Origin of the sequence: Bdellovibrio sp. KM01, from assembly GCF_013752535.1 — a bacterium.
In the GTDB taxonomy this organism is placed as follows: Bacteria; Bdellovibrionota; Bdellovibrionia; order Bdellovibrionales; family Bdellovibrionaceae; genus Bdellovibrio.
On the sequence record NZ_CP058348.1, the window covers coordinates 3,507,644 to 3,565,314 of the forward strand.

At 46.3% G+C, this 57,671-nt stretch carries 50 protein-coding genes (1 of these 50 cut by a window edge); 30 read left to right on the top strand and 20 right to left on the bottom strand.

What is annotated here, in order from left to right:
• On the bottom strand, positions 1–1,386 hold the 5' portion of the coding sequence (gene glmS, locus HW988_RS16850) for a glutamine--fructose-6-phosphate transaminase (isomerizing) (protein WP_181605311.1). 501 nt of this gene lie to the left of the window's left edge; only the first 1,386 of its 1,887 coding nucleotides appear in the window; the start codon lies at positions 1,384–1,386; its stop codon lies off the left edge, out of view.
• A gap of 27 nt (positions 1,387–1,413) precedes the next feature.
• On the bottom strand, positions 1,414–2,841 hold the full coding sequence (glmU, locus tag HW988_RS16855) for a bifunctional UDP-N-acetylglucosamine diphosphorylase/glucosamine-1-phosphate N-acetyltransferase GlmU (RefSeq protein WP_181605312.1): 1,428 nt from the start codon (positions 2,839–2,841) through the stop codon (positions 1,414–1,416).
• Between the two features lie 57 nt (positions 2,842–2,898).
• Between glmU and HW988_RS16860 the strand changes: the two genes are divergently transcribed.
• The 5 genes from HW988_RS16860 to HW988_RS16880 all read left to right on the top strand — a co-directional run bounded on the left by HW988_RS16860 (position 2,899) and on the right by HW988_RS16880 (position 9,999).
• On the top strand, positions 2,899–3,594 hold the full coding sequence (locus tag HW988_RS16860) for a DUF2817 domain-containing protein (protein WP_181605313.1): 696 nt from the start codon (positions 2,899–2,901) through the stop codon (positions 3,592–3,594).
• Positions 3,595–4,278, top strand: coding sequence for an HAD hydrolase-like protein (locus tag HW988_RS16865; protein ID WP_181605314.1), 684 nt, complete (start codon positions 3,595–3,597; stop codon positions 4,276–4,278).
• The gene (locus HW988_RS16870; RefSeq protein ID WP_181605315.1) at positions 4,266–6,122 is read left to right on the top strand and encodes a histidine kinase dimerization/phospho-acceptor domain-containing protein; all 1,857 of its coding nucleotides are present in this window, start codon (positions 4,266–4,268) and stop codon (positions 6,120–6,122) included. The genes HW988_RS16865 and HW988_RS16870 overlap by 13 nt, the downstream gene beginning before the upstream one ends.
• A gap of 114 nt (positions 6,123–6,236) precedes the next feature.
• Positions 6,237–7,649 carry a sigma-54 dependent transcriptional regulator gene (locus HW988_RS16875; protein WP_181605316.1) on the top strand — a complete coding sequence of 471 codons (1,413 nt, stop codon included), beginning with the start codon at positions 6,237–6,239 and terminating at the stop codon, positions 7,647–7,649.
• Between the two features lie 130 nt (positions 7,650–7,779).
• Positions 7,780–9,999 (top strand): phosphatidylserine/phosphatidylglycerophosphate/cardiolipin synthase family protein, encoded by a 2,220-nt coding sequence (locus tag HW988_RS16880; protein WP_255490089.1) that lies wholly within the window; start codon positions 7,780–7,782, stop codon positions 9,997–9,999.
• A gap of 110 nt (positions 10,000–10,109) precedes the next feature.
• Here the strand turns inward: HW988_RS16880 and HW988_RS16885 are convergent, their stop codons facing one another.
• Positions 10,110–10,661 (bottom strand): transposase, encoded by a 552-nt coding sequence (locus HW988_RS16885; RefSeq protein ID WP_181605317.1) that lies wholly within the window; start codon positions 10,659–10,661, stop codon positions 10,110–10,112.
• A gap of 296 nt (positions 10,662–10,957) precedes the next feature.
• Positions 10,958–11,890: an agmatinase gene (gene speB, locus HW988_RS16890; protein ID WP_181605318.1), complete on the bottom strand. Its 933-nt coding sequence runs from the start codon at positions 11,888–11,890 to the stop codon at positions 10,958–10,960.
• A 39-nt stretch (positions 11,891–11,929) separates the two neighbouring features.
• Between speB and HW988_RS16895 the strand changes: the two genes are divergently transcribed.
• Genes HW988_RS16895 through HW988_RS16905 form a run of 3 tightly spaced genes read left to right on the top strand, consistent with a single transcriptional unit; the run spans position 11,930 to position 14,843 of the window.
• Positions 11,930–12,925, top strand: a complete 996-nt coding sequence (locus tag HW988_RS16895; RefSeq protein ID WP_181605319.1) for an A/G-specific adenine glycosylase — start codon at positions 11,930–11,932, stop codon at positions 12,923–12,925.
• An 11-nt stretch (positions 12,926–12,936) separates the two neighbouring features.
• Positions 12,937–14,235 (top strand): hypothetical protein, encoded by a 1,299-nt coding sequence (locus HW988_RS16900; RefSeq protein ID WP_220128768.1) that lies wholly within the window; start codon positions 12,937–12,939, stop codon positions 14,233–14,235.
• Between the two features lie 47 nt (positions 14,236–14,282).
• Positions 14,283–14,843: a hypothetical protein gene (locus HW988_RS16905; protein WP_181605321.1), complete on the top strand. Its 561-nt coding sequence runs from the start codon at positions 14,283–14,285 to the stop codon at positions 14,841–14,843.
• Between the two features lie 4 nt (positions 14,844–14,847).
• Here the strand turns inward: HW988_RS16905 and HW988_RS16910 are convergent, their stop codons facing one another.
• The 4 genes from HW988_RS16910 to hemB all read right to left on the bottom strand — a co-directional run bounded on the left by HW988_RS16910 (position 14,848) and on the right by hemB (position 19,194).
• Entirely contained in the window at positions 14,848–15,960 is a 1,113-nt protein-coding gene (locus tag HW988_RS16910) for a hypothetical protein (protein WP_181605322.1), read from the bottom strand.
• Between the two features lie 165 nt (positions 15,961–16,125).
• Positions 16,126–16,512, bottom strand: a complete 387-nt coding sequence (locus HW988_RS16915; protein ID WP_181605323.1) for a hypothetical protein — start codon at positions 16,510–16,512, stop codon at positions 16,126–16,128.
• A gap of 72 nt (positions 16,513–16,584) precedes the next feature.
• Positions 16,585–18,000, bottom strand: coding sequence for a hypothetical protein (locus tag HW988_RS16920; protein WP_181605324.1), 1,416 nt, complete (start codon positions 17,998–18,000; stop codon positions 16,585–16,587).
• A gap of 210 nt (positions 18,001–18,210) precedes the next feature.
• Positions 18,211–19,194 (bottom strand): porphobilinogen synthase, encoded by a 984-nt coding sequence (gene hemB, locus HW988_RS16925; protein WP_181605325.1) that lies wholly within the window; start codon positions 19,192–19,194, stop codon positions 18,211–18,213.
• A 108-nt stretch (positions 19,195–19,302) separates the two neighbouring features.
• Between hemB and HW988_RS16930 the strand changes: the two genes are divergently transcribed.
• The 12 genes from HW988_RS16930 to HW988_RS16985 all read left to right on the top strand — a co-directional run bounded on the left by HW988_RS16930 (position 19,303) and on the right by HW988_RS16985 (position 33,407).
• The gene (locus HW988_RS16930) at positions 19,303–20,202 is read left to right on the top strand and encodes a hypothetical protein (protein WP_181605326.1); all 900 of its coding nucleotides are present in this window, start codon (positions 19,303–19,305) and stop codon (positions 20,200–20,202) included.
• A complete protein-coding gene (hemC, locus tag HW988_RS16935; protein ID WP_181605327.1) occupies positions 20,193–21,701 on the top strand; it encodes a hydroxymethylbilane synthase in 1,509 nt (502 codons plus the stop codon). Before HW988_RS16930 ends, hemC begins: the two co-directional genes overlap by 10 nt.
• The gene (locus HW988_RS16940) at positions 21,689–22,972 is read left to right on the top strand and encodes a glutamate-1-semialdehyde 2,1-aminomutase (protein ID WP_181605328.1); all 1,284 of its coding nucleotides are present in this window, start codon (positions 21,689–21,691) and stop codon (positions 22,970–22,972) included. Before hemC ends, HW988_RS16940 begins: the two co-directional genes overlap by 13 nt.
• A gap of 4 nt (positions 22,973–22,976) precedes the next feature.
• Entirely contained in the window at positions 22,977–23,822 is an 846-nt protein-coding gene (locus HW988_RS16945) for a HAMP domain-containing sensor histidine kinase (RefSeq protein WP_142701627.1), read from the top strand.
• A complete protein-coding gene (locus HW988_RS16950) occupies positions 23,819–24,499 on the top strand; it encodes a response regulator transcription factor (protein ID WP_181605329.1) in 681 nt (226 codons plus the stop codon). Before HW988_RS16945 ends, HW988_RS16950 begins: the two co-directional genes overlap by 4 nt.
• Positions 24,496–25,518 carry a uroporphyrinogen decarboxylase family protein gene (locus HW988_RS16955; protein ID WP_181605330.1) on the top strand — a complete coding sequence of 341 codons (1,023 nt, stop codon included), beginning with the start codon at positions 24,496–24,498 and terminating at the stop codon, positions 25,516–25,518. Before HW988_RS16950 ends, HW988_RS16955 begins: the two co-directional genes overlap by 4 nt.
• Complete coding sequence (gene hemN, locus HW988_RS16960) at positions 25,518–26,867, top strand: oxygen-independent coproporphyrinogen III oxidase (protein WP_181607867.1); 1,350 nt, start codon at positions 25,518–25,520, stop codon at positions 26,865–26,867. Before HW988_RS16955 ends, hemN begins: the two co-directional genes overlap by 1 nt.
• On the top strand, positions 26,864–28,075 hold the full coding sequence (locus HW988_RS16965) for an NAD(P)/FAD-dependent oxidoreductase (RefSeq protein WP_181605331.1): 1,212 nt from the start codon (positions 26,864–26,866) through the stop codon (positions 28,073–28,075). The genes hemN and HW988_RS16965 overlap by 4 nt, the downstream gene beginning before the upstream one ends.
• Complete coding sequence (hemH, locus tag HW988_RS16970; protein ID WP_181605332.1) at positions 28,068–29,072, top strand: ferrochelatase; 1,005 nt, start codon at positions 28,068–28,070, stop codon at positions 29,070–29,072. Before HW988_RS16965 ends, hemH begins: the two co-directional genes overlap by 8 nt.
• Before the next feature lie 88 nt (positions 29,073–29,160).
• Positions 29,161–31,059 (top strand): hypothetical protein, encoded by a 1,899-nt coding sequence (locus HW988_RS16975; protein WP_181605333.1) that lies wholly within the window; start codon positions 29,161–29,163, stop codon positions 31,057–31,059.
• A gap of 360 nt (positions 31,060–31,419) precedes the next feature.
• Positions 31,420–32,724 carry a D-alanyl-D-alanine carboxypeptidase gene (locus tag HW988_RS16980; RefSeq protein WP_220128769.1) on the top strand — a complete coding sequence of 435 codons (1,305 nt, stop codon included), beginning with the start codon at positions 31,420–31,422 and terminating at the stop codon, positions 32,722–32,724.
• Complete coding sequence (locus HW988_RS16985; protein WP_181605335.1) at positions 32,724–33,407, top strand: ankyrin repeat domain-containing protein; 684 nt, start codon at positions 32,724–32,726, stop codon at positions 33,405–33,407. Before HW988_RS16980 ends, HW988_RS16985 begins: the two co-directional genes overlap by 1 nt.
• Positions 33,408–33,473: 66 nt before the next feature.
• On the opposite strand, the gene HW988_RS16990 is transcribed toward HW988_RS16985, so the two are convergent.
• Positions 33,474–35,123: a DEAD/DEAH box helicase gene (locus tag HW988_RS16990; RefSeq protein WP_181605336.1), complete on the bottom strand. Its 1,650-nt coding sequence runs from the start codon at positions 35,121–35,123 to the stop codon at positions 33,474–33,476.
• Between the two features lie 45 nt (positions 35,124–35,168).
• Positions 35,169–35,984 (bottom strand): alpha/beta fold hydrolase, encoded by an 816-nt coding sequence (locus tag HW988_RS16995; RefSeq protein WP_181605337.1) that lies wholly within the window; start codon positions 35,982–35,984, stop codon positions 35,169–35,171.
• Between the two features lie 77 nt (positions 35,985–36,061).
• Between HW988_RS16995 and HW988_RS17000 the strand changes: the two genes are divergently transcribed.
• Positions 36,062–37,249: a CCA tRNA nucleotidyltransferase gene (locus HW988_RS17000; protein WP_181605338.1), complete on the top strand. Its 1,188-nt coding sequence runs from the start codon at positions 36,062–36,064 to the stop codon at positions 37,247–37,249.
• Here HW988_RS17000 and HW988_RS17005 read toward each other — a convergent pair.
• The 4 genes from HW988_RS17005 to HW988_RS17020 all read right to left on the bottom strand — a co-directional run bounded on the left by HW988_RS17005 (position 37,246) and on the right by HW988_RS17020 (position 43,532).
• Positions 37,246–39,345 (bottom strand): response regulator, encoded by a 2,100-nt coding sequence (locus HW988_RS17005; RefSeq protein ID WP_181605339.1) that lies wholly within the window; start codon positions 39,343–39,345, stop codon positions 37,246–37,248. The two genes, HW988_RS17000 and HW988_RS17005, sit on opposite strands and share 4 nt — an antisense overlap.
• 96 nt (positions 39,346–39,441) lie before the next feature.
• Positions 39,442–40,503 carry a chemotaxis response regulator protein-glutamate methylesterase gene (locus HW988_RS17010; RefSeq protein WP_181605340.1) on the bottom strand — a complete coding sequence of 354 codons (1,062 nt, stop codon included), beginning with the start codon at positions 40,501–40,503 and terminating at the stop codon, positions 39,442–39,444.
• A 9-nt stretch (positions 40,504–40,512) separates the two neighbouring features.
• Complete coding sequence (locus tag HW988_RS17015) at positions 40,513–41,382, bottom strand: protein-glutamate O-methyltransferase CheR (protein ID WP_181605341.1); 870 nt, start codon at positions 41,380–41,382, stop codon at positions 40,513–40,515.
• Positions 41,379–43,532 carry a chemotaxis protein CheA gene (locus HW988_RS17020; RefSeq protein ID WP_181605342.1) on the bottom strand — a complete coding sequence of 718 codons (2,154 nt, stop codon included), beginning with the start codon at positions 43,530–43,532 and terminating at the stop codon, positions 41,379–41,381. Before HW988_RS17020 ends, HW988_RS17015 begins: the two co-directional genes overlap by 4 nt.
• Before the next feature lie 255 nt (positions 43,533–43,787).
• Between HW988_RS17020 and HW988_RS17025 the strand changes: the two genes are divergently transcribed.
• Entirely contained in the window at positions 43,788–44,261 is a 474-nt protein-coding gene (locus HW988_RS17025) for a chemotaxis protein CheW (protein WP_246845740.1), read from the top strand.
• 106 nt (positions 44,262–44,367) lie between these two features.
• On the opposite strand, the gene HW988_RS17030 is transcribed toward HW988_RS17025, so the two are convergent.
• The 3 genes from HW988_RS17030 to HW988_RS17040 all read right to left on the bottom strand — a co-directional run bounded on the left by HW988_RS17030 (position 44,368) and on the right by HW988_RS17040 (position 47,453).
• Positions 44,368–44,625 (bottom strand): hypothetical protein, encoded by a 258-nt coding sequence (locus HW988_RS17030; RefSeq protein ID WP_181605343.1) that lies wholly within the window; start codon positions 44,623–44,625, stop codon positions 44,368–44,370.
• Between the two features lie 182 nt (positions 44,626–44,807).
• Positions 44,808–45,320, bottom strand: a complete 513-nt coding sequence (gloA, locus tag HW988_RS17035) for a lactoylglutathione lyase (protein ID WP_181605344.1) — start codon at positions 45,318–45,320, stop codon at positions 44,808–44,810.
• Positions 45,321–45,446: 126 nt separating this feature from the next.
• Complete coding sequence (locus tag HW988_RS17040) at positions 45,447–47,453, bottom strand: transketolase C-terminal domain-containing protein (RefSeq protein WP_181605345.1); 2,007 nt, start codon at positions 47,451–47,453, stop codon at positions 45,447–45,449.
• 36 nt (positions 47,454–47,489) lie between these two features.
• On the opposite strand from HW988_RS17040, the gene add reads away from it, so the two are divergent.
• The 5 genes from add to HW988_RS17065 all read left to right on the top strand — a co-directional run bounded on the left by add (position 47,490) and on the right by HW988_RS17065 (position 51,991).
• Positions 47,490–48,512 carry an adenosine deaminase gene (gene add / locus HW988_RS17045; RefSeq protein ID WP_181605346.1) on the top strand — a complete coding sequence of 341 codons (1,023 nt, stop codon included), beginning with the start codon at positions 47,490–47,492 and terminating at the stop codon, positions 48,510–48,512.
• Positions 48,512–49,114, top strand: a complete 603-nt coding sequence (locus HW988_RS17050; RefSeq protein WP_181605347.1) for a DUF6624 domain-containing protein — start codon at positions 48,512–48,514, stop codon at positions 49,112–49,114. Before add ends, HW988_RS17050 begins: the two co-directional genes overlap by 1 nt.
• Positions 49,115–49,127: 13 nt before the next feature.
• Positions 49,128–50,090 (top strand): prolyl aminopeptidase, encoded by a 963-nt coding sequence (pip, locus tag HW988_RS17055; protein WP_181605348.1) that lies wholly within the window; start codon positions 49,128–49,130, stop codon positions 50,088–50,090.
• Between the two features lie 222 nt (positions 50,091–50,312).
• On the top strand, positions 50,313–51,176 hold the full coding sequence (locus tag HW988_RS17060) for a trypsin-like serine protease (protein WP_181605349.1): 864 nt from the start codon (positions 50,313–50,315) through the stop codon (positions 51,174–51,176).
• A 2-nt stretch (positions 51,177–51,178) separates the two neighbouring features.
• Entirely contained in the window at positions 51,179–51,991 is an 813-nt protein-coding gene (locus HW988_RS17065; RefSeq protein WP_181605350.1) for a trypsin-like serine protease, read from the top strand.
• On the opposite strand, the gene HW988_RS17070 is transcribed toward HW988_RS17065, so the two are convergent.
• Genes HW988_RS17070 through HW988_RS17080 form a run of 3 tightly spaced genes read right to left on the bottom strand, consistent with a single transcriptional unit; the run spans position 51,974 to position 55,238 of the window.
• Entirely contained in the window at positions 51,974–52,726 is a 753-nt protein-coding gene (locus tag HW988_RS17070; RefSeq protein WP_181607868.1) for an alpha/beta fold hydrolase, read from the bottom strand. The two genes, HW988_RS17065 and HW988_RS17070, sit on opposite strands and share 18 nt — an antisense overlap.
• A complete protein-coding gene (menD, locus tag HW988_RS17075; RefSeq protein WP_181605351.1) occupies positions 52,723–54,294 on the bottom strand; it encodes a 2-succinyl-5-enolpyruvyl-6-hydroxy-3-cyclohexene-1-carboxylic-acid synthase in 1,572 nt (523 codons plus the stop codon). Before menD ends, HW988_RS17070 begins: the two co-directional genes overlap by 4 nt.
• Complete coding sequence (locus tag HW988_RS17080; protein WP_255490094.1) at positions 54,291–55,238, bottom strand: chorismate-binding protein; 948 nt, start codon at positions 55,236–55,238, stop codon at positions 54,291–54,293. The genes menD and HW988_RS17080 overlap by 4 nt, the downstream gene beginning before the upstream one ends.
• A gap of 157 nt (positions 55,239–55,395) precedes the next feature.
• On the opposite strand from HW988_RS17080, the gene aroF reads away from it, so the two are divergent.
• The 3 genes from aroF to HW988_RS17095 all read left to right on the top strand — a co-directional run bounded on the left by aroF (position 55,396) and on the right by HW988_RS17095 (position 57,556).
• On the top strand, positions 55,396–56,229 hold the full coding sequence (aroF, locus tag HW988_RS17085; protein ID WP_255490095.1) for a 3-deoxy-7-phosphoheptulonate synthase: 834 nt from the start codon (positions 55,396–55,398) through the stop codon (positions 56,227–56,229).
• The gene (ubiE, locus tag HW988_RS17090) at positions 56,219–56,941 is read left to right on the top strand and encodes a bifunctional demethylmenaquinone methyltransferase/2-methoxy-6-polyprenyl-1,4-benzoquinol methylase UbiE (protein WP_142701653.1); all 723 of its coding nucleotides are present in this window, start codon (positions 56,219–56,221) and stop codon (positions 56,939–56,941) included. The genes aroF and ubiE overlap by 11 nt, the downstream gene beginning before the upstream one ends.
• A 177-nt stretch (positions 56,942–57,118) precedes the next feature.
• Entirely contained in the window at positions 57,119–57,556 is a 438-nt protein-coding gene (locus HW988_RS17095) for a hypothetical protein (protein WP_181605354.1), read from the top strand.
• Positions 57,557–57,671 lie beyond the last annotated feature (115 nt).

Genomic DNA, 57,671 nt, shown 5'->3' on the forward strand with positions numbered 1-57,671 from the left:
TGCCGGGGTCGCTAGCAAGCTTTGAACAAGTTCTTTTTCTTCCTTGGCTTCCATCACGCCACGGCTGCGAGCCATTGCCACAGCCACACAGTTCAAAACTGCAAGTGTCGATGTGAAGGCCTTCGTCGAAGCCACACCGATCTCTGGACCGGAGTTCATGTACAAGTGACCGTGAGCTTCACGATCGATTGTGGAGTTGCGCACATTACAGATACTCATTGTTGTAGCGCCCGCTTCTTTCGACATACGGATCGCTGCCAATGTATCTGCCGTCTCGCCCGATTGGGAGATCGTCATCACCAAAGTTTTTGGCGGGATCACTGGATTGCGGTAACGGAATTCAGAAGCCACATCCACTTCAACTGGAATACGTGCCAATTGTTCGATCAAGTATTTACCAACAAGGCCCGCATAGAAGCTGGTTCCGCAAGCAATGATGAAAACGCGGTCGATGCCTTTGAACACTTCCTGAGTTTTTGCCCAGTCCGCTTTTGAATCCAGCTCTTCCAATTTTTGAACAGACTGACCACCGAAGCCGACGTTTTTCAAAGCCACATTAAAGGCTTCTGTGTTGACGTGCGGTTCAATCGCAGCAGCCACAGCACGTGGTTGCTCATAAATTTCTTTCAACATGTAGTGAGCATAGCCTTGTTTTTCGACCATCTCAGGATTCCAATTCAACTCAACGGATTTCTTTTGGATCGGGAAACCGTTTGCAGAGAAGAACTCTACTTTGCTGCCTTTGATGTTTGCGATTTCACGGTCATCCAAATACACGAAAGTTTTTGTATACTGGATCAGTGCTTGAACGTCAGAAGCAACAAACACTTCGTCCTTACCCAAGCCCACAACCAAGGGCGGACCGTCTTTGAAGGCAATCAAATGATCTGGTTCTTTATCCCACATAACCAGGATCGAGAACGCACCACGAAGCTTTGTCAAAGTCGATTCGACGGCTTTGTAAAGATCTTTGGTGTTTTCAATTTCATTCGCAATCAAATGTGCGACCAACTCAGAGTCCGTGTCAGAAGTGATCTCTGCACCCTGAGCCAAAAGCTCTTCGCGGATATCAAGGTAGTTTTCGATGATACCGTTGTGAACCAGGTTGATGCCACGAACTTGATGGGGATGGGCATTGCGCTCGGAAGGCTTGCCGTGAGTTGCCCAACGAGTGTGACCGATACCCAAGTGGCCATCGAATTTTTCGTTTACAAGTTTTTCTTCAAGGTTTTTAAGCTTTCCTTGAGCGCGCACACGTTTCGTTGTGCCTTTGTCAAGGATAGCGATACCCGCGCTGTCATAGCCACGGTATTCAAGTTTTTTTAAACCACTGATAATGATGTCTTTGGGACTTTGAGGTCCAAGGTACCCTACGATTCCACACATAACTCACCTATTAATTCTAAAATCTAATTACTTGTTCTCTGTTTCGTTTACGGCTTCCGGAGCCTTCACCACATAGTTTTCTTTCGTGAACTGTTTGCCGCGAGCCACTGCCAAAGCATTTGCCGGAACATTTTTCGTGATCGTTGAACCGGAGCCAATCACCGCATCGTTGCCGACTTCAATCGGCGCGACGAATTGCGTATCACTGCCCACGAACACACGATCACCAATTTTGGTCTTATATTTCTTTTTATCTGCAGCGTAGTTGCAAGTTATAGTTCCGCAACCCACGTTCACTTCTTCACCAATTTCTGCATCGCCCAAGTACGTCAAATGACCGGCTTTGGATTTTTTGCCGAATTTGGTTTTTTTCATCTCCACGAAGTTGCCCACATGAGCTTCCTCAAAAATTTCAGTTTCTGGGCGCAAACGCGCGTATGGACCCACAGAAACTTTGTTATGAAGTTTAGAGCTTTCCAAGTACGTACCGCCACGCACCTGAACGCTATCACCGATTTCAGTGTCAGAGATAAAGGAGTTGGACTCGATCACACTGAATGAACCGATTTTTGTACGACCACGGATGAACACGTTTGGATAAACCACGGTACCCGCACCGATTTGCACGCTATCTTCGATGTAAGTCGTGCGTGGATCGATCATCAACACGCCTTCTTCCATCAAACGCAATGCTTTTCTTTTAAATAACAAGCGAGTCGCTTTCGCCAACTCCACCTGGTTATTCACACCCACAGCCACTTTCGGAGTGGATTTGATTGCTTGCACTTTCATTTTGTCTTGAATGCACAAAGAGATCAGATCTGTGATGTAGAATTCTTTTTTTGAATTGTTGTTTTTGATTTGTGGCAAGTACTCAGCCAACACAGAAGCCTTGGCGATATAGATGCCGGTATTGATCTCACGAATTTTCAAAGTTTCCGCAGAAGCGTCTTTCGCTTCAACGATGGCCACCAAGTCACCGCGGTTGCGCACGATACGACCGAACTCGGCAGGATTTTTCAACTCTGCAGTTACCACCGCTAAGTCACATTTCTCATCACGGAAAATGCGCAGGAATTCTTTAACGTCAGATGCCTCGATCAAAGGATGGTCGCCATTCATGATAACAACATCGCCTTCGATCGTCTCCGGTTTTGCACAACGAACCGCGTGGGCCGTTCCCAACTGCTCGTCTTGAGCATAGCAAGAGACACCCATCGGCTCCACAACCTGGCGAACCAAGTTTTGGCCATGACCAACGATCACGCGTACTTCCGTCGCGCCGGCCCCTTTTGAGGCTTGAATAACTTTTTCGATCATTGGACGACCCGCCACCGGGTGAAGAACTTTAGGGAGTGGGGATTTCATACGTGTACCCTTACCAGCAGCGAGGGCAATCACAGTCAACTTGTCGGTAGTATTTGGGGGGGTATTAGTAGTGGCATTTCCTGACATTCAGAAACTTCCTTTTAAATGCTTTTCTTCCGTTAAAAAAACAGGCTTAATTATCGCATGCAACACCAAATTTTTCACCAATCTTCTTGGGCAAAGTCTGCATCGGGAAAAAACATAGAGCTGTATAAAAAATCACACAGCTTGAGTGACTTTTCAGAACGCCCCATTCTCTTTGTGGGCGGCGTCCATGGCGACGAACCCGAGGGAGTTCGCCTGGCTCAGGATCTATTGCAATGGCTTCAGGAAAACGAGAAAACGCAAAGCGCGAAAATACGTCCTTGGATTCTTATTCCCAATATCAATCCCGACGGCTCCTCTCAAAATCAAAGAACCAACGGCAGCGGCGTCGACCTGAATCGCAACTTTCCCAGCAGCGATTGGAGCCCTGACGCTAAAGCTCCCAGATACTATCCCGGCCCTTCGCCCGGGAGTGAGCCCGAAGTTCAAGCTTTGGTAAAACTCATTGAGGACGAAAAGCCACATCTCATAGTACACTTCCATTCATGGGAGCCTTGCGTTGTCTATACCGGTGAACCGGGCAAAAAGGCCGCCGAGATTTTGGCAACTGGCACCGGATATGAGCATCGTGAGGATATTGGCTACCCAACTCCCGGAAGCTTGGGTCAGTACGGTTGGATCGATAAAAAAACGCCCGTTGTCTGCATCGAGGAACTGAGCGGAGAAGATCTCAACAAAGTATGGCCTCACTTTAGAACTGGATTGGAAATGCTCCTTACAGGAAAAGGCGTTTAGATGACCATGATCAAGTCCATCGCATTCGATTTGGATGACACCTTGGTAGACACTTCGGGTCTGCTGGTGCCTATGGCTTCTCAGCGCGCATGCGAGGCGATGATCGCCGCTGGCGTTTGTATTTCCCTCGAAGAATGTATGCGCATTCGCGAGGAATTGGCGGCCAACCTTTCCCACACAGAAATTTTCACCAAGATCGCGAATCAGTACGGAACCAATACGCCCGGCAAAGCTGTACATGATGCTTTGGAGATGTTTTATAATCCCGAAGTTCCCCCGGTTCTGCCTTTGTTGGCAGGTGCGACTGAAAATCTTTTACACCTGAAAGAACAATACAACTTGTATCTGGTGACGATGGGTTCTTACGAAGCCCAGGTCCGCAAGATCCAAGCCTTGGGTGTCGAAAAGTTTTTTAAAAAGATTTACATCCTGAACGGGTTTATCGGCGAGAAAAAAGAATCGGCTTTTCAAGACATTCTGGCTCGCGAGGGTCACAGTCCTGATGAACTGATCAGTATCGGCAACCGCCTTTCCAGCGAGATTCGCGACGGAAAACGCGTCGGGGCCAGAACTTGCTACTTCGCCCATGGCGAACACATTGGCGAGCAGCCCGTTTTCCCAGAAGACCATCCTGACTTTACCATCACTCAGCACAAGGATCTTATCACCGTATGCGGACTTTAAAGGCGAGCTTCCTGCTGATCGGTCCGTGGGACTCGCGCTTGCAAGAGTTGGGGGCTCACATTGCCACCGATCTGCAACAGGCATGGCATTGGATTCAAGATTCAACTTATAACGTGGTCGCAGTTTCAGTCACAGTGATCCTGGGCAAACGCTTCAATGAATTTTATCAAGAAATTAAACAGAACAGCCCGGCGACCCAATTCATTGCAGTTGTGCCGCCGGACTTTTCTGCCAATCAATTGAGCCGCTTGCACGAGGAATATTCTTTTATCCGCGTGATGCACAGTTTTAATGACACGGATTTAGAAACTCATCTGTTTACAGCACTTGAGGAAGCCAATCAGCGCAAGCAGGATGAAAACTTGGCTGTGCTGATTCGCGAGCAAACTGAAAAATTAAAACGTCTGCAAATTGAATTGGAAGAGCGGGTTCAGAAAAGAACCAAGTTCCTAACCGAAGCTCGCCGCAAACTGTATTTGACGAACTCCCGTATCGAGGGATTCAAAGTGGCGTTGATGGCGGTTCATCAGGCAAGTTCCGTCGCCGAGATTGAACAGCTTTTGAACGAATCTTTGGCGACGACCGTACAAACTTCGTGGATTCGTATTTTCTTTTCTCCGCAGGACGAGCAGTTTTCCAGCCAGGTGACGGCTCAATTAAGTTTTACGCAGCTACAAGTGCCTTTGTTTAAAATGCATGATCGAATTGGTTCAGTCTTTTTCCTGCGTGCGCCCGATCATCCTTTCAACAAGGAAGAAAGCGATTTCCTGACTCGCGTGGCAGAGGCTGTTGCCCTGGCTTTAGATCGTATTCAGAAATTAAAAGAATCAGAGTCCATGAAAGAACAATGGGAAGCGACATTCAACTCGATGTCGGATCCCGTCGTATTGATTGATCAGAATTACGACATCATTCAATCCAACAAAGCCGCTGAAGAACGCCTGAAAGAGCGCGAACATCCTCAGAACACCCGCAAGTGCTATGCTTTATTGTACAACCGTGAAGAACCTTGCCCGGGTTGCCAACGCGGACGTAATTTCCGCATGCGTTCGAATGATCCGGCACCTCGCAGTTTCGATGTTTTCAGTCAGAGTTTGCTGTTGGACAGCGATAAGCCTGCGGTCTTCGTGAATCTTTATCACGACGTCACTCAACAGATGAAAATGGAAAAGCAAATTCTGGAATCTGCAAAAATGGCAGAGCTTGGAACGATTGGCTCTTCCATCGCGCATGAACTGAACAATCCATTGGGTGGAATTTTATCATTCACTCAGTTGATCAAAATGGACATGCCGGGTGATCATCCGCTTTATCCAGATATCTTAGAGATGGAAGCCGGAGTTCAACGCTGTAAAGAGATCGTCATAAATCTTTTAGGTTTCACACGCAGCTCAACATCAGATCAAGAAGGTGACGTCAGCCTGAAAGACGTGTCCCAAAGGGCTTTCAAGATTGTCGAACTACAAACGAAATCCCAAGGAATCGAAGTCCGCTTGCACTTCCCGGCTCAGGATATTTTCGTCAAAGGTCATTTAAATCTCTTGGCCCAAGCTTTGAAAAACGTTTTCCAAAACGCGATCGACCATTTGACAGATCGCAGCCGACAAATCAAAGGATTCCGAGCTTCCCTCGATATTGAAATTGGGTCCAGTGAAGACGTTGCTACTATTTTAATCAAAGACAATGGGACCCCAGAGAAAAATCCAAGTCTTCCCATAGGTTTAGGTGTTCCTGTTGCCGCTCAGATCCTGCGCGATCACGAGGCCGACCTCGAATTTTACACGGGTCCAGGCCAGGAAAACGTGGCAAAAATTTCCTTCAACCGTCTAGTTTTAAGGTCCTGAAACGCCCACTGGGCGCGGATTTTTTGACAGGCCCGTCAAAAATACCATATCCTTTTATCAAGGCTGACAGTACGTCGGCTGTCTCTCCAAGAACCCACCATGGAAGGAAGGTTCATGCGTTCACAACGTGTTCTAATCCTGGATGACGAATCGTCTCTGCGTACCGCTCTTTTCAGAGTGCTCGACAGAAAAGGTTTGAATGTCATCACTGCCAACAAAATCGAAGAAGCGAAAGCACTTTCTCAAGGGGACACTCCTATTGATTTAGCTATCGTTGATTTGAATCTCCCAGACGGAGATGGCATCGAGTTCATGACTTACCTAAAAGCTCTGAACCCCGCTTGTGAAGTGATTATCCTGACGGGTCACGCGACGATTGAGTCTGCGATACGTGCGACACAAAAAGGTGCCTTCCACTTTGTGACGAAGCCATTCAATCTTGAAGAGCTGATGAGCTTGATCGAAAAAGCTCTGACTCATAAAAAACTTCAGCAAGAAAACCAACAGCTTCGCTCTGAATTGAACAAGAAATACAAATTCGACCAAATCGTGGGTTCTTCTGAACCTATCCAAAATGTTTTGCGTTTGATCGAACGTGTTGCTGATTCTGATTCAACGGTTTTGGTAACGGGCGAGTCAGGCACGGGTAAAGAGTTGATCGCGCGCGCGATTCACTACAACTCCCCTCGCGCCCAAGGACCTTTTATTCCGATCAACTGTGGTGCGATTCCTTCGGAACTTTTGGAAAGTGAATTGTTCGGCCACATGAAAGGTGCCTTCACAGGCGCTATCGCAAACCGCATCGGTCGTTTTGAAATGGCTGACGGTGGTACGATCTTCTTAGATGAAATCGGTGACCTTGAGCCTTCTTTGCAAGTGAAACTTTTGCGTGCTCTTCAAGAACGCAGTTTTGAACCGGTGGGTTCAACAAAAACGGTTTCCGTCAATGTTCGAGTGATTGCAGCGACCAACATTCACCTGGAAGAAGCTGTTGAACACGGCCGCTTCCGCGAAGATCTTTACTATCGCCTGAATGTTATTCCTATCCACGTTCCGGCTTTGCGCGAACGTAAAAGCGACATTCCTTTGTTGTTGAACCACTTTATGGAGATCTTCAATAAAAACAAAGGTCGCGGTTTAACTGGAATTGCTGCTGACGCTTTGGATGCTTTGGGAAATTACCCATGGCCCGGAAATATTCGTGAGCTTGAGAATTTAGTTGAGCGCATGACGATCCTTAAAGGTCAAGGCACTGTCGAGATGAATGATCTTCCGGTGAAATACAAATCCATGAAACCTGTGGCTTCCTTGGATGCAAGCCAGATGGAAATTCCTGACAGCGGCATGGACTTTAACACGGCGGTTGATAACTTCGAGAACAATCTGATCTTGAAAGCTTTGGAAAAAACCGGATGGAACCGCAATCAAGCTGCGGCGTTGTTAAGACTGAACCGCACCACGCTGGTGGAGAAGATCAAAAAGAAAGGTCTTACTCCTCCGAACGATATCAATCCTTCCAATTTCTAAATCTCTGAATGAGACAAGCCAGCGGCGAAGACACCTTCGCCGCTTTTTTTATAATCAATTTCCTCGTTAAACCAGACGTTCGCCGAGCGATAAAACTTCACTTTCCCCCTCAAAAACCGATCAGAATTTAATGCGATTTCTTCTGATTTCATTCATCATTTCAACGGTCTTAGGATTGCTTTCGTGCACCAGCGCGCAACGCACTCCCAGTTCTGTTGTGACTGACGAAGATCGCATCGTGCGGATTCAGGAAATCGACCTGGAGCTTTCGCAGTATTGGAATAACGACTGGCGCTACAGCCAAAAGCTTTTCCAGGTGGCTCCTTCGAAAGTCATGACTTCAAATGCTCCCTTATTCGATCTTTCAAAAATATCCGATCCGAAGATTCGCTCCGAGATTGTTCGCTTGCAGGCCGAGCGCCAGTCTTTGCGAGATGCTTTGGCTTTTAAATTCGAAGCCCGGGATTGGCAGGGTATCGGTCCTTGGTTCCAAAGCTCTTTCCGCCGCCCTTTGTTTGCGAAAGAAGAAATCATCAGCATCCGCGATCTGGAGGAATTCCGTTTAAACGGGAAGTCCTCCAATCCATTTCCTTTGGAGCATCGTTTTTTCGCCGACTATTCTCTGCGCTTTAAGAATGAAATGAAAACCGAGAACGGTGTCTTTGCGAAAGACAAAGACGATCGCATCAACAAACGTTACTTGAAGGCACGCTTGGAATGTGATGGCGATATCATCGCGCCGGCGAAATATTTCTGGTTGTCTGAAGAACGCACACGCGTTTACGATTTCAAATGGTTTTATGCGAATGAGAACACGCAAAATATTTCCGTGAAGTTTTCGTCCAACGTTTCTCAGTGTCGGTTCAGCTATTTTGATCCGGAAAAGGCAACAAGCTGGACAAACGGTTTTCCCTTAGCCAGTTTGCGTGACGTTTCCCCTGAGTGGATGAAGCTGACTCAGCAGATTGATGTGTGTCCTCAGATTTCAAATGGCTTTGGTAAGAATCCTGAAGGCTTTTTTTGGATGCAGGACTTTAACTTCGACACGTGCCCAGAGACTTTTGATTCCTATACGAATCTGCGCGATCCGTATGTGGCGATGAACCGTCGAGTGATTTCATTAACGGGCTCTTCTTTGCAACGGCGGGATTTCGATGCCAAGAATCCAATGGCGCCTCTGAATTTTGCCAAGGCTCCGCAATTTGATATTTTATGGGTGTCTTCTTTGAACTTCTCCGCAGACTTTTCAGGAATGGTGACGGCACGGGCCATTCGTTATCACGCGGAAAAAGGCACACAAGTGCGCATCCTGGTTCCGCAAGTCACGATGACCAAGAAAGACCGCGAGATCGTTTCCTGGTTGATGCGTGATCTGCCGAATGTGAAAGTTCAGTATTACAAATACTCTGTTACTGATGACAAAGATGGAACTTGGTTTGATCGACTTCACCGGGTGAATCACACAAAGTTGCTCTTAGGATATTCTGTCCGCGAGCCTGCCGCAAATTTCTTGATCACAGGTGGTCGTAACATTCGAGATTCTTATATTTTCCCGGAAACGCCGTTTTACCGTGCGTATAAGAATTTGAAAAATTATGGCGATGGTGAAGAACCGTATATTTACTATAACGACTTCGAAATCGAACTGCGTGGCACGGACATCGTGAAACACACTCTAGCGCAAATGTTGAATTTCTGGAATCGAGAGCCTTCCACTCAGCGCTTCCGTTCAACGAACGTGAATATCCCGGTGGTTGGCAACTCGGATCTGGTGGTTCGCTTGAAAGCTTTGCCGAATTCGAAACCCCTCGTTCGCCATGTGATGTCCTTGCCATATTTTGATGGCTATCAGCTGGAGCGTTTTTACATCGAGATGATCGATTCCGCTCAAAAAGAACTGTTGTTAACCACGCCGTACTTCCGTCCTTCAGTGGCCATCAGCGCTGCCTTGGATCGCGCCCACGCTCGTGGCGTGGCGGTTAAAGTCGTAACCCGTATTCACTTAGCTGGCGACGGCACTCCCCAAATCGCCGAGGAAGTGAATAAAGAAGGCGTGAACCGCCATCTTAGAAACGTCATGATCTATGAGTGGACCGAATCCAATTCCATCATGCACGCGAAAATTTTGGTTATTGACGGCAAACTAAGCTTCCTCAGCAGTGTGAATCTAAATCGCCGCAGCTTCATCCATGACACCGAAAGCGGCGTTTTGATTCTGCACGAACCCACAGCCGCCAATTTAAGAAAAGAATTCTTCAGCTACCTAAACCGCAGCCGCCTCATCACCATCGAAGAAAAAATAGGCTGGATCAGCGGCCAACTCATCGACTGGGCGGACTCTTACTTCTAATTCTTGTTAGCCGCTCACTCAATCCTTTCGAGGTCTCGGCCACACAACAACTCACCCTCTTATCCCGGGTATCGGTCAACTCCAAATCCCTCTCTTCCCGAGGGTATCGGTCACGCCCACAACTCCCTCAACTGCTCTTCTGACAACCCACGCAGTCGCGTTTTCGAATACAGCCGCCCTGTCGCCTCGAGCTCATTCAATTGAATATAGTCCCGAACAATTCGATAAGGTTTATAACCTTTAATAACCCGCGAAAACGGACGATGCTTCCAAACCTTTTCACCCTCATGCTTCTGACTGAAGGTATCGGTCAAGCACTGAGCAAACTGCCCCGCCACCACCCGCAAGAAAATTTGCATCGCCGATCTCCGCCCACCTCGCACCAAAAGATGGATGTGATCAGTTTGAATAGAAACCTGTTCAACTCGGACAAAAAACTTTCGCGAATACTTTCGCAACAGTGCTTGTAACAAATTAAAAGTCCGAGGACTGCGAAGTCCGGCGCGAACAGCGCCTTTATTAACTTTAAAAACCAAATGAATAGGATCGGTTGACGACAACGGGCGGGCTCCCCTGCCTTTGGACGATTTTCTTAAATTACCACCGTAACAATAGCGATGCCGCCAATGAGTATGTAGTTGAGAAAAAGTTTGCTGCTTCATTTGTAACTCCTCTTGGGGAGTCGGTTGACCGATCCCCCCGAAACGAGGACGTGACGATGCAAATTGTGCGTGCGGGTCAGATGCGCGAGATTTTGAATATGGATACATAGTTGTCCGATCTGAGGATGGCAGGATGGGATCACAGGATGGCGAGATACCAAGATGACCGATACCCCACGGACATTGGACAGGTTAGGGATAGAGATAGGAATAGATTAGGAAGCGAAAGGGATTCGGAAATAATAGCGTGAGGAGAAAAACAAAACCCCAGGGGTGCTGGGGTTTTTCTAAAAAAACTATTTAGCCTTAAACAAGTGGAGCATTTCAAACATCGCGTCCATTCCAGCCAGGGCGGTGATGTCGCCGTGGTCGAATGGTGGAGAGATCTCCACCACGTCACAGCCTACCAAGTTTGGAATTTTAAAGGCGCGGAAGATGCGTTGCACTTCGTACGTCGTCAATCCGCCCGGGACTGGCGTGCCGGTGCCTGGAGCGCAGCTTGGATCCAGGTTGTCGATGTCGTAGCTGATGTATGTCGGAGTATCGTCGAACGTCGGCAAGGTCTTCAAAAAGTCGTTGATGTTTTGATTGCGGATTTCGTCGACAGTAATAACGCGAATCCCGTGTTTATTTACGAAATCCAAATCTCCGCCCGCCGCCAAGGGACCGCGGATTCCGATTTGCACCATTTTCTTGGGATCGACCAAGCCCTCTTCCACTGCGTGACGGGCAAAAGCACCATGATGGTATTCACAACCCCACGCAGCCGGATAAGTATCCAAGTGAGCATCGAAATGTATGAAAGCCAAAGGCTTGCCATATTTTTTTCTTAATGCGCGCAATACCGGAAGAGTTGTCGAGTGATCTCCACCGACAGAAACGAAGCGCTTGTTGTGCTGAAGCAACTCACCCACGAACTTTTCAATGCGCTCGTATGTTTGACCTTGGTCAATAGGAACTGTGGGACAATCGCCGATATCTGCGACTTTTAATTTCTCAAAGAAGTTTTCCATACGAGTCATATGGAAGCCACGGCCCAAAGCAGAAACTTCGCGCACTTTTGTCGGTGCAAAACGAGCACCGGGACGATAGGAAACGCCGCCGTCATAAGGAATACCAAAGATTCCAACTTCATAATCCGCGTCAATTGCCACGTAGGGCAATCTGAAGAAAGTTTTAATCGCAGAAAATCGGGGGAACTCACGTCCACTGAGCGGTTTGTATTCCATTATTGACTCCTCAATTATCTCCCGACTAGATTACCGCGGATGAGCTCAAAATACGATCAGAAACTCGACCATCAACGCGACCATAAAAGCTTGATCCAGTGGTACAAAAAGAATCGCCGCAGTCTCCCATGGCGCGAGAACAAAGATCCCTATCGTATCTGGCTTTCCGAAGTCATGTTGCAACAGACTACAGTCGTCGCAGTGATCCCTTATTTCGAAAAATTTCTTAAAAATTTCCCCACTGTTCAGGACCTGGCCTCAGCTCCAGAGCATGACGTATTAGAAGCATGGGCTGGTCTAGGTTATTATTCACGCGCCCGCAATCTTCATAAAGCGGCAAAAGCTTTGGCCGAAAATGGATTTCCCAGAACGGCCGCAGAACTTTTAGAACTTCCTGGATTTGGTCCGTACACTTCCCGTGCGGTGGCAAGCCTCGCCTTTGGTGAAAAAGTGGGCGTTCTTGATGGCAACGTGATCCGCGTTCTTTCACGCCGCTATGGTTTGAAGTTGGAGTGGTGGAACGGAAAAGCCCGCCAACAATTGCAGGATCTTTCTGATATCTTGTCTTCGTTTGGAAATTCTGACTCCGTCAATCAGGGACTCATGGAATTGGGAGCAACGATTTGCACTCCCCAAAAAGTCATGTGCTTGATGTGTCCTTGGTCCACGGATTGCGTTGCACGCGAAAAAAACATGGTGGACAAATTGCCTCTGAAAAAGCCACGTAAGCAGAGTGAAGTCTGGGTCTGGAATCCAATTGTTTCAATCAAGAACAATAAAGTCGCACTGATAGAGAATGACTATGCTCCGTTCCTTAAAGGGCAAATGATCTTTCCAGGAACGATTTCTCAAAATGATGACAAGCCCAAAGACTATGATGCTAAACACAATATCACACATCATGATATCTTCATAAAAATCGCTCAAAGAAAGAGCGTGAATAACCGAAACATCCAGTGGGTTGAGTTGAAAAATCTGAAGAAGGTCAATCCCTCCTCACTGTTACAAAAAGTACTTCACAAGGTAGAAATATGAAGCAAACGTGTATGAAGATCTTTATTTTGGGCAGCATCCTTTCAGGATGCACACACAGCCCAACAAAAGATCTTTTGACCACGGATTTCCTGCTTCAAAAAGATATCAAGCAAATCACTTTTCAAGGTGATAACGAACGTCCCCGTTTTTCAGCCAATGGCAATCGCTTGATTTACGCAAGCCGTGGCCGCGGCAACCAAAAGAATCTGCAGCTTTATGAAACAGATCTTATTCGCAACAAGGAACGTCGTGTAACTTTTCAAGATGGCGACGCTTTCGATGCGAGCTATATCAGTGAAATGGAAATGATTTATTCAAGCACAACGGATGAGATCAAAGAAAGTCCATTCTTGAATAGAAATCCCAGCAAAGAGTTTCCTCCAGCAGATATTTACATGAGCGACCGCTTTGGCTCTGATATTTTACGTGTCACAAATCAGCCCGGTTACGATGGCGAGGCTTTCTTGATGCCTCACCCCACTAAGCCTTCCGTGATTTTCACGTCTCGTCGTGGTGATGTGACAGGCATTTATCAGTCTGATTTGAAATCTGGCTTCGTGTCGTTGCTGGCAGCGGAAACCGGGAGAGATCGTCGCTCGCCGACTCTTTCACCTGAAAAATCTCGCGTCGCTTTCATTGAAACAAATTTGGAAACAAAACAACAAAGTTTACAATTGGTTGATATACGCACCAAACAAACGGTGCTTTTGAAATCCGATGAGGGACAATACCGCGACTTGTTCTTTGCCCCTCGCCCGCCGGCACGTTTGTTCTATAGCATTCTAAGAAAAGGCGAAAAAAAGAATCAAATCGAAGTCTACAATTTGGAAACGAAATGCACGCAGGTCGTTTTCAAAGGCACAGACTCCTTAATGTACCCTGCCGTTTCCAATGAATCCAACGAACGTGTGGCATTCACCAGAACCTTCCAGGATAAAAAGCAAATCTACATCGTGGCCTTGCCGGATGATATGGGACCTTGCTTGGCAGATCCCAACGCCGCAAAAACGGAAGTGCCCGCTACGGCGAATGGAGTAACTTCAACTGACAATGCGGCTGCAGCAGCTGCCGTGGTAGCTCCGACACAAGCAAAACCCACTCGTCGCGCGAAACGCCAGCCAATTCCCAAGCCATCACCAGTGCAGGAACCTGCAAATCCACTTCCTGAACGAAAAATCGTCCCGGAATCCCCGACTCCCTCTGTAGCACCTACTGCGACTCCCATTGAGTCTGCTGCACCGTCTTTAGCGCCAGCAGCGAGTCCAGTTTCTGCGGAAACGGCGACGCCAGCGCCTACACCCGTGAAATAAAGACCTTTGCTCTTGCTGGGCTAGGTCACCCTTGATAACCTGAAAGGGTGAGAACGTGGTTAGCTCTTCTTTTATTAAGTCCCCTGACAAGCTTCGCAGCCCCTTACCCTGCGACGAGTACTTCTGCGCTGACGGCGCCAGAAAAGGGTCTTTATTTTTTGCACAAGGGCTTTACCGTTAAAACAGATGGAAGCACTTGGACGCCGATTGCGACATCTGAAGACAGCCTTCTCGACACCGTTCGCTTTGCAGATAAAACAGCACCCGATGCCGCTTCACTCAGCGTGCGCACGGACCGTGTTTCTAAAAATGCATCGCTCGAGCTTTACACGCGCAAATGGATGCGTGACTACCCAAGCTATGGCTTTGAAGTGCTAGCGACGAAACAATTCAATTTGAATGGCAGCCCGGCATTGATCGTGGACATGCTTTCCCGATCCAAAAACAAACAGATTCGCCAGGTCGTTTTGAAAAACGAAGACAAAGTGGCGATCATGACTTGCCTGGATAACAAAGACACTTTCACAAAGTCCCTGAAAGAGTGTAATCAGATCATCAAGACATTCTCTTGGGTCATTCCCGAAGAGAAACCGTCTCTTAAAAAATAATTTTTTATTGAAAGACTTCTTGGCACAACGGGTGAGGCAGCCACTGGCCAGGCTTACCTTTATATTCCGCTATCAAAATATCGACATAAGGCGATGAGTCAGGTCCTTGTGCCTTCTTAGCCAATTGTAGAATCCGAGTTCTCTGTGAAATATCCATAGGAGTAGATCGCATTGAACTCCAAGCATTACTCGCTGTGTGAGAATGTTTAAAACCTTCTAAAAGAACATAACCATATTTTTCCGGATCCGAGGAAAGTTTCTCAAACAACGGATTGTAAGAAAAAAAATTTCGCATAATGGCCGCTTTGATCGACTCTTGAGTGAAGTTTTCCACGGAGGCTTTTTCAATAACCTCCTTCGCCATATTAGATGAACCGTTTCTAATGATGAAATCCACGGCTTTGATTCCTTCTTCACCAGGAACCTTAATAGCTTTATAGAAGGCATCCATTTCCGCGCTTGGATTCTTGAAATTCTCTTCATTTTTCAGTTCAGGAAATAATTTAAAAAACTTTTTATAGCTCCATGGTCGCTCAGGAGTTGAAATCTTGATACTTCTAAAATCGTCAACGGTAGCCACGTGTATCTTCGACAGGGTTTCAACATCAATCACGTTCATCCATGTTGGTGTATGCCGAACAGAAATCACCGAAATGCCTTTGCTTCGCAATGCCTCCAAATACCAATTCCAACTTAGCATACTTCCGTAAGTGACATTAAGCAGGATCGTATCTTTGGGAAGTTCAACCACGATAGCTGTACTTCCGTAATTAATGGAGTCCAATGGACTAGAAGAGACATAAAATCCTCCGCCAGAGTTTCCTCCTAGCTTCTTAAGAGCAGTCAAACGCTCTTCAGAAATTTTTCCTTCCGAATTCCATCTATTGATTTGTGAGCTCGAGGCCTTTTCCCAATGGTACAATCGTGTTCCTTTTGGAAGTACTGTCAGTTCACCTATTTTTGTATCAGTCTGATGACGATATATAACCTCAGTGACACACAAGGCATTCTTTTCAAGAAAAAATTTGTCGGCATAAGGAACAGTTTCCGTCCCAGCTAATACGAGCGAAACACTGAAAAAATGTATTAAGAAAAAAAGCACTGCCAATTTCTTCACGCGTCTCTCCATCTACAATTTGCAAATGCAGTTTATTTTGCAAAAGATGTGCAGACTAAAAACCAGTCTGGATGAGATAGGACTCTCAAATTGAGACACTTTAAAGAAAACGCCAAAAAATGTTAACAGCTGAGCGTTTTCATCCAAGCAACAACAGGAAACATCTTAGTTGTTATCGAATTGCCCTGGGCAATAATCCATCTCCACTGGGCAGTACACGCAGTTCAATCCACGGATATCTTTCGTCACGCGACCTGTGGATTGGATAATCTCGCGGTAAAATCCTTGATCGAAATTCAAAACGTATTTCATATCGCCATCCAAACCGACAGCAATCTGTTGGAACTCTTCAACACGATTGGAAAGAACCGTGACACGGTCATTTTCAATCCAATACAAAGCAATGGGTTGATTCTTAGTGATAGCAAAATGAATCTGAATGGCTTTATCGGGAGTACGGCAACGAACACCGTTGTAAAGATCAGAAACCTCAGCCTGAGCCACTGATGATAAAACGAAAGAAGCCAACAAAGAGCAGAAAATTGTTTTCATCACTCGATCAAAACGACAAAACCTCTTTGTGTCAAACAAAGAGGTTTGCTGAAAACGAAAGGGCCTTTCAACCTATTGGAACACTAAGTAAATCTCGGACATTGCTTTAGAACCACCACAATCCAGAGCATTTACATTCAGCTCGTACTGCTTGCCAACACTGAAGTCGCTAGTCAGTAACAATGTACCGATCGTCGCTGTACCGCCCGACTCGAAAGCCTGCAACGACACATCAGCGTTATTCACTTTGATCTTGCCTGTTGATCCGATGGCAGAGTCACCCGAACCGAATGCGCGGTAATTTGAAATCGCGGCCGTTGATGAAGCCAGGCGACTTCCCATCAAGACAAAGTTATCAACCAGAATCGAAGTCAATGCCTGAGAGGAACCCGACAACTTCACAGAGCGCTCGCCATTCAAAGTCACCTTATTAGTGAAAGCACCCAAGACATAAGGAGCCGCCACATTCGTAACTGCCAAATTGCTTGGACCACCATTCGCCGAGCTATGGTCACGAGCTACCACATTCGATAAACGCGATCCTGAAGAAGGACCCGTCGCGATCTTATCAAACAACTTCGCATAATAACAAACGCCGTCCACTGTGCGCTCTGGAATCACCACTGGGAAAGATTTAATTTCCACAAATGATTTACAAGCGTACACGATACATTTACCGCCCGATTTCACTTCATTGCTTCCGCAAGTCACAGAAATCGAAGCTGTTTTACTAACAGAAACACCGGCAGAGTTCGTACCTTTCACCGTACAAGCCAGATCTTGAGTCACTTTAATCGAGGTCGAAGTTTGCGCCACTGGCAACATTCCCGACTGACCGTCAGAACACGAATAAGCCATCGTGCTGACATTGATACCTTGAGTGATCAAACCCGCCGTGCCATTGATCGCCACTTTTTCACTCGAGAAAGCCGCCGTTAAATCCGGAGCAGGACATGCTTTATCCAAACCAATGTAACTGCCTTTTTCAGAGTTCACGTAACTTTCTTTACCACCCAGACAGACATAATTGTCGTTCTTATTGTAAATCGCATTCACGACCACAGACGAAGATGGACAGCTTTGTGGTTCAGACACTGTTCCATTCGGAACGGCCCAAGTGCTTCCAGCCGGTTTTCCATTACAGTTTGCTGGCAAACATGCACCAGCAGTGGAAATCAACGCACCTTTTTGCGAGTTACCTGTGGGCACCGCATTTCCATTTGTACAAATCAGCTCGATATTTTTTTGATAGGAATATTTTAGATCTCCACCAAATTCACAAATGCCATTTTCGACAATTGCTTCATTAGATGGAACCCACCAAGTCGTACCCTCCGTGCGCCCAAAGCAATTCGGAACCGCCTCCTCTTCAGGAGCCGTCTGCGAAGACGCTAATTCGGATTTTGTGAATGAGGCATTATTAGGAGCACAGTTTTGAAAGGCGATAACGAGAAGGCCCACGGCCAATATCTTATTAACATGCTTCATTTGGCAGTCCTTGGTTAAAACATTCCCTACTAGACTTTTCGGCAGAATCCGAATGAAACTTGCGGTTTTTTCTTAGGAAACAAAGACTGAATCAGAATGAGACAAAAGGTACGGACACACTTTCTCCCGTACCTTATTTTGTGTAACTCCAACTCTAAGAATTGGGAGAAAGTGTGTCCGTACCTTTTACCTTCTTCCTGGCGCGACCTTCTAACGATTTTTTTGCAACCACTCAGCCATTGGCAAAGCGAAGTAAGTAAAGATGATATCGGCACCCGCTCTGCGGATGGAATAAAGTGTTTCCACCATCGCGCGTGTTTCATCGATCAAGCCCGCTTTGGCTCCGTGCTTGATCAAGCCGTACTCACCACTCACGTTGTAAGCAGCCACTGGAATTGAAGTGTGTGCCTTTACTTTTGCGATTACATCCAGATAGGACAACGCAGGCTTCACCATCACGATGTCTGCGCCCTCGGCCACATCCAAATCGATTTCGCGAATCGCTTCACGCGTGTTTCTGAAATCCATTTGATAGGTTTTTTTATCCCCGAATTTAGGAGCGGAATCCAATGCTTCACGGAATGGACCATAGAAACTGGAAGCGTATTTTACCGAGTAAGAAAGGATGCCAGTGTCGATCAAACCTTCCGCATCCAATGCCTCGCGGATCGCACCGACTCGACCATCCATCATGTCCGATGGTGACACGATATCGGCACCGGACTTCGCATGAAGCACGCTCATTTTCGCGAGAATCTCTACCGTTTCATCATTCAAGATGAGACCGTTTTTCACTAAGCCATCATGTCCATCCGAGGAGTAGGGATCGAGAGCAACGTCCGTGATCAGCGTCACATCAGGAAACTTGTCGCGAATTTTCTTCAGGGTTGTGGGCATTAAACCATTCGGGCTCAATGACTCCTTCCCGGTTGGATCTTTTTTGGTTTCTGGCAAAGCCGGGAAAAGATCGAAACTTTTCACTCCCAATGCAACAGCCTTCGCAACCTCATCTAGAATTAAATCAGGGCTCATACGGAAAATGCCTGGCATTGAAGCAATTTCTTGCTTCTGGCCCGTGCCTTCAACCAGGAACAATGGGAGCACTAATTGTGATGGGCGGAGATCCGTTTCAGCAACCATTTGTCGCACAGCTTCAGTGCGTCTGTTTCTTCTGGGCCTCTGTGTCAACTTCATATAGAACCTCGCTTCGGATGTCAGATGCCGTCTCACTATGGGAAAGCAGCGTTAATGACATTTCAATGACACTTTAATGAAAGTTTAGTGATAAACCTAATAATCAAGATGGAAGATATACTTCTCGTTCACAGAAAATCTAGTAAAAACTTTGCTGAGTCTCTTCAAGATGCAGCTGTTTGGAAGACATGTCTTCGCCAGATTTTATTTTGCCGTGAAGACGAAGTAAATTCAATGCTAGATGTTTTGGAAGCCGACGATCAAATTCTTCGCGGCGAAAATGCGTTCAGCCTTCTTCTTGAAATTCTCTGTGGTCTCCACTCCCCCATCGTGGGTGAAACTGAAGTCTTCGGTCAATTCCGCAACTTCATCGAATCTCGTAAAGCCGCAAGCGACACTTTGTTTGGCGATAATCAGAAATGGTTAAACTTCGTCATGCAAGAAGTGAAACGCACACGTGCGGAACACTTGGTGGGAATTGGTTCACAAAGTTATGGCAGCCTTCTGCGCCGCTACTCCAAGGATATGGACTCCGTGACTCTTTGCGGATCCGGACAACTGGCGCAAGAAATTCTTCCGTGGCTGGCTCACAAAAAATCCGTTCAAGTTCTTTGCCGTGAATGCACAAAGATGCGCAGCTTCGCAGAGAAATACGATAATTTGACTATTTCTAACTACAACGAAGCTTACGTTCATGGAGAGGCGATGGTAATTGCTGCGCCTCTGTCTGATGCACGCATCTTGGAATTGATCAGCAAGCAGGATACCCGTCCTCATGTAATTTACGATCTGCGCGGCGAAGAAAACAATCTTGCAGCAATGATCGCGAGTCAGTTCCCTCACGTGACTCTCATGACCCTTCAACAGTTCTTTGCCGAAATCGAAGAGACCAAAAAGGACCGACAAACAAAGATCGAGCAAATCCGCGAGTTCTTGTTTGAAAAAGCCTTGGCCTTCGCACAAAGAACGGAGCTTCGTCCACTTGGGTGGGACGATATATGCGCTTAAAGATTTCCGCGAGAAAAAGTGATTTGGCCCGCCTCCAGGCCTATATGGTTGGCGAAATTCTAAAAGAAAAAAATCCAGGACTTGAAATCGAATTCAAGTTCAAAGAATCTTTGGGTGACATCAACCTGACAACTCCGCTGTGGCAAATTCCTGAAAAAGGCGTTTTCACTGAAGACTTCTTTGGCGAGTTGATCAAGGGCGAAACCGACATGGTGGTTCACTCTTGGAAAGATCTTCCAACAGAAATTAAAACAGAAACTGTGATTGCAGCGACACTACCTCGCGCTGATCAACGTGATTTGTTGTTGGTTAAAAAATCTCACTTTGAAAAACTGCGCACATCTAAAAAAATGAACGTGTTCAGTTCTTCGCCTCGTCGTGAATACAATCTGACGAACTTCTTTAAAGAACATCTTCCGTTCAGCTTGGAATCCGTCAAGTTTGAAAGCGTGCGTGGAAATATACCAACACGTATTCGCAAACTTTTAGAGGCACCAGAAACAGATGGTTTGATTGTGGCGAAAGCTGCTTTGGATCGCCTGTTGACTGCGAAAGAACCTGAATTCAAAGAAGTTCAAGGCATGCTTCGTTCGTATTTGGATCAAGTTGAATTTGCGGCACTTCCTTTGAGTATCAATCCGAATGCAGCGGCTCAAGGTGCTTTGGCTGTCGAGATCAAAGCGGACCGTGCAGATCTAAAAGCTTTATTGGCTAAGATCGACAATCCAACGACATTCCAATGTGCTCAAAAAGAGCGTGATATTCTGGCGAGCTTTGGTGGCGGTTGCCATCAAAAGATTGGTGTTGCTGTTTTGTCTCGTCCTTACGGTGAAATCACGATCCTTAAAGGTCTGACTGACGGTGGGACTGTTTTAGATAAACGCGAATTGAAACCTTCTGTGGTTTCTCCGAAATTTGCGGCGGATCAAATGTGGTCTTCCGAAGTTCGCGCGGAAAGAAAAGTCCTTAACGACTGGAAGATTCCAACAGGAACAAACGCTTTGTATGTTTCCCGTTCTGAATCTTGGCCGGAATCTTTGAAGTTCGATCAATTCATTTGGACGGCAGGAACTCGCACTTGGAAAGCCATGGCTCAAAAAGGTGTTTGGGTTCACGGTTGCTCTGAGGGTTTAGGCGAACAAGAAGAATCCCGCATCGATATCTTGGCCGGTAAATCTTTGTCGTGGGCGAAACTAACTCACGACACGGGTTACGAAGAAGGCGCACGCCAAATGCCTTTGGTTGCGACTTACACTTTGGGCGAGCAAAACAATGCAACACCCGTGACTGGTAAGGAGTGCTTCTTTTGGAGCAGTGGCAGTCAGTTCTTGGATACAGCCAAAAAACACCCTGAAGTTCTTGGCAAGCACCATGCGTGCGGCCCCGGCAATACTTTCAAAATTATCCGTCAGTATTTGCAGGAACAAGGTCACTTCAATGAATCAAAATTAAATATCTACTTGGATCAAGATAACTGGAGACAGCAATGCACAAAGTAACATCTGAAGAATTATTCCAACGCGCTCTTAAAGTCGCTCCCGGCGGAGTTCACTCCCCAGTTCGTTCTTTCAAAGGCTTGGACCGTGCTCCTGTTTTCTTTAAGCAAGCTGAGGGTGCTTTTTTGACCTCTGTTGAAGACAAAAAGTATATCGACTTCTGCCAAAGCTTTGGCCCCCTGATCCTAGGGCACCGTGATGCCGAAGTTGCTGAAGAAGTTCACCGCATGGTAGACACAGCTTGGACTTTCGGTGCGACTGAAATTTACTCTCTTGAATTGGCAGAGTGGATCGTTTCAACTTTGCCATTCATGCAAAAACTTCGTTTCGTATCTTCTGGTACTGAGGCCGTTATGTCAGCGTTGCGTGTAGCTCGCGCGGCAACTGGCCGTAGCAAAATCTTGAAATTCGAAGGTTGCTATCACGGTCACGTTGACAACTTGCTTGTAAAAGCGGGTTCTGGTTTGGCGGGTGCGGCGGCGTCTTCATCTGCAGGTATTTCTGCTGAAGTGGCCGCAACAACTGTCGTGGCTCCATTGGACGATGAAGCAAAACTAGCTGAAGTGTTTGCGGCTCAAGGTAAAGATATCGCAGCTGTGATTATCGAACCACTTCCCGCGAACTATGGTCTTTTGATCCAACGCCAAGAATTCCTTCAAAAAGTCGCCGATCTTTGCAAAAAGAACGGCTCATTGTTGATCTTTGACGAAGTGATCTCGGGTTTCCGTGTGGGCCTAGCCGGCATGGTTGAAAAAACAGGTATCACTCCGGACCTTGTGACTTACGGTAAAATCATCGGTGGTGGTTTCCCAGTGGGTTGCTATGGGGGTCGCGCGGAATTGATGAACATGGTTGCCCCAAGCGGTGATGTTTACCAAGCGGGAACTTTGTCAGCAAATCCTATCGGCATGCGCGCGGGTCTTGTGACTCTTAAAAAAATGCAGCGCCTTGATGGCTGGAATGTTCTTGAGAAACGCACTCAAAAATTCGTACAAGCGTTACGTGATGGCTTCGCTAAAAAAGGTTTGCCTTTGAAAGTTGAACAACACTCTTCGTTGTTCTGGATCCATGGCAATACTGACGGCAAAACAATCCGCACGATTGAACAAATTCCTGCCAACCAAGGTGCAACTTTCAAAGGTTTGTTCCTAAAGGCTTTGGATAAAGGTGTTTATCTGGCTCCGAACGCTTATGAAGTTGGTTTCGTATCTATGGCTCACACAGATGAGTTGCTAGCTGAAGCAGCAAGCATCATCGTGGGTTCTGCGGAGTAATTGAATGAAGAACTTCCTAAAGTCACATTTGAAAACAGTGCTCGCGATCATCTGGTTCGCGTTCACGTTTGCACTTGTGGCTTGGTGGTGGGTCTTCTTCTTAATGGAGTTGGAAGGTGCGCGCCAACATCGCATGATCGCTTGGGAAGGATCGATTCTTTTGGGTTCGATCCTTATCGGCGGTATTTCCCTCATCGTTTTCACTTTCCGCGACAAACAACGCCATGATCGCTTACGTTTCTTTTTCTCGACTTTCAGTCATGATATCAAAACTTCAATTGCCCGCTTAAGACTGCAAGCTGAAGTTTTAGAGGAAGATTTGCAAGGTAACAGCCCGCCAGTGATGAAGCGCCTGATCGCAGATATCCAAAGACTGGATCTGCAACTTGAAAACTCTTTGCTGCTGGCCAACCTTGAAGTAAGCCCTCTGCTGCACGAAGAAATGTCCTTGAGCCAATTGATGGCAAACCTTCGCAGCGAATTCGCGGATCTTTCCGTGGAGCTTGAACGGGACGCCAAAATTTCTGGCGACCGCCGAGCTTTAATGAGTGTCGTTCGCAATCTTCTGCAAAATTCTGTTCTGCATGGCAAAGCCACAACTGTTCGCATTCGCGTGCGCGCCTTAAACAGCAACCGTCTTGAAGTGATCTTTGAAGACGATGGTTTGGGCTTTAAAGGCGAAACGAACAAATTGGGTTCTGAACTGCTAAATTCTAAAGACTCCCGCGGCAACGGCATTGGACTTTTGATTACAAAACGTCTGATGGAAAAAATGCGTGGAGATATCAAGTTCGAATCCTCCGAAAATGCTGGCTTCAAATCAATCCTCCACACGGAGGGTCATCTATGACGAGAAAAATCCTTCTGGTCGAAGATGATTTGTCCTTGGGAGAAACGCTGACAGAACGCCTGCGCAAGGACTATGAGGTTTCTTGGGGCAAAAGCGTTGCCGAAGCGTGGGCGTTGTTCAGTAAAAACAAGGACTTTGATTTGGTGATTTTGGATGTGGGACTTCCTGATGGCACGGGCTTTGAGCTCGCAGCTAAAATGAAAAAGCTCTCCCCAGTTCTATTTTTATTCCTGACCGCTCAGGCAGATGCGGAATCTCGCCTGCAGGGTTTTGAATTGGGCGCATCTGAATACATTCCTAAACCTTTCCATTTGAAAGAGCTGTTAATCCGCGTGAAAAACGTTTTGGATTCCCATGCTCCCCTTAAGGAAGTCCAACTGACTTCCTGTGTGATTAACTTCACCAATATGTCTGTTCGCAGGAACTCAGGCCAAATTGAGTATCCTGCTGTGACTGACATGAAAATCTTGCAGCTATTAATTGACAAAGCACCCCGCGTTTTAAGTCGTGATGAAATCATGAACGAAATCTGGGGGGTTGATAAAAATCCAAGCCACCGTACGATTGACAACATCATCGTTCGTCTGCGCCACCTATTGGGCGAAGACGGCGAAACACACATTCGTTCTGTGCGCGGCATCGGCTACCAATGGTCCACGGAGGAAACACCTACATGAACACTCTTTTTCACAACGCTCTTCAAAGAAAAGCACAAAAAGTTCCTCCAATCTGGTTCATGCGTCAGGCCGGTCGCTATCACCAGCACTACCAAGGCATGAGAAAGAAAAACTCTTTCGAAGAGCTCTGCAAAACTCCGGAACTAGCTGCCGAAGTGGCTCGTGGCCCGGTCGCTGAATTTGATTTCGATGTCTCCATCCTTTTCTCTGACATCCTATTCCCGTTGGAAGCATTGGGAATGGGCTTGAAATACACGGATGCTCACGGTCCACAATTGGGCTTTAAGCTAAATCCTGAAACAATCGGTCAGTTGGGCGAGGTCGCTCCTGCGATTGAATTCATGAAATTCCAAAAAGAAGCTGTGATCGCCACTCGCGAAGTACTTCCCAAAGACAAAAGCTTGATCGGCTTCGTCGGCGGTCCTTGGACATTGTTCGTATACGGTGTTGAAGGCTCCCATGCCGGTTCTTTGATTCAATCTAAAGTATTGATCAATATGTTCCCAAAATTTCTGGAAAAAATGCTTCCGCTTCTTAAAGCAAACATCCAACTTCAATTGGATGGCGGCGTGGAACTGGTTATGATCTTTGATACCGCAGCTGGCGAAGTATCCCCATTGTTCTTTAAAGAATGGATCCAACCTGTAATCTCTGTTCTGGCAAAAGAATTCCCGGGTAAAATTGGTTACTATTCAAAGGGCACTCAACCGACATTCTTTAATAAAGAATTCGCAGAGCTCCCATGGGCTGGCCAAGGTTTCGATCACCGTTGCTACATCCCTGAATGCTTTAAAGTTCAAAATAAAGGTTTCGTTCAAGGTAACTTCGATCAAAGCTTGTTGTTCATGGAAGACGGTGACTTTAAAAAGGCCGTGGCAAACTTCCTGGCCCCGATGAAGGACATGTCCCCTGAGGCACGTGCAGGTTGGGTTTGTGGTTTGGGTCACGGTGTCCTTCCTAAAACTCCGGAAAAAAATGTAAAACTCTTCATCGAGACAGTCCGTGAGGTGCTTTCATGATGATAAAAAATCTTTTGGCAAAATACGACGTCCCAGCTCCGCGCTATACATCCTATCCGACTGTACCTTACTGGGAAACTAATCCCACGCGCGAGCAGTGGGTTTCCCATTTGAACACGACTTTGAAAAAAGGCGATGGCGGCTGGTCGTTGTACATCCATATTCCTTTCTGTGAAACGCTTTGTACATTCTGTGGCTGTAACAACATCATCACGAAAAGCCACACGAAAGAATCTCCTTACGTGGATATGCTTTTGAAAGAGTGGCACCTTTACACTCAACAAGTGCCAGAACTTTTGAAATCTCCACTGAAACACATTCACTTGGGTGGCGGAACTCCGACATTCCTTTCTTCTGAGTCCTTGCTTCGTCTTCTGACCCCGATCGTGAATGACTGCACTCTGGATAAAGAACACTTTGAAGGTTCTATCGAGGTCGACCCACGTCGTACGACGGCAGAACAACTGAAGGCTTTGCGCACACTGGGCTTTAACCGCGTAAGTATGGGTGTTCAAGACTTCAACCCCGAAGTACAACGTTTGGTAAACCGTATTCAGCCTTTGGAAATCACAGCCAACCTTTCAGACGAAGCCCGCAAACTGGGCTATACATCTGTAAACTTTGACTTGATTTACGGTTTGGCAAAACAAACAGCTGAATCCATCCGCGAAACAGCTGAAGCCACTGTCAAATTGCGCCCCGATCGTATTGCTCTTTATAGCTTTGCTTTGGTTCCTTGGATCAAACCGGCACAACGTCTTTTCAAAGACGAAGATCTTCCTAAGGCTGCTGAAAAGCGTGAGCTTTATGAAATCGCTCGTGGCATTCTGATCAAAGCTGGCTATGTGGAAGTGGGCATGGATCACTTTGCTCTGCCAACTGACAATCTAAGCATCGCGATGGATGAAAAACGCCTGCACCGTAACTTTATGGGTTACACGGATCAAAGAACTGATGTTCTTTTGGGCTTGGGTGTTTCTTCGATTTCTGAAACTCCATTCAGCTTCCATCAAAATGAAAAAGTTCTGCCTTTGTACGAACAGGCTTTGAATGAAGGTGTTTTGCCAACAATGCGTGGCCACATCCTGACAGAAGAAGATCAAGTTCGCCGCCGCCAGATTTTGAAATTGATGACAGAGTTTGAAGTAGAATTCCTCAGCGCCGAGCAAGAGCAAGGTGCCAAAGAATTCTTGGCCGAGATGATCAACGATAAGCTTTTGATCATCCAAGACCACAAACTGGTTGTTCTGGAAGCAGGCAGACCGTTCCTGCGCAACGCTTGCGTGTACTTTGACGAACGTTTAAAGACCAAACAACCTCAAACCAAAATCTTCTCTCAATCTATATGAAGAAGATCACGGTTGTCGGAGCTGGTTTCGCGGGTTTAACTATTGCCCTGAAACTGGCACAAAAAGGATTCGAAGTTGAAGTTCACGAAAAGTCGTCTCGTGTAGGTGGCCTTTTAGGAACTGATTACTCAGAGCATGGTATGGCCGAACGTGCCGCCAACTCTTTGATCCTTTCCAACCGCTCTGAAAAACTCTTCCAAGAAATCGGCCTTGTACCCGCATTGCCATTAGAGTCCTCTAAGAAAAGATTCATTTACCGCGGATTTCCCAAGGCGGTCCCTTTGAATCCTTTTGAAATTCTGGCTGTCGCATTTAAAGTCGTCCCACGGGTGCTTTTTGCCAAAGCGAGTTTGAAACCCAAAGCTTTTGAATCTTTAGAGGCTTGGGGTCTTCGTCGTTTGGGCAAAGCGCCGACTCGTTTTCTGTTGGGCCCTGCCATGCAAGGTATTTACGCCAACGAACCTCAAGATTTAAGTGCCTCACTGATTATTGCGCCTTTGTTCAATAAAGAACGTGAAAAATTCCGTGGCATGATGACCGGCGCAAATGGCATGCAGGATTTAGTCGATCACCTGCAACAAGCTTTAGAAAAGTTAGACGTAAAAATTCATTTAAACTCCTCTGTGGATATTGCAAGTATTCAAGGCCCTGTGGTTTTGGCGACTTCGGCTTTCGCTGCGACGGAGCTTTTAAAGTCCTATGCTCCTGAAGTTTCGGCTTTGCTTGCCCGCGTGCGTATGTCGTCTTTGATCAGCACAACGGTTTTCTTTGATAAGGCCCAGACAAAGTACAAAGGCTTCGGCTGCCTGATTCCTCGTGGTTTGAACCTGCGCACTTTGGGTGTGTTGATGCCGCCTTATATTTTTGCAGGCCGAGACAAAACTTATAACGAAACGTGGATCATGGGTGGCAATAACAATCAGGATTTAGTAAATCTGACTGATAAAGAATTGCTGAGCTTGATTGGGACAGAAAGAAAACGCCTGTTCAAACGCCAAGATGGCATCTTGTCGGCCAAGATCAACCGCTGGGATCGTGCTTTACCCATTTACGACCTGGAACTTGAAAAAGTTCAAAATGAATTGGCGCAAATAAAGTTACCAGCAGGCCTTTTCCTGCACGGAAATTATCTTTCGGGTATTGGTTTAAGTAAAATTCTGGAGCGCAGTGAACGCCTCAGTGAAGAGATTGTGAGTCAACATGGCTAAAACAGGTGTTTTACTTTTAAATATTGGCAGCCCTCGCACTTATGAAGTTCCTGATGTTAAAAGGTATCTGAAGCACTTCTTGATGGATAAAGAAGTGATCAATCTGCCGTTTATTTTCCGTTGGCCTTTAGTAAATCTTTTAATCGTTCCTAAGCGTGGTCCTATCTCTGCTGGAAACTATAAAAAGATCTGGCTGGAAAATGGGTCTCCCTTAACGGTGTATACGAATCAATTCGCAGAAAAACTGCAAAAAGATTTGGGCGATAAGTATCTGGTGAAAGTGGGAATGCGCTATAGCGATCCCGATATTCCCTCTGCCCTGAAAGCTTTTGCCGATGCCGGAGTTGAAAATGTTTTGTTGGCGCCCATGTATCCTCAATACGCAGACGCAACGACGGGATCCTCGCTTCGTGAAGTTCAGCGCCAAATCAGAAAACTGAAACTGAATTTCAAAGTTAAAAGCATCCGCGATTTCTATCAACATTCGTCCTTTGTGGATCCCAGCGTGGAAATCGCGCAAGAGTTCCTCAAGGGAAAAGACGTCACTCACTACCTATTCTCTTTCCACGGCTTGCCCGAAAGCCACGTGAAAGTGAATGCAGGCTGCTTGGTCACATCTGACTGCTGCGTAAAACCTGGTGCCTGCGATAAACCTTGTTACCGTGCCCAATGCTTGGCGACGGCAACTTCGATGGCTTCAAAAATGGGACTGTCTAAAGATCAATGGAGCTTGTCTTATCAATCACGTTTGGGTCGCGCGGAATGGCTTAAGCCTTCGACAGAAGAAACCATCGCGAAACTTGCTGATAAAAAAAGCATCGCCGTTTTGTGCCCCTCCTTCGTTGCTGATTGCATCGAGACTTTGGAAGAAATCGGCATCGGTGGAGAGGAAACTTTCCATCACGCAGGCGGTAAAGACTATCACTTGGTGCCTTGCGTGAACGTGAATCCAAACTGGGTATCTAAGTTTGCACGTTTCGTAGAATCTCAAAGTTGATACATTACTCTATTTTGACCCGCTGCAGTTTGCTATCCAACAACTCCTGAACAAAAATTGGGGTCCTAATTATTCAGGAGTAGCAACTTTGAAAACGACATCATTGAAGTCAGTTCTGTTCGTACTGGCTCTGGCTCTATCTGTTCCCGTTCAGTCCCATGCAGGTTTGGATATTTTCGAACCTTCTAAAGTTCTAGAAAAAATCCGCAAACAAATCGCGAAGCAAGATATCGGTGCGACAATTGGCCTCAGTGCTGACATCATCGATGGCTTGAGTGTTTCTTTAAAATACAAAGCGAAGTCTGAACCTTCATACTTGGATGGTTATTACACTCGTTTAGATAAATACATCATGACGACAGATGTGAATGTCGGTGATCTATTGAATGGCGATATCACACCATTTGGTTTCGATGTTGAACAGGGCACTGAAGTTTACTTTGCCCGTCAGTTCAAATCTCAAGGCGATTCCATCAAAGCTCTTCCCTACACTTTGGATCGCATTCCATTTACAGCTCAAAAAGCTGTTCAAAAATTGAAAGTCGGCGATTTCGTGGCCCTTCAAGGCAAGCTTTCCATCGTTTTCTCGGTGGGAGCCGATACGGATTTGAATCCGACAGTTTCTTTGGGTGGCTCCACTCATATTTATATGTCAGGTGATTTCATGATTCACTTGTACCGCATGGAAAACGATAAAATCCGTGTGAAACTGATTACACTAAGAAGCCGCGGCACGGGCGCTAGTGCCAGCATCGACTACTTGGGCAGACTTAAAGTTGTGGGTCTTCGTGTCGTAGACAGAAAGCTTGAGCGTTGGATTGACTTGAAACCAGCGTCTTTGAACTTCGGTAAATCTTTGAATGATGTTTTCATGTTGGACTATGTGTTTGATTTGAAAAATCCAGCCGCAGCGACGGCCTTTAATAACTTCATGAGCAAAAAAGTGAAGTTTAAAAATTTGAAAGTCATCGACCCAACGGCTTCCCGACCTGAATTGCAAAATGAACTTTTGACGGACATGTCTGAAGTTGAAGACATGTATATGGAAGACCATACGTTGCCTGCGGATCAACGCCGTATCGACCGCGTGTTTAAAGGTTCAAACACTTCCGTCGACATCATGTCTCGCTATAAGCTTTCCATGAGCATCCTGCGCCTGGAAGCCAACACGATGTACTCGCAAAACAAATTGCAAAACTACGATGCGAACAACATCGAGAAGCAATACATCCTGGACACTTACCAAAAATCAGCTCAGTCCAAAATCTTCTATGGTATTTGGGGGAACAAGATCACTGAAGGCGATCACATTATCTTTAATTCCAATCCACAATGGACTCCGGGCTCCTTGGTTACGACTTCCCATTTTTATGAAGCACGTATGAGAAACGTTTCCAAAAAAGATTTCGGAAAAATGCAAAACCGTGCGCAAGACGTTTTGCCAGAATGGATCTATCGACAAATCGACTGGAAACACTGGGACTTCTCTAACGGCGACATCGTGAATGGTTACTTCCGTCACCAAGTCTGCATCAGCCCCGAAGCCTACGAAGCGATTCCAAAATACTCTGCCAGCCAGATCGAAAAAATGTTCTCTGCGTACCTTGACTCCCAAGATCAAGACTTGGATCAGTTAAGACACAAAAAGATCGAAAAGATCGCCGTGAATTTGGCGTACTTGCTTCAACCGGTCATGTCAGACAAAGCTCGCTATGAAGCATTCAGAAATCTGCAAAAAATTGCGATGTGGCGTGATCACGGCGCTTATTTCGTACTGACTCTTTTGCCGGAAAATCGTTTCGAAGATCTTGTGACTTATGAAATGACTTTCTCAGGTCGTAAATCCGATCAGATCAATTTCCGCTTTGGTAACTTTGAAAAACAACAGCTTTACCAAACGCTGTTATATATCCAAAACTTGATCAACGATCGTTCCTTCGATCTGCGTCTGGTGACGGATTCCACAGGCGGAAAAACAAAACCATAGTTAAGGAAAAGGGCTTCACAAGAAGCCCTTTTTTATTTCTCACTCTCGAGTAAGAGTGTTCCCTGCAGATTTTAATTGAGTAATTTGAGACGGCGCGACATCCCCCTGTTTTCCAAAGAAAAAACACCCGAGCGAAAGATAAAAGCTTGGCTGCTTAACCTCCCCATATGTTTAACGTTTTCCCTCTGAAATCCCCCTGTGAACGGCCTTTTGGAAATTAATACAAACCCGTGCTTCGTCGAGAAAGGAAATAATCTCGGCGACTCCATTTAGAGCTTTAGATTAAAGGATTTTAAGTATATTAACCGAACCCTAGTTGCTAAGTAGACCAGCTCAATTACATCTATAACTAAGGGGAAAATGGTGTCATTCTTGAGATTCCAACTGGCATTGACTGCTTTGATTGTCGGCTTCACGACATCGTCTGCTTATGCAAAAGTCTATTTGAACTCCCAGTGCACGATGAAAGCCAACTCTGGTAAAATCGAAGGCAACGGTTCTAAAGACGAAAAATTCCCTCTCGCTTCCATTTCTAAACTTGTCACTTCGTTGTGGGCCATTGAAACTCTGGGCGCCAACTACCGCTTTGAAACTAAAATCCACGTTACTAAAGTTGGCCCTAAAGCCTACAACATGCATTTCGAAGGCAGCCGTGATCCTTTGATGGGGCGTAATGTCGGCTATTTCATCCTGGCTCAACTGACCATGAAACAGCTTGGTATAGAAAGAGTTGAAAACTTAACCTTCGACGAAAACTTCCAAATGGAATGGAACGTGGAGGAGCCGGTCGCTGTTGCCGGTGACACAAAATTGTTCACCGATATCGCAGAACAAGCTGCTCATGTTCAGCACGAATTGGAAAATGGCTTCATCACACCGATTGCCGATAACTCCTACACGTACCTGCGCAAGATTTCTAAATCGGTGGGTGTGACTCTGCCGCAAGAAAAACCAAGGATCAATTTTGGCAGCGTATCGTTTTTGGCAAAAGCCGACTTTAAAAAAGCCAACGACACTCAAACGTTCGTTTACAAATCCGCTCCCCTTTATAAGATCGTTAAGAACATGAATAACAAGTCCAATAACTATGTGGCTGACCACTTGTATTGGAATTTAGGCGGCACTCCGGCGTTCAATGCTTACTTGGCAGAGAACCTGAAAATGGACAACCGCGATCTTGAGTTCAACTTGGGATCCGGTAACAACGCGGACTATATCTCTAAAAAGAAATACGACTATAACGAAGGCACTTGTACCGCGATGATCAAAGTTTTGATCCGCTTGAACGAGGTTTTGGCGACACAAAAACTGGTTTTGACGGACGTAATGGCGGTTGCTGGTAAGGACAGCGAATCCACATTGGTGCGCTATGATGGCGTTATGGGCGATGCTATGACGGCTAAAACCGGAACGGTTGATAAAGCGAAAACTTTGGCGGGCACGATCTCTACAGGAAACGGGACGATCTATTTCGTGATCCTGATGCACAAGGATTCTTCGGGTGAAAACGGGTCTGCAGCGAATGCGATCAAAAACCGCATCCGTGCCTTATTCACAATCAATAACGGCTCTAAGAAAATAAACTATTCAGAAACTACGCCTCTTCCCTTCGATAGCCAATCGGCTCTGGTTCTGGGATATGGGCCTCATTTAGGAATGTTCTAATGATCAGTGTGACGCTTTGGATTTTTTATGTTTTGGTTGCGATGTTCACCGTTTTTGGCCCTGTGCGTGCCAGCGGTTACACCGTCGAGAACTTAAACAAAGCGATCGAACTCCAAAAGAACAAAGAAGTTCAGCAACAAATCCAGTCGAAAGCTTTCGATCCCGGCGTGGGTGATTCGGACGGAATCACTCCCTTGATGGCAGCTGCCATGAACGGGAACGTGAAAGCTTTGAACTTGTTAATGCAAAAAAACGCCAACCTTGAACAAAAAAATAAATTCGGTGATACAGCTTTGGCCCTAGCCGTTTCTAACGACCAAGATGCCGCTGCAAAAACATTGATCGCTGCTGGTGCTAAGGTCGACGTTGCGGTTCTTTCCGAGAACAAAGACACTCTGTTGATCACGGCCGCGAAAAGTAGTGAGAAAACGACTCGTCTGATCCTGCAAAAAAATAAAAAGGTCATCAACCAGACAAATGCTTTAGGTAATACGGCCCTGATGGAATCCATCATGGCGGGTTATCCTAAGATCGCAAAACTTCTGGTGGACAATGGCGCCGACGTGACCGTTAAAAACAACGATGGCAAAACCGCATTGGATTTCTCCAAAGAGATGAAAAACAAAAGCCTATCAGATCTTCTGACGAAAAAGGCGAAAGCCATCGACTCTGCTAAAAATTAATCGAGATTAAATCATCTAAAATAAATAAAAAAACCCCGGGGATTGTAGTCGCCGGGGTTTTGTTTTTTAAGAGAACAACTTTTTGATGAAGCTGGAAATCTTTTTACCGATTGTCTGCTTCGCTGGTGGTCTGCGTGTCGCGCTTGCACCTTTGCGCGGCTCGTGGCGCTTGTGGGCACCTTGACCCTGGCGGTTGTCGCCGCGTTTTTGCTGGCCATGAGCTGGAGCTTTTGCACCGTGCTCAGGACGCTTCGCATGTCTTGGATTTGGTCCGTCAGACTTTTGCGCAGAAGCGCCTTTGCGCTCTTCACGTGGAGGTCTGTTTTCGCCACCGCGGTTTTCACCACGAGGTCCACGTCCACCTTCGCGACGTGGTCCACGATCACCCTCACGACGAGGACCGCGATCACGATTTCCACCGCGACCAGGACCACCTTCACGACGAGGACCACGATCTCCGCGCTCACCGTCCAATGATTTTGGATAATGGCCTTCGAAGCGATCCGGGAATGGTTTGAACTCTTGAAGAAGCTGATCGTTTTCCAAATAGCCCACTTCAATCTTGTGTTTCAAATAATCTTCGATGCGAGTCAAAGACTCGATATCTTTTTCGCCCACCATCGAGAATGCCTGACCTGTCGTGCCCGCGCGACCAGTACGGCCGATACGGTGAACGTAAGATTCAGAATCCATTGGTAATTCATAGTTGATAACCAGGTCGACACCTTTGATATCCAAACCTCGAGCCGCAACGTCCGTCGCCACCAAGATGTTCAGATGATTTTCCGCTTTGAACTGCTCGATCACGCGATTACGTTGAGCTTGAGTCAAAAGACTGGAAATCGCCATCGCTGGCACGTCGTTATCAATTAAGAACTTAGTGATCTTTTCCACGTTCATTTTAAAGTTCGTGAAGATGATCGCTTGCTTAGGATTGTGCACTTTAAGCAAAGACAAAAGATGCTGCGGTTTTTCAGCGTTGCCCACGTGGAAAATCTGGTCTTTCACGTTTTCAGCTTTGGCTTGGTCACGGCTGATATTGATTTCAACCGGCTCTGAGCCAAATTGATAGGCTGTATTCAAAACATCGAAGTTCAATGTTGCCGAGAAAACCAGGAACTGACGTTCACGAGGCACTCTTTGCAAAATGAATTTCATATCGTCTTTGAAGCCCATGTCGAACATGCGGTCCGCTTCGTCAAAAACGATGGCGCGAACTTGCTTCAAATCGACCAAGTGTTCTTTGTACAAATCAATCAAACGGCCTGGAGTTGCCACGATGAATTCAACACCGTTTTTAAGCGCCTCTTTTTGTTTGTCATAACCTGTACCACCGTAGATTGCGAAACCACGAAGGCCGCTTTCCGCGCTGAACTTGATGATGTTGTCTTGAACTTGCTCTGCCAACTCACGAGTGGGAACCAAAACCAAAATAAAATTTTGTGGCTTCCAATCTTTGAACGCACGTTTTTCGATGATTTCTTTTTCGGAATCAGAAACTTCGCCGTGAGCGGGGCGAGCACGTAAAATACGCTCCATCAATGGCAGAACAAATGCTGCTGTTTTGCCGGTGCCTGTTTGTGCCAGGCCGGCGACGTCTTTACCATCCAAAATGTAAGGCATGGCTTGCGCTTGAATCGGTGTGCAATCATCAAAACCAGTTTTCTGGATTGCAGACACTAGCGCGGGATCTAAATTTAACTCTGAGAATTTCAATTTCGTATACTCCGGTTCGTAAGCCCAAACCTACTTTTCGGTGCCCTAAAAGTCACCAACAAAGCTTTTTAGGCTCTCTATAAAAGCCTGAGGCTGATCTGAATGGACCCAATGTCCAGCCCCAGGGATTTCGACGCCCTTAATCATCGGGTTCTCAGCCAAGATTCTCTGATAAACGTCAGATTTTAGCTCTTGAGATTTTTCTCCCCGAATCCAAAGCGTCGGCATTTTAAGGCCACGGACTTGGTCCCAACGATCAAACGTATGTCCGGCCTTCACTGATTCAATGATACCATACTTGGAAAAGCGCCAATCAACGGTCCCGTCCGGTTTTTCAACCATATTCGAGTAAAAGTACTGAGCCATGACTTCGACTTTTTCTCGCGTCTTAGCGATTTTAACAAAGTCTTCCATGAAGAACTTACGGGCTTCCTCTCGAGTGGCAAACGGAGTCGGCGCCAGATTTAAGAGATACTCATAGTACTCATAGGCGTTGGGTGCCGCTTCGGGCCCGATATCTTCCACGATCAGTTTTTCAACATAATCTGGATACAAGGAAGCAAAGGCCAAAACGTTTCGCCCCCCCATGGAGTGACCCACCAGAATAAACTTTTTCCAGCCAAGTTCGTCGACAATCTGTTTTAAGTCGTTAGCGTAATCTTCAGGCGAGTAGCCCGATTCGGGCTGAAAAGAACGCCCATGCCCACGCTGATCGTATGCCAGGCATCTTTCAGAGGCTTCAAGCCCTGAAATGATCCGGCGCCAATTTTGCCCGTAGCCCATAAGCCCATGAATAAAGACCCATTTTCGCCCATCAACTGGACCATAGAACTGGTGATTGAAGTTGTCCAAGTATGCCATATCGAACCTATCCTGCGCCCCTTGAAGGGGTATTTCAAGTTTGAATTTTGGAACGAAGGAGAGTAGATTCAGCGACAATGAGTTCCTCGAAAAAGCCCCAGCTTCATGAAGACTGGATTGATCCTTACGCATTAAGAATTGTCAAAAACCTCCAAGATTCTGGTTTTGAAACCTATTTGGTGGGCGGATGCGTGCGCGATCTGATGGTGGGAATTCATCCGAAAGACTTCGACATTGCAACCAGCGCACACCCCAACCAAGTTCGTAAGAAAGTTCCCAATGCTTATGTCATTGGTCGCCGTTTTAAACTCGTTTTGGTGAAACGTGGCGATCTGCAATTCGAAGTCGCTACTTTCCGTCGTAATGTCAGCGCCGAAGAAATCGCTGCGACTCCTGAAGAGGAAACAATCGAGGGCGACAACTATTTCGGAACCGTGGAAGAGGACGCCAAACGTCGTGACTTCACTGCGAACGCTGTATTCTATGATCCAGCCAATAAAAAGCTGATCGATTTCTGCGGTGGCATTCAAGATATCGAAAATCGCGTCTTGCGCATGATCGGCGATCCGAAAGATCGCTTCATCGAAGATCCAATTCGTATTTTGCGTGCAATTCGTCTGTCTCACAAGCTTCACTTCTCGATTGAATCAAACATGCGCCACGCGATTGTTGAAACCAGTTCTGAATTGAAAAAATCAGTTCTGCCTCGTCGTCGTGAAGAATGGCTTAAATTCCTGCGCCTGGATGAACCCCATCTGGCATTCATGGAACTTTTCGATTTGCATATTCTTGAACAAATTCTTCCAGGCTTGCACTCGGTCTTTATGGATCCGGCAAAAATGGAATTGTTTGAAATGCATTTAGCTCGTATCACGCAAGTCGGTATCAACAAGCAAGATCCGTTGGAATTGTTTGCGGGTGTAATGTTTGCTTTTATGAAAGCTCAATACGGCGAAGGCCAATGGAATCAGGATGAAATTCTGAATGACCCAAAATTGGCTTATTTCATGCGCGAGGAAATGGGTATCTTCAAACAAGAATCGGCCGTTTTCTTTAAAGCTTTGCATTTGATGTCGGGACTTAAAAAAATCGATAATTATTCCCGTAAGGGTGAGCGTCGTCAGATGGCTTTCGTTTTAAATGAAGCTTTTGGTTTGGCGATGAAACTTTCAATGATGGATTTCTCTTTATCTGCGTCCGAGACTCACTACTGGATGCAGCAGTTAGAAAAATTCACGGGCGGGAAAGTTACGCAAACACACTAAACGCGGGCCAGAAGTTTTTTTGCCAGAACTTCTTCCAGCATCGACATATCAATCGGCTTACTCAAATACCCATCAAATCCTGAATTCAGACATTCTCTTTGTCCTTCAGAGCTCGCTTGGGCCGTCAGAGCCACGATAGGCTTTAGGTAACCGCGGGCACGCAACTCTTTCACCGCTTCATGACCTGACATTCCTGGCATTTTAATATCCATCAAAATCAAATCATAGCCTTCCGCTTTCAGCGCGTAAGAAACAGCTCCGGCACCACTGTCACAGATATCCACCATGGCGCCGTGACGAAGTAAATAGCGATTCATCAAATTGCGCAGGTCTTCGGAATCATCCACCACCAAGATACGGCGATCCTTCAGATACTCAGAATTTTTATTCTGCGGCAGATTGCGCTCCAGAACCATGCGATTGGCGTGGTGAGCCTCTACCAACTTTAATGGCGTCACCGATCCGACACTGATGGAGTATTCAAAGATACTGCCTTTGCCTTCAACCGATTCAATCAAACACAAGTCCCCACCCGACAGGCGCGCCAGACGTTGAGACAAAGCCAGCCCCAAGCCTGAGCCCACGACTTTTTGAACTTCGCGACTTTCCCCTCGGATGAATGGCTGGAACAGATTCATCTGAGTCTGCACATTCATACCGATACCAGAGTCAGTGACACGAATTCTTAATGTGCCTTGATTTTCAGTATCCATTCCAAAAGAAACCAGGACTTGAATTTCTCCTTGCGGCGTAAACTTCACGGCATTGGACAGAAGATTGATTAAAACCTGACGGAAGCGAACCGAATCCATTTGAATTTCATCCGGCAGCAACGTTGTGTACTTCAAGGTCAGGCGATGTCGCGCATCGATCACGGTGCGAATCACTGAAACGGAATCTTCGATTTCTTGAACCGGACTCATCGGCGCATTCTGCAAGAAAAGCTTTTTACTTTCAATTTTAGATAAATCCAAAAGATCATTCACCAGGGACGTCATGTACTTACCCTGTCTTTGGATAGAATGAATGTCTTTGTAAGCAGCTTCGTCCAAATTTGGATTGGCCAGCATCGCCTCTGAAAAACCCAGAATTGCTGCCAGTGGAGTGCGAATTTCATGGCTGGCATTGGCTAATAAAACTGACTTAGCTTCATTCGCCGCTTCGTGCAGATCTCTTTCGCGCAGCAGGAAATCCTGATTACGCTTGATTGTGACGTCCCATACGATACCGGAGGTACGCAGGACTTTGCCACTCTCACAGCGCTCGATCTTTCCCCGGAATGCCAAAGAACGGGCTCCGCCATTGTCACTCGCCAGCAAAAATTCAAAATCGAGTTCGCGATTTTCGTGAAAGTTCGAACGCAAAATATCTTTTAACAAGGCTTGTTCCGGTAAGAGCTGCAGATTTCCCTCGCGGTAAATCATGTCTTGCTGAATATCCCAATCCCAGGTCATAGCTTCTGAAGAAGCCATGGCCATGCGAACGCGCTCTTCACTGCGTAACAAAATTTTGTCGACGCTGAACAAAGTCATTATCGAACGATTTAAAGAACGCCCCAGAAAAATGACCAAAGCCAGATAGATCAACATGATCGCTCCGACCAAGTATGTATGAGGCTGCCCCGAAACAACGTATCCCAGCGCCCAACCCACAATAGTAGGTCCGACAACACAAAGCATGGCCGTGCGGTTGGAAACATAAAGTATCATTCCGCCAGCGGTCATCACCGCGATCAACATCGCCGTTAGATTTTGAACCGTCGTCCCTGTCCACGGTGCCATAAACCCCATGGCTCCCCAACTCAGTCCCGAAACGCAAAGCAAACAGTACTTGGCTCTTTTCCAGATATTCAGTTGTTCAATGGATTGAATTTTATCTTTGGCCTCATGCCAGAAAGGCACGATTCCCAAACTCAGAGCTGCATAGATATTAATGGTTAAAAACCAGCCAATGATGAACTTGTGGGGGAGCGTATCCCATGCCACAAACGTATAGAAATAGGCCGTCGTCAAAACTGCCACCATGGCAGTAAAGCTCTGACCTAAAAGAAGGTCCACTTTGCGAATTTCTAGTTCGAGCAGATCATTTTTATTCATATACGTGCGAGTTCGTTAATATTCCATAGGCGCTAAAAATAAAACAGGGAAAGTCTGAACTTTCCCCGTTTTACACGTTCCATAAAGCATCTGTAATTAAGCGGCTTCTCTTAAATCAAGCTGCCTTAGCAATTCCCCCGCAATTTTATCCAGGGCCATGATCTTATCTGCGGCTCCCAAAGCCACAGCCGCGGCTGGCATTCCGTACACCACGCAAGTTTCTTCATTCTGCGCGACTGTATAGGCTCCGGCATTTTTCATCTCCAAAAGACCTTCCGCACCATCTTTACCCATACCCGTCAGAACGACACCCATCGCATTTTTACCGGCGTATTTCGCGACCGATTTCATCAAGTAATCAGCTGCAGGGCGCACGCTGTGCATAGGAGCATTCTGATGAAGTTTAATATAGTAAAAGGCACCACTGCGAGTGATTTCCATGTGAAAGTTACCCGGAGCAATCAAGACACGACCTGGGACAACCTGGTCGCCTTCCTGGGCTTCTTTGACTTCAAACGGAAACATTGCATTTAAATTATCTGCGAAAGACTTCGTAAAACCTGGAGGCATATGCTGAACCACCACTGTTCCAGGGATATTCGCTGGCATGCCGGAAAGGAAAACTTTCAAAGCCTCCGTACCACCTGTGCTCGATGCGACTGCAATCATTTGATGGGTTGTTCGCGCAAGCGACGTACGATCCACCTTTTTTACTGGCGTCGTCGGTGTTGCCACTTTCGTTCTAGATTGGATACGAGCGCGGGCGACCACGCGAACTTTTTCAATAATTTCGCGTCCTAAAACTTCAAGGGTTTGCGAAACGTCGATGGACGGCTTTTCCATGATCTCAATGGCGCCGGCCTCAAAAGCACGAAGATAAGTTTCAGAACCTGTTTTTGCCAAACTCGAAAAAATAACTGTTCGGGTTGGAAAGTGCTGCATGACTTTTTCCAGAAAGCTGATGCCGTCCATACGAGGCATCTCCACATCCAAAGTCATGACATCAGGCTTTAGTTGCACCAACTTATCACGAGCAATGTACGGATCAGAAGCTGTACCAACCACTTCGATATCCGGTGCCGAAGAGAATATTTTCTCTAGCAACTTACGAATCACTGCGGAGTCATCAACGATGAGAACTTTGATTTTTTGACCCATATTTCCTTCTTACAGTTTTTGATAAACTGCGCGTGATAGCGGTTTCAAATGAGTGTGTTTAATATTTCCTGATTCGGAATGCCCCAAAATCAGATAGCCACCCGGCGCCAGACACGAAGTCAGGCTGTCGATCACTTTTTTTGTCGTCTCTTCATCGAAATAGATCAAAACGTTACGACAAAAAATCACATGGAACTTATGTTGAAATTCATACTTAGGACTCATCAAATTGAATTGAGCAAAGCGAACCATGTCGTGGATATTGTCTTTCGCTCTCCAATATTCAGTTTCGTTCTTTTTAACTTTTTCAAAATACTTCAGACGCTGAGCTGGAGGCAACCCCTGCATTTCGCGATCTTCATAGGCACCGATGGAGCCTTTTTTCAAAACCTGCAAATCGATATCCGTCGCCAGCAAGCGTGCCTTCATCCCCGGAATCTGTTGCATGACTTCATGTGCAGTCATAGCAATCGTGTAGGGCTCTTGACCCGTACTTGCAGCGGCACACCACATACGGATGTCAGCGCCAAACTTTTTATAAAGCTCAGGAAGTTGTTGCGCCAGAAAATCAAAGTGATTTCCCTCGCGGTAAAAGGACGTCATATTTGTCGTCAAAGCAGAGATGAACTCCGAAGTGATTTCATGATTTCCATGTTCAACCATGTCCCAATACTGCTCGTAAGATTTCAAGCCATGACGGCGCAAAAGCTTCACGATGCGGTTACGAATCAACGCATGATTTTTGGGAGAAAATGGCAAATCCACGCCCGCCAGGTCATACATGTGCTTGGCGAACTTTGCGAACATCTTTTCAGTAAGCTGAATATCTTCAAACTCATAGAGAGCGCTTACCGCTTCAGTCTTCTTGAGTGCACTCATGCTGCTGCCGCCATTCCAGATCCCTTAGAAACGGACTGCAATAATGAACCGGGTTCCAAAATTAGTACGGTACGACCGTCACCCAGAATCGCAGCACCTGCGATCTCAGGAATATCAAAGCCCGTCACGATTGGTTTAACAACCACCTGCGCCTGACCCAAGACATCATCCACCGGGAAGGCCATTTGCCCTGTCACAGACTCGATGATCACCAGCATCGTCTCTTCACGACGCGCGCTCAATGTATCTTTCACCACTGTTTCTTTGGTGCCAAACTGACTGTTCAAAGAACCCAATGTGTGTGACACATCAATCACTGGAAGCAGCAAGCCACGAATGTTTGCCACTTTGCCAGCGTTAGAAATATTGGTGTAATCCTTCGGTTGCACACGCACGATCTCGCGGATCGAGTGAATCGGAAGGATGTAGCGAGAACCATCCAAAGCCACGATGATACCGTCGGTGATCGCCGTGCTTAGTGGAATCGTCAAACGGAACGTCGTACCCACGCCTGATTTAGACATGATGTTGATCTTACCGTTGATCTTATCCAGATTTGACTTCACCACATCCAAACCAACACCACGACCGGAAAGGTCCGAGATTTTGTCAGCCGTCGAAAAACCAGGATAGAAAATATATTGGAAAACTTGTTCATCCGGAATCGCTGCCGGGTCTTGGCCCTTAGGAACGAAACCTTTTTCAATGGCTTTCGCCAAAACTTTCTCACGGTTGATACCACCACCGTCATCGATGATTTCGATAACGACGTTACCACCGTTTTGCTTTGCAGAAACCGTTACTTTTGCCGTCACAGGCTTACCGCGCTCTTGACGTACTTCACGTTTTTCCACACCGTGGTCCATAGAGTTTCTGACCAAGTGAACCAAAGGGTCACCCAAGAGTTCAAAAACTGTTCTTTCAACCTCTGTCTCCTCCCCGATCAATTGCAGATCAACGGGTTTATCCAGAGTCAAAGAGACATCGCGTACGATACGTTGAATTTTAATGAACATGGATTTCAGAGGCGTCATGCGGATGCTTAATGTTTTTTCATAAAGTTCACGCACAGCTTTATCCAACTGGTCAACGATCGCTTCCAGACGAAGATTTTCACCACTGCGAACAGTGTCGTCGTGGACCAATTGATTTTTCAATACAACCAACTCACCCACAGCATCCAACACGGAATCAACACGACCCGTATCCACTTTGATAGTGCTGTTGGCATTTTTTGCAGGAGTTTTATTACCGCCACCGCTGCCACCACCATTTTCTGATGGAGCTGGTTTTGCTTCAGAAACCACTTTCAATTTCGGAGCTTCTGCCACTGGCTGTGAAGAAGCCGTTGCTGCAGGAGAAACCGCAGGGCCGGCTGCGACAACAGGAGCGGTTTCCACGGCTGCCACTTCTGGAGTGGAAGCTTCCGCCGGAATTTCAATCGCTGCGTTTTCAATTTCACGGATCAATTCTTTTTCAGCAGCTTCCGCTGCTTCTTTCGCATGAAACTCTGCTTGGTCCTCTGGAGACAATTGCGCCAGCAACTCTGCCAAAAGATCGTGGTTCACCACATCGTCAGAAGTTTCCATGTTAGGCTTGGCTTCAGGGACGGGACAATTTGCAGCCGCTGCATCCACATGCTCAAAGAAATCATCAGGCACAGACATTTTAGGCTCATCGGCAGTCGTGGCTGCCGCTGGAGCCGCAGCTGCGGCTGCCTCTGCTGCTTTCGTGTGAGAAGATTTTTTCCCGGAAAGACTTTCCGTCACAGCCACTAATTGTTTTACAAGTTCAGATGGATCCCATGGACCACCTTGACCTTGCTGCAAAGAAGAGATGCGATTTTTCAACTCGTCACCTGCTTGCAAAAGCAAGGAGATAACATTCGAGTTCACAAGCTCTGGCTTGGAGCGAAGAAGATCCAAAAGATCTTCCGCCACGTGGGCGAATTTCGCAAGATCCGACAATCCTACCGCTGCCGCTCCACCTTTTACCGAGTGGGCCACACGGAAAATATCCGTCAGATCTTTCGCAGGATCATCACTGTTTTCTAATTTCATCATCGATTCGTCGTATTGTTCGAACATGAACAAGGACTCGTTAAGGAAATCCATCTGCAGTTCTTCAAAGAATGCATTATCGCCGCTCATTTATTTCTCCAGGGACTGTGTATTTCTAATCACTAGAGTTATCGGCAACTTAGAACATTTGCTTCTATTACGAAGGACCAGAGCAGAGGGTTGATCCGCCGATTTAGTCATAGGTCCTGAGGTCATATCTCAGCTGTCTCATAAGGGCGCGGAAATACGAATTAACAATTATTTTTAACATCCCCTTAAGTTCCCTTGAGATTTCGGCGAATAGTAGGGGGTCCAATTACATCGAAAGGCCTTACTATGAGTGAAATGTCTACAAAAGCAAAAGCTGGTCAATATCTGACTTTCCAATTGATGTCAGAGCAATATGGTGTCGCGATTGAAACAGTTCGCGAGATCAACCAGTTTGGTGAAATCACTCCGGTTCCACGCACGCCTGAATACGTTAAGGGTGTCATGAATTTGCGTGGAAAAATTATTCCAGTTGTTAATCTTCGCGTAAAATTCGGAATGGATGCTCAAGATAAAACTCGCGACACATGCATCATCGTGATCGACACTGAAATCGGTCAAGTGGGTATGATCGTAGATTCAGTTAAAGAAGTTGTGGATCTTCAGGACAACCAAATCGAACCGTCTCCGGTTCTTGGCAACCAAAGCTCTATGCACTTCGTTCGCGGTATGGGCAAAGTTGATAACAGAGTTGTTATCCTTGTGGATATCGTGGCTGCATTCTCTTCAGATCAAATGGGCCAAATGGCCCAATTCTCCGAAGCCGCTTAAAGGTACGCCGTACCTTTTGGGGGTGCGCCGCATCCTTCGTGATAAAGAATAAAAAAGGCACTGATTTCGTCAGTGCCTTTTTTTATTTGTCTCGAGAAAACAACAACTAGTCGTTGTAGTCGTCACCTTTGCAAAGATCGTTGATTTTAGAATCCAAGAATTGGATTTTTTGAACCAATGCAGTTCTTTGAGAAACCAGCTCTTCAATCACGTCTGCGTTACGAGCATCTTTGATTTTAGAGTTCAAGTAAGCGATTGTAGCTTTCGCTTCAGATTTAGCTTCGATCATTTGACCGCAAGAAGCTGCGTTTGCTTGAGATGTGAAAAGACCTGCCAAAACCAATGCGCCGATAAGTGCTTTCATTGAAACTCCTAATGGATTGTTATTTTGACCGGAAACTACCGGATGAGAGCGAAAAATTCCAATTTAATAAATGGCAATTCGTCAATGCATCCAAAAAGTTCACGATTTTCAGAGGAAAAAACAAGAATCTCTTCATTTTTTACTCCGAAGTTTAACATATGTTAAGAGTCGTTGCGGATCAGCTAAAGCAAACCTGCTTGAACAATCTCAATCCAATAGTTGTCGGGATCTTTGATGAAGGCGATATTTTTCATTCCACCCTCCCCTAAACGCTTTTGGTAAGTGACGTTCAATTTATCAAAACGCTCGCACGCGGCCTTGATATCGGGAACCGTCACGCAGATATGACCGAAACCACGAGGCTCTGTGTTGCCGTTGTGGTAAGGTGTCGTCTCTTGCTCCTCAGTGCCCCAGTTATGAGTTAGCTCTAGAACAGCTTCGCGACCGAAAGTGTATTTCGCATTCGCTTCATTTTCAGTGGGAACATTTGTGCCTTCAGGAACATATGCCAAGAAGAACAACGAGAATTTCCATTCCGCGAAATCAAGTTTGCGTACCAATTTCATACCCAAGATTCGAGTGTAAAAATCCAAAGAAGCTTTTGGATCTTTCACCCGAAGCATCGTGTGATTAAAAACGTATTTTTTAGTCTCGGCATCTGGGTTCGCACACAAGCCAGGAATATTTTCCGCCATGATGTTCTCCTTCATTCAAGTTCATCCCAGATATAGCATAAAAAAAAGGGAGAAGCGTTCACTTCTCCCTTCGAAATTATATTTACGGTATTTCGCATCGCACCCCCAAAAGGTACGGCGTACCTTTTACTTGGCGGCAGCTACGATCGCAGACGCGTCGATTTTATGCTTCTTGTACAAATCCAAAGCTGTGTATGAGCTTTGACCGAATTCGCCGTGAACGCCCAAAGACTTCACTTTGAAATCAACTTGCGCTTGCAACAATGAGTGGCAAAGCATTTGACCGAAACCACCGATCAACTGGTGATCTTCAACAGTCACCAAGCGACCTCCCGTTTTTGCCAAAGCAGCTTTCACAGTTTCAACATCGGGGTGATTTACTTTCACAACGTTTACAACCACAGAACCGATACCTTGAGCTTCCAAAGTTTTAGAAGCTTCCAAAGCTTGAAGAACCAAAGAACCTGTTGTTGCGATTGTTACAGACTTCGCTTTACCCGCTGTTGTGTCAGCCAATACTTGCGCTTTGTTCAAATCGTATTTAGTTCCAGCAACGTAAGACTTAGGGAAGTTTTCGCGTCCCAAGAAGAACACCGCACTGTTTGGAACTTTGCCAGCTTTGCGATCGTTCGCAAATTTTTCAATCACAGAATAAACAATGCTGTCAGCTTCTTCGCTGCAAGACAAAGAGTAAACATCCACGTGAGGGATCGAAGAAACCATCGCCATATAAGACAAAGCTTGGTGAGAAGCGCCGTCAGCCGCATCTTGGAATCCTGTGTGAGAGAATACTGCAATCACTGGAGCTTCGGACAAAGCACCCATTGTGATTGGCAAAGCACCTTTAGTGACACCGAACTGAGCGAAAGTATCCACCACGGGGATGTAACCCAATTTAGAAAGACCAGCAGCGGCAGAAACCATGTTTGATTCAGCAACGCCGACGTCGAAAGAATCCCCAGGGAATTCTTTTCTGAAACCAGCAACCCCTGTTGAACCTGGAAGGTCAGACGTCACGCTAAGAACTGGATAACCAGCCTTACGAGCACGGATCAAAGCAGAAGAAACACCGTTTTGGATCTTCTCGCCAGAGTCTTTAACTGCGTTGGCTTTGATCTCTGCTTCCCACTTGTTCAATTCCTCGATCCAAGTGTTGAATACAGGTGGCAGTGCTTCGCCATTATAAATTTCAGACAAGAACGCTGGCAGTTCAGACGGGCTCTTCAATGGAAAACCGTGAGCACCAGACGCAGATTCAGCCGTTTTCTTAGTTCCGATTCCTTTCACAGTTTTCGCGTGAATGGCCACTGGAACTTTAGGATTTGCTTTGGCTTTTTCAACAGCTGTTGCAATAGCATCGTAACACTTTTGCAAGTCATTGCCTTCAGGCAACGAAATCACATCCCAGCCCAAAGTTTTCAAAGAAGCAAATGTGTGAGACATCGAGAAAGATTCATTATCGATACGACCAGAAAGTTTCGTGTTGTTATCGCTGATTACCATCACGAATGGACCCATCTTACCGTGAGCCGCAAGACCCGGAATCGCTGCGAAAGCTTCGCGCGCTTCACCTTCCATGCTGGCACCGTCAGAGATCGCTGTGATCGTCACACGGTTTTTACCAGACAAAGCTTCACCCATCGCCAAACCTTGAGTTTGCGGAAGAGCAGAACCCAAAGGGCCATTCGAAACGAAAACGCCCTCAGGGAAACAGTGAACTTCACCGTGACCTGTCAGGCCTGATTCGATCGAACGGAATTTTTTAAGACTGTTCAAATTAAGACCTGCTGTTTGGTAGTTTGCTTTCAAAGCATACAAACCGTTTTCACAGTGACCAGCGTCGTTCACAACGTGGAACAAATCATACCAAGGCTTGTTTTCTTTTTGAGCTTGATCAAAAACAAGACCATGCATTGCGGACATCAACTCTGCGAAAGCTGCAGGACCGCCATAGTGCGAAGCCGCGCCGCCAAGCACTGCATTCATGTCCATCAAGGACACAAGCGCACGCGTCGAGCGAGGATCAGCCACCGGAATGGATCTGCCGTCTTTGCTTTTAACAAAGCTTTTGAATTGAGGTTCATGAGTCGGGTTGCCAGCCAATTTTGATTTGATTTGAATAGGTTCAGTCATAGAATATGTTCTACTTCCAGCGCAGAGGAACATCAAATGCAAAAGCTATATGCACACAACATTCGCGATCTTTTAAAAGTAGAGCTTCATCGTCACTTGGACTGCTCGGTGCGTTGGAGTACATTAGTCGAATTGGCACCTCAAGTTGGCATCAATCTGGCACCCACTTCAAAGCAACAAAAAGAGCAGTTTTTAATTACCGAGCCCATGAATGATCTGGGAAGTGTATTGAATAAGTTCCTCAATGCTCAAAAAGTTCTGGCGAGCGAAGAAATCCTCACGCGTATTGCTTTTGAAGCCTGCGAAGATGCTTACAACGATGGCATTCGCCTGCTGGAACTGCGTTACGCGCCCACTTTTATTGCAGAAGGCCACAATTTCCTGACTTTTGAAAAAATCCATCAGGCTTTAAACAAGGGCGTAAAGATGGCGCAAAAGAAATTTGCCATCGCTGTCGGACTTATCTGCATCGTGCAACGAGTAAAACCATTCGCAGTTGCGGAAAAAGTTGTGGATTTCGCCATAGACAACAAAGACAGCTTTGTCGCTCTGGATCTGGCTGACAACGAAGAGGGCTTTGACCCGAAAGTATTTGCTCCACTTTTTCAGAAAGCAAAAAAAGCGGGTCTGCATATCACCGTTCACTCAGGTGAAACACCGAACGATCAAGCTGCGAGCTGGGTCAAAGATTCTGTTGAAATCCTGGGAGCAGAACGTATAGGTCATGGCATTCAAATCGTGCGCAATCCTGAGGTTTTAAATTTTATCCGCGATCGCAAGATTCCGTTGGAAGTTTGTCCGATCAGTAACTACCTGACTCAATCATTTAAAACTTACGAAGAGCATCCGATCCGTCAGCTTTTAAATGCGGGTGTTTTGGTGACGGTCAATTCCGATGATCCAGGAGTATTTGCGACGAACTTAAGTGACGACTATGAAGTTCTTCATCGCGTGCATTCCTTCACGACGGAAGATTTCAAGCGCTGCAATCAAATTGCCTTCGACGCAAGCTTCATTCCAAAAGCAGAAAAAGAAAAATTCAGAAAGGATTTTTTCTAATGGCCACTGATTGGAAAGCGATTGCCGAAGATATTCAGCACATGATGAGAGAGGATACAGCGGTTCGCGAAGTCCTGGCTTCAACAGGAGAACTTTTTCACGGTTACGCCCCCGCGATGGAGAAAGTTCACCTAAAGCACGCACAACATTTGAAAACCCTGATTGATGAACACGGCTTCCCCACGATCTCTAAAGTCGGCCGGGATGCAGCGATTGATGCGATGAGATTGATTTTGCATGCGATCAGCTGGCCTGAATTCATGCGTTCGATGGAAGCGATCACGGTGGATTTAGCCAAAGCTGGCGAAGTTCCAAAAGATTATGTCGCTAGACTGATAGATCGCATTCGTTTCTATGAAGGACGCAAACAAATCTATGGAACCAACGCGGACTGGGACGATAATGGAATTTTGCGCATCACTGATGTGGAAGACGAAAGCAAACTGAACGCACGCCGGGCCGAAATGGATTTACCTCCCCTGGAAAGCCTGGTGATCACTCCGCTGGATGGAGATTTTCATCCCGCCGATCCCAAGAAGCGTCACGAAGAATATGTGGCATGGACTCTAAAAGTGGGATGGCGTACAGTCGCTATGCCCTAGCAAAGGATCAGAAATGGAAAAACAAACTCTTCGCGATTTTTACCCACCAATCGAGCCATACAACAAAGGCTTTTTAAAAGTTTCAGATATTCATAATCTTTATTTTGAAGAGGTTGGAAATCCTGCTGGTAAACCCATCGTGTTTTTACACGGCGGTCCTGGCGGTGGTGTTGCTCCTGATCATCGTCGCTTCTTTGATCCGAAAACTTATCGCATCATTTTGTTCGACCAACGTGGGTCAGGCCAATCCACTCCTTGCGCTGAACTTCGTGAGAACACAACGTGGGATCTGGTTGCAGACACCGAGCGTATTCGCGAGCATTTGAAAATCGACAAATGGGTTGTCTTTGGCGGGAGCTGGGGTTCAACACTGGCTTTGACTTACGCGATTAAACATCCCGAGCGCGTGAAAGCTTTGGTTCTGCGCGGAATTTTCCTGTGCCGTCCTTCAGAAATTAAATGGTTTTATCAAGAAGGCGCTTCTCAAATTTTCCCTGACGTATGGGATGAGTATTTGAAAGTGATTCCTCAAAACGAACGTCACGATATGGTGACGGCTTACTATAAACGCCTGACTCATGAAAACCGCGACGTGCGCTTAGAGGCCGCGAAAGCCTGGAGTAAATGGGAAGCTGCAACTTCTCGTTTGTATATTGATGCTCACGCGATCGAAGAGTTCGATGATCCAGATTCTGCGTTAAGCTTTGCACGCATCGAGTGTCACTACTTCACAAACAATGCGTTTTTTGAAACCAATAACTGGATTTTGGAAAACGTAAGCAAGATCCGCCATATTCCTGCATGGATTGTTCAAGGCCGTTACGATGTGGTGTGCCCGGCGACTTCGGCGTGGGAACTTCACAAAGCTTGGCCGGAAGCCAAATTCCAAATGATCCCCGATTCAGGTCACGCGGCCGCCGAACCTGGCACCCGTTCTGCCTTGGTCGAAGCCACAGATGCCTGTAGATCGCTTTAATTCGTTTTAGCGACCCGACGACTGCATTTTTTTCAATATGAGGAGCGGGAAATTGTTTCCCGGTCCTTATTTGATCTTTCAAATTCCGTGAACTTCAGGTTATATGGCTCAACGCATCATTTCTTTGGTGATGCAATTCCTGGGGGAAAATTGGGGTCTTTAAACCGCTGTTTCTTATTCCTAGCACTCTGCACTTTAAGCGCCTGCTCGCAGGCACTTAAGATGCCACTTTCCAAAAAGAAAACAGATTCTGCCATCATCGGTGGTGAAGTTGTCACAGGCCGTGATTTGACTTCCCAAAGCGTTGTCGGTGTTTTGACCCAAAACAAACAAACCGGTGATGTTGAAATTTGCAGCGGAACTCTTTTAAAAAACAAACTTGTTTTAACAGCTGCTCACTGTGTCTCTGATCCAGAAGGCAATCTTAGCGTTTCAGTAGTTTTCGATAACGTGATCAGCCCGACGGGTAATACCATCACGGCCATTCGTGCGGTTTCTCGCACAGCGATTCCTGCATGGTGGGGCGCTGAAACGCATTTAGAAACTGATACAGGTGATATCGCTCTTCTACAGTATGTCGGCGATACTCCCAGTGGCTACGCACCGATCACGGCCTTGGCTTCCGAGGAAGACCTTGTTAACAATAAGCAAATTCTGATTGCTGGTTTCGGCGTAAATAAAGTGACGACGAAACCTATAGACGTAAACACATTCCCGGATTTGATCGGAGCTATTCAGTCAGGTCAAGTCAGCTGCAAAGACCCCGTTCGTCTGCAAGGCTGCGTGGAAGTATCTATGGAAGGTGCTGGGACATTAAGACAAGCCACTTCCAAAATTAAAAACAACCGTTATTCCAGCTCTGAAATCGAAGTCGCTCCCCAATCCGGCAATACTTGCCATGGTGATTCGGGTGGCCCGGCGTTCATCGTAAAGAATAATAAATTGTATCTATGGGGAGTGGCCAACCGCTCTGCCAATAACAGACTTACTGATTGTTCAACGAATTCAGTCTATGCAAGTGTGCCTTTCTTTAGAGAATGGCTGAACCTGGCAGCGGCAAAACTTCAGGAAGAATCAGTAAAATAGTTATGAAAAAAAACATTTTCCTGATCCTGACTCTCGTATTGTTAAATGGCTGCCAACCTGAAAACCCAGCTATCGATTCAAACGTAGATGAAGTGACTGAAGAAATCGTCGGCGGAAGCACCGTATCTCGGGTTGATTCCATCTCAAAGCACTTGGTTTTTATTTACAGCAACCGTGATTCTTCATATTGCACAGGCACAATCATTTCAGAAAATCTGATTTTAACAGCGGCTCACTGTATTAAAAATACGTCTGACACTTTAGTTCTTGGCTTTGGTTTGGATCGTTCCAAGGGCACAATGCAGGCTCGAACCAGCAACGGCATGGTTAAACACGTCGCTTATAAAGCGAATCTAACAGCGGAACGCAATGATATCGGTTTGATTTCATTTTCCGGTGGTTTGCCAGAGGGTTTTGAACCCGCCCCCCTCGCGAATGCGAAAATATTCGCCAAAGTAAAATCAGAAATCATCGCGGTTGGCTATGGCCGGGTGAAAGGCGTTCGCAACGTTTCCCCTGATGACAGTGGCTCTGGTCGTCTTCGTAAAGTGACATTGAAAATTCAATCCAAGTCTGCAAACGGCAAAGCTTTTGAGGTCAGCCAACAAGACGGTCGAGGCATTTGCTATGGCGATTCCGGCGGTCCCGCTTTCGTCAAATCAAACGGTCAGTATTACCTTGTGGGAGTGACTTCCGCAGTGCTTTGGTACAAACCCAAAGATTCCGTCTATGACTTGTGTAAAGAGCACTCGATGTTCATGGATGTGAAGTTTTATAAACCGTGGATCAACGCCCAATCAGGACAATTGCTGTAGGATTTGTTTGATTTTTTCTGCGACTTCGCGGGGACGATCAAACAGCACACGGTGAGAGGCATCTGGCGCCACCACATAATCCAAGCCCGTCTGGTGATGCAGACTTTGCGTCATCGAGACAAACTTTTCGTCTTTCTCTCCGACCATCCACATTACTTTTTGTCTTAAGGCGCTGATGATATTGCGCATGTTTTGTTGTTCCGCTAAGGACCATCTGGTCAACGCAAGACTTAGGAACTCACGATTATAGTCTTTTTCCAAACGAACCGGCTCACTGCCACCGCCGAATACAGGCTGGGCATTCCAGTTTCTCATCACCATATCCCACGGAGCTTTCAGAAACTCCTCTGCCCAATAGGAATCATTCAACCAGCGTTGACGGCGCTGTTCAGAACTTGGATCAAAATGTCGTAAATTATCGTCAAAGCCAGGATTGGTAGAGATCAATAAGGCTTTGAACCATTGAGTGGGATTTTGTGCGAGTGCTTGTAAAGCCAAGCGACCACCCAAAGAATAACCGACAATCACATTGCGACCAGTGTTTTTGGTTTCGTCATAAACCCAGTCATTAAAGTTTTCGGCCCATTGATCAAAACCATGTACGGAGTTGAGCTCATCGTCTTTGAAATAGTCAGGAGTATAGATGCGCAGATTCGACACCGGAGGAAGAGAAGCTTTTACTGCTTCCCAATCCGAGGGTCTGCCTAAGAATCCGTGTAAAAGAAAAAGGTTCACTCTTTCCAAAGGGTTTCGATTTCCTTCCAAAACTGCTGGGTCTCATTCCAATCAGGGACCATCTCAATAACTTGAAGATTGTCCAGTTCCAAACTCGTGGGAACAGTATGCCACTTTTGATATGACCAATTCCACATTTTTGCCCACGATTCGAATGAAATTTCGTGCTTATTCAGGAAAATCTCTTTCTTGAACATCCGTGAGAAGATTTGGCCACCACCATTGTTGATTACAACTACTCGTAATTTCTGCGCTTCTAACTGAGAAGTTGCCCAAAGTGCCGAAAGATCATACATCGCAGTCAGATCCCCGACCAGACACCAGTTCTGTGTATCTGTGTGCGCCCAACCGAGGAAAGTCGAGATCTGCCCGTCTATACCATTTGCTCCACGATTTGCTGCCACTCTCAATGGAGAACTATCTAAATCAGCACATGAATCCCATTCACGAATTGGCAAAGAATTTCCAAGATAAACAGAGTGACCCTTCATATGTTTGGAAGCCGCATAGATCATGCCTTGTTCAGACTTAGGATATTTCTCAAGCAATGACTTCATTTGTTGGGTGCGAGATTCATCTTCCATTGCGATCTGATAGTTCTCTCTGTGAACAGAGGCGAACTCCACCTGGCTGAGCAAATCCAGCGAAGGGCAATGGTCTACCGGACGACTTAAGCCCGTATAGTGATTGAATCCGACTGAAAAAACGGGAAGCTCGCGATAACGATCTTCAAGATCACGCCACAGACGAATGGTGGGAATCCCTCCAATTCGCAAAATGGAGTCACAGGTTCCAGACTTTAAAAGTTTATGAATCATCTGCTCGCCCGAGCGAATTTGCAGATCCTTTAAATCAGGATGCCCGCGAAGACTGGAAATACCTTCGGCATACACAGGAGCTTTGTACTGTTTTAAAAAATCCAAAACAGTGCCATAAGCTTTCTCTGGCAAAATCCCCACCAGCACCAAGGGTTTGTGCGTGTTAAGGAAATCCTCTAACTGCTTTAACATGCCCATCGGTAATTGACCTGGAAGTTTTGTTCTTTCCGAATTTGCTGCAACTTTGATTTGCGGAACAGGTCCATCAATCAACGGCTCTTCGAAACAAACATTCACGTGAATGGGTTTTTTCCACGATAAACTTTTGAACGACAAATGCGAATTTTCAGCATCGATGTCCAACGCCACTTCGTTGTAGTAAGAAAAAATACCGACTTGCTCAATCGTTTGCGGAGCACCGGAACCACGATAGCGCTTAGGACGATCCGCAGTGATCATAATCAAAGGTAAAGAAGAATAAGTCCCCTCAACTGCGGCTGGCAAAAGTTCTGCAACGGCAGTTCCTGAGGTGGTGAAAATTGCCACGGGACGACGGTACCCGGCAATGCGACCCAAAGCGAAGAAAGCGGCAGAACGCTCCTCAAAGAAAGAATAAACCTTCAGGTTTTTGTTTTCATCCAGGATGTGAACCAGAGGACTGTTGCGGGCTCCAGCACAAAGAATGAATTCACGAACGCCGGTGTCCACCAGCTCTTGAATAACTTTTGCCGCCAATTCCATGTTTGTCATACGTTAAGCCCCAAAATCTTTCTTACAGACAGGCGTTTTTGAAAGAGTTCCCGCCACTCTCTGGAAAATTCACTTGCCGCTACAATGCCGCAACCAGAACCAATCATAGATTCGTTCGAACTCCACTGCAAATTCCGAATCGCCACAAGACACAGAGCCTCCTCTGCGCCAAAGAACGCAAAGGGTGCTCCATAACCACGGCGGCCCTCCTGACCTGGTAAAGTCTGCATCCAACCGTAACCGGCTGCACGCGGGGCGACTCCCAATGCTGGTGTCGGATGAAGCTCCATCACCAGTTCGCGGAAATCAGGGCGTTGATTGCACTTCACCTGAAAATCAGTTTTCAAGTGAAACAGTGTTGGCAATTCCAGGATCATCGGACCCTGACTTTGCACGTCTCCCCATTGCTTTAGGCGTTGGGAGAGATCTTCAACCACCAGATGATGCTCTTGCATTTCTTTTTCATCAAGCAACAATGATTGGCGTTCCGCCTTGTCACTCTTGGGACACGTACCCGCGAGCGCCATCGTTTGCAGGAAACCCTGCTCGTAACTGAAAAGTGTTTCCGGAGTGGCTCCCAGAATGCCTTGACCCTTTTGCCAAAAACCAAAGACGTACAAAGTCTCTGGGGCCGACAACAAATTCAAAATCATTTGCGCGCGTTCCGCCGCCGTCACTGTCTGCGACGAGCGCGCAAAGATCACGGGCACTGCTTTTTGAATTTCATTTTTTGCGATCTTGCCTTGGATCACCTCAAGGTCTTTTTGGAAGTCGGACTCTGCCGGTTCACTCCACTGGGCCTTACTTAGGGGGCCTTGGGGACGCGGGTTTACGGCCAGGTAGTTTTCCAGCAGGGATTGGAGTTCTTGGGTGCTCAAAGTGTTTTGGGCAGTTCCCCACCACAGAGGGTGTGAATCCTGCTCATAGAAATCAGGGCAAAACACTGAAATCTCTGCACTATTGGCAGATTTTACAGGGCTAAAAGGACCCTCAATGAGAGTCCACTGCCCCTTATGGCGCAAGAGGGCCCCCGAGTCCAAAAAGTTTGTAATGCCTAGAGGCGATATGCTATGTTTGCGATCCACAGTGAGAGTTCGTAATATGGAAACGCAAACTATGCAAACAAGTCCCTCAACCCAAATCGTCAATGTTGGCGGGTTTAATATTGGGGGTCCCGAATTCACGGTCATCGCCGGTCCGTGCTCTATCGAAAGCCACGCTCAATTTCTTGAGACCGCTTCCGGTGTTAAAGCTTCTGGCGCACACTTGCTTCGCGGCGGTATCTGGAAAATGCGTACGTCCCCGACAGCCTTCCAAGGCTTGGGCAATTCCTCTTTCGATATCGTTAAAGATGTTTGCAAACAGCTCAATATGAGCCTGGTTTCCGAAGTCACTGACATCCGTCAAATTGAAGAAGTTTACGACATCGTGGAATGCTTCCAGGTGGGTTCTCGCTCTATGCAGAACTACGAACTTTTGAAAGAGTTGGGTCGCCAAAACAAACCGGTTCTTTTGAAACGTGGTTTGGCTGCTTATATCGAAGAATGGGTTAAAGCCTCCGAATACGTGATCAAAGCTGGTAACAACAATGTGATCCTTTGTGAACGTGGTATCCGTACTTTCGAAACAGCGACTCGCAACACTTTGGATTTGAACGCTGTGGCTTTCGCCAAGAAAAATACAAATCTTCCAGTTATCGTGGATCCTTCTCATGCAGTGGGTATTCGCGCATTGGTTCCTGATTTGGCTTACGCAGCTGCGGCTGTGGGAGCTGACGGCATCATCGTGGAAGTTCATCCTCGTCCAGCAGAAGCTCTTTCTGATGGTATGCAAGCCCTGACTTTGCAGGACTTCGAAATGATGATGAGAAAACTTGAAAGAATCCTAGTCGCTATCGATCGTCCTCTACACAAGGTGACAGCACATGCACACTGAGAATCAAAAACACTCTCCAAATCCTGAAATCATTCGCAGCATGTTCTCTAAAGTGGCGGCGAACTATGACAAAGGAAACAATGTGCTTTCCATGGGTGTTCACCACTTGTGGAGAAAAAAATTGGTTAAATATTCTGGCGCGAAATTGGGCGACAGAGTTTTGGATTGCGCAACGGGTACTGGTGATCTGGCGATCGAATTCAAACAGCAAGTGGGTTCTGCGGGTCAGGTAACAGGAACTGATTTCTGTGCCGAGATGTTGATCCCCGCTCCAGGTAAAGCAGCTCAGCGCGGTTTGGATATCAAGTTTGAACAGGCTGACGTGACTCAACTTCAGTATGCTGATGATTCATTCGATATCTCTTCCATCTCTTTTGGTATTCGCAACGTTGGCAACCCGGTGAAGGGTTTAAGCGAAATGGCGCGCGTGACTAAATCTGGTGGCACAGTGATGGTTTTGGAGTTCGGCCAAGTGAACATTCCGGTGTTCGGCGCCCTTTACAATTTCTACTCACAAAACATTCTTCCAAAAATCGGTGGCTTGGTAACTGGTCAAAAAGATGCTTACGAATATTTGCAAAAGTCTTCTGCGGCTTTCCCTTGCAAAGAAGGCTTCCTGGATTTGATGAAACAAACCGGCGCTTTCTCCCACACAGAGTACATCACTTTGACAGGTGGCATTGCGTACATCTACAAAGGCACAGTTAAGTAATCTGCTTCATGCATAACGTAAAAGTCTAAACTACTTCGGCGAAGCCGAATAGCAAGACAGCAAAGGCGTTCCACAAGGACGCCTTTTTTATTTTGTTTTCAAGGCCTCTAAAATTTGACTCCGACTTCAGTTCGTTGAACAGTAGTCAGCAAGTTGATTCGAATAAAGGAGTCCCTGATGAAATGGATGGCTTTGGTTTTGATGTTTGCAGTTGGTTCCACAGCAGTTGCCAGTGAACTTTGTCCTTCCTCTGAAGATTACGAAGCTCAAGGCTGGGTTGTGCACAATCCAGAAAACTTTGCGAAACTTGAAAAGACTTTCGATACGATGCTATCTGCCGGTCAAAAAAACGGTCAGATCATCGACGACATGAGCGGTCACATGGTAACTGGCGATCTTGATAATAAAGAAATCATGCTAGCTGTGAAGTCTTACGAAGATCTGCGCACACCAGACATGGTGATGTACGGCGACCACGCAACGTACACTCATTTGGAAACTCAAGAGCGTGTTGAGATCCGTTGGTTCAATGGGAAAAAGAATTTAGTGATCAATCCCAAGTACATCAAATGCATCACGGGACAGCCGCCAGTGGCCGAGAATGTGATCCTGTAAAAAACCTCCACCCGGGGTAGTAAGAAGGCTGAGTGATCCTCAGCCTTTTTTGATAGTTAACTCGCATCCGAATGAAAAATCGCGAGATACGATCTTTGTCATATAGAGTTCTTCC

Bases quoted from the DNA above. Each gene is read 5' to 3' on its own strand.
- ubiE (WP_142701653.1), top strand. From the start codon at position 56,219: ATGCACACTGAGAATCAAAAACACTCTCCAAATCCTGAAATCATTCGC.
- HW988_RS16915 (WP_181605323.1), bottom strand. From the start codon at position 16,512: ATGAAAACAATTTTCTGCTCTTTGTTGGCTTCTTTCGTTTTATCATCA.
- HW988_RS16980 (WP_220128769.1), top strand. From the start codon at position 31,420: ATGGTGTCATTCTTGAGATTCCAACTGGCATTGACTGCTTTGATTGTC.
- HW988_RS16950 (WP_181605329.1), top strand. From the start codon at position 23,819: ATGACGAGAAAAATCCTTCTGGTCGAAGATGATTTGTCCTTGGGAGAA.
- HW988_RS16865 (WP_181605314.1), top strand. From the start codon at position 3,595: ATGACCATGATCAAGTCCATCGCATTCGATTTGGATGACACCTTGGTA.
- HW988_RS16860 (WP_181605313.1), top strand. From the start codon at position 2,899: ATGCAACACCAAATTTTTCACCAATCTTCTTGGGCAAAGTCTGCATCG.
- HW988_RS16930 (WP_181605326.1), top strand. From the start codon at position 19,303: ATGGAAGATATACTTCTCGTTCACAGAAAATCTAGTAAAAACTTTGCT.
- hemB (WP_181605325.1), bottom strand. From the start codon at position 19,194: ATGAAGTTGACACAGAGGCCCAGAAGAAACAGACGCACTGAAGCTGTG.
- glmU (WP_181605312.1), bottom strand. From the start codon at position 2,841: ATGTCAGGAAATGCCACTACTAATACCCCCCCAAATACTACCGACAAG.
- HW988_RS17040 (WP_181605345.1), bottom strand. From the start codon at position 47,453: ATGACTGAACCTATTCAAATCAAATCAAAATTGGCTGGCAACCCGACT.
- HW988_RS16875 (WP_181605316.1), top strand. From the start codon at position 6,237: ATGCGTTCACAACGTGTTCTAATCCTGGATGACGAATCGTCTCTGCGT.
- HW988_RS17095 (WP_181605354.1), top strand. From the start codon at position 57,119: ATGAAATGGATGGCTTTGGTTTTGATGTTTGCAGTTGGTTCCACAGCA.
- gloA (WP_181605344.1), bottom strand. From the start codon at position 45,320: ATGGCGGAAAATATTCCTGGCTTGTGTGCGAACCCAGATGCCGAGACT.
- speB (WP_181605318.1), bottom strand. From the start codon at position 11,890: ATGGAATACAAACCGCTCAGTGGACGTGAGTTCCCCCGATTTTCTGCG.
- HW988_RS17060 (WP_181605349.1), top strand. From the start codon at position 50,313: ATGCCACTTTCCAAAAAGAAAACAGATTCTGCCATCATCGGTGGTGAA.
- HW988_RS17015 (WP_181605341.1), bottom strand. From the start codon at position 41,382: ATGAGTGCACTCAAGAAGACTGAAGCGGTAAGCGCTCTCTATGAGTTT.
- hemC (WP_181605327.1), top strand. From the start codon at position 20,193: ATGCGCTTAAAGATTTCCGCGAGAAAAAGTGATTTGGCCCGCCTCCAG.
- HW988_RS17000 (WP_181605338.1), top strand. From the start codon at position 36,062: ATGAGTTCCTCGAAAAAGCCCCAGCTTCATGAAGACTGGATTGATCCT.
- HW988_RS17010 (WP_181605340.1), bottom strand. From the start codon at position 40,503: ATGGGTCAAAAAATCAAAGTTCTCATCGTTGATGACTCCGCAGTGATT.
- HW988_RS17020 (WP_181605342.1), bottom strand. From the start codon at position 43,532: ATGAGCGGCGATAATGCATTCTTTGAAGAACTGCAGATGGATTTCCTT.
- HW988_RS17050 (WP_181605347.1), top strand. From the start codon at position 48,512: ATGGCCACTGATTGGAAAGCGATTGCCGAAGATATTCAGCACATGATG.
- hemH (WP_181605332.1), top strand. From the start codon at position 28,068: ATGGCTAAAACAGGTGTTTTACTTTTAAATATTGGCAGCCCTCGCACT.
- HW988_RS16880 (WP_255490089.1), top strand. From the start codon at position 7,780: ATGCGATTTCTTCTGATTTCATTCATCATTTCAACGGTCTTAGGATTG.
- pip (WP_181605348.1), top strand. From the start codon at position 49,128: ATGGAAAAACAAACTCTTCGCGATTTTTACCCACCAATCGAGCCATAC.
- HW988_RS16945 (WP_142701627.1), top strand. From the start codon at position 22,977: ATGAAGAACTTCCTAAAGTCACATTTGAAAACAGTGCTCGCGATCATC.
- HW988_RS16940 (WP_181605328.1), top strand. From the start codon at position 21,689: ATGCACAAAGTAACATCTGAAGAATTATTCCAACGCGCTCTTAAAGTC.
- HW988_RS16895 (WP_181605319.1), top strand. From the start codon at position 11,930: ATGAGCTCAAAATACGATCAGAAACTCGACCATCAACGCGACCATAAA.
- HW988_RS16920 (WP_181605324.1), bottom strand. From the start codon at position 18,000: ATGAAGCATGTTAATAAGATATTGGCCGTGGGCCTTCTCGTTATCGCC.
- HW988_RS16955 (WP_181605330.1), top strand. From the start codon at position 24,496: ATGAACACTCTTTTTCACAACGCTCTTCAAAGAAAAGCACAAAAAGTT.
- HW988_RS17065 (WP_181605350.1), top strand. From the start codon at position 51,179: ATGAAAAAAAACATTTTCCTGATCCTGACTCTCGTATTGTTAAATGGC.
- aroF (WP_255490095.1), top strand. From the start codon at position 55,396: ATGGAAACGCAAACTATGCAAACAAGTCCCTCAACCCAAATCGTCAAT.
- menD (WP_181605351.1), bottom strand. From the start codon at position 54,294: ATGACAAACATGGAATTGGCGGCAAAAGTTATTCAAGAGCTGGTGGAC.
- HW988_RS16885 (WP_181605317.1), bottom strand. From the start codon at position 10,661: ATGAAGCAGCAAACTTTTTCTCAACTACATACTCATTGGCGGCATCGC.
- HW988_RS16870 (WP_181605315.1), top strand. From the start codon at position 4,266: ATGCGGACTTTAAAGGCGAGCTTCCTGCTGATCGGTCCGTGGGACTCG.
- HW988_RS17025 (WP_246845740.1), top strand. From the start codon at position 43,788: ATGTCTACAAAAGCAAAAGCTGGTCAATATCTGACTTTCCAATTGATG.
- hemN (WP_181607867.1), top strand. From the start codon at position 25,518: ATGATAAAAAATCTTTTGGCAAAATACGACGTCCCAGCTCCGCGCTAT.
- HW988_RS16985 (WP_181605335.1), top strand. From the start codon at position 32,724: ATGATCAGTGTGACGCTTTGGATTTTTTATGTTTTGGTTGCGATGTTC.
- HW988_RS16995 (WP_181605337.1), bottom strand. From the start codon at position 35,984: ATGGCATACTTGGACAACTTCAATCACCAGTTCTATGGTCCAGTTGAT.
- add (WP_181605346.1), top strand. From the start codon at position 47,490: ATGCAAAAGCTATATGCACACAACATTCGCGATCTTTTAAAAGTAGAG.
- HW988_RS16900 (WP_220128768.1), top strand. From the start codon at position 12,937: ATGAAGATCTTTATTTTGGGCAGCATCCTTTCAGGATGCACACACAGC.
- HW988_RS17005 (WP_181605339.1), bottom strand. From the start codon at position 39,345: ATGAATAAAAATGATCTGCTCGAACTAGAAATTCGCAAAGTGGACCTT.
- HW988_RS17030 (WP_181605343.1), bottom strand. From the start codon at position 44,625: ATGAAAGCACTTATCGGCGCATTGGTTTTGGCAGGTCTTTTCACATCT.
- HW988_RS16965 (WP_181605331.1), top strand. From the start codon at position 26,864: ATGAAGAAGATCACGGTTGTCGGAGCTGGTTTCGCGGGTTTAACTATT.